A 53,245-nucleotide genomic window follows, 5' to 3' on the forward strand; every position below is an offset into this window, starting at 1 on the left:
ACATTCGACAGTTTCTCGAACTTCCGCAAACGGATCCGGGGCACGGTCGGTCCCTCGGGCACCTCGCGGGAGCGGACCTCGGACGGGACGCCGCATCTGGTGATCGAGATCTGAAATCTTGTTCCCAAGACAAAAAAGCCCCCCGCAGTGTGCGGGGGGCAGTTTCACGAGGGAGGGTCGTGTGTTTCAGGGGCCAGTCACCACTTCACCGGGTCGCGGTCGGCAAAGGCATGGACAAGGAAATCAATGAAGGCGCGCACCTTGGGCTGGGTGAATTTCCCAGGCGGGTAGACGGCATAGATGCCCAGAGTCTCGACCGGCAGGTTGGGCATCACGTCTTCGATCAACCCCTCTGACATGGCTTCCGAGTAGAGGTAGCTAGGCAGGTAGGCGATGCCGAGGCCGGAGATGGCCGCATTCAGAAGCGATTGTCCGTCGTTCACCGACAGCCAGCCGGTCGTGCGAACCTGACGTTTCTCGCCAGAGGGGGCGGTGATCTTCCAGACATTGCCACTCGACTGGTTGGAATAATGCAGCAACTTGTGGGTGTTCAGATCGTCGATCTTTTGCGGCCGCCCGTATTGCTCCAGATAGGCGGGCGAGGCGATCATACGTTTGGTGGTTTCGGTCAGCTTGCGGGCTCTGAGAGAGCTGTCTTCCAGCTCGCCGATCCGTAGCGCCATATCAAAACCTTCCGAGATCAGTTCGACATAGCGGTTGTTCAGCACCATGTTGACGGTGATCTCGGGGAAATCGCGCAGGAATTCGGACAGGACCGGCGACAGGTGATTGACGCCGAAATCGGTGGCAACCGAGATCCGCAGCAGGCCCGAGGGCGCGGATTGCATCGAGGTCACCAGCGCATCGGCTTCGCCTGCGTCATTCAGGACGCGCCGCGCCCGGTCGTAATAGGCCAGCCCGATTTCGGTCGGCGATACCCGCCGGGTTGTGCGGTTCAGAAGACGTGCGCCAAGCCTGGCTTCGAGGCTGGAGACGTGTTTGGAGACAGCGGATTTGGAGATCCCCATCTTGCGCGCCGCATCGGTGAACCCGCCCTGGTCCACAACATTTGCGAAGGCCTCCATTTCGGTCAGTCGATCCATCGTTGCCCGTCCTCGTCCTGTTGTCTGACCTCAGGTTTTGACGGGCAATTCGGGCAAGAACGGGGCGAGCTTGGGATAATTGCGGGGTTTTTACTGCATCGTTTACGCTTGCGAAACGAAATCCTGAGGCGCGGGAGGGGCCGGGGACTGGGCAAAAGGCGATGCTTCGCTCCGCACCGAAGCCTTTGTCGGGCAGGGGGCGGTAAATCCCTGCCATCCAATCACGATCTCAAGAGGAGTTTCCCATGCTGACCTGCGTCATCCGTTATCACATCGATCCCACCCAGCACGATAACTTTGCGCAATACGCTCGCAATTGGGGGCAGGCGATCCCGCGCTGTGGGGCTGACCTTATCGGATATTTCGCGCCGCACGAAGGGTCGTCAACGCTGGCCTACGGGATCTATAACGTGGACAGTCTTGCCGCCTATGAAGACTACCGCACCCGTCTGGCAGAGGATCCTCTGGGGCGGGAGAACTACGCATTTGCCCAGCGGGAGAAATTCCTTGTCCGCGAGGACAGGACGTGGCTCAAACGGGTTTCTGAACCACATGGAGACAGCGCATGATCGCGGTAATTTTCGAAGTCACACCGGCAGCGGGTAAGAAGGAGCCTTATCTGCAGGTTGCAGCCCGGATGCGGGATCTGCTGGAGGATATGGAAGGGTTCATCTCGGTCGAACGGTTTCAGAGCCTGACAAACCCCGAAAAGCTGCTGTCGCTGTCCTTCTGGGAGAATGAAGAGGCGGTGGCGCGCTGGCGCGCACTGTCTGAACATCGGGGCGCACAGAAACAGGGGCGCGACAATCTCTTTGCCGGGTATCGCCTGCGCGTGGCCGGGGTGATCCGGGACTATGGTATGGAAGAGCGCGATCAGGCGCCTGAAGACAGCCTCGAGGTGCACGGCTGAACAGGCCGTAGAATGCGCCTGTAGGACAGGATTTCCGATCCGCTTGAGGCTTGGGACAGGCGAGCCATCATAGCAACGAGAGGCGCGTTTCTCCCGCCTGTCGCGTGGCCTTTTGAAAAAGACCAGCTCCCGTTGGGCGTGGCACCGCGCATCGCGCGGTGCCACGCCCAAGGCCGCCAACGGGGGCGGTGCAATCGGGCTGCCTGCGGGCGCGGGAGAGCGCCGCTGCTGATCGTGGCCTGCCGGACCCGTCAGAGGGTGGCGGCGAGGCGGGTGCCTTGGTTGATCGCCCGTTTGGCATCGAGTTCCGCTGCAACATCGGCGCCACCGATCACATGGGCGGTGATGCCTTTCGCCGCCAGCGCATCGGCCAGTGTGCTTTCCGAAAGCTGACCCGCGCAAAGCACGATGGTGTCGGCCGGGATCACGGTCGGGTTTTCCCGTGCCTCGCCAAAGCTGACGTGCAGGCCCGCATCGTCGATCCGCTCGTAATTCACGCCGCCGACGAATTCGACCTCCTTCATCTTCAGTGCGGCGCGGTGGATCCAGCCGGTTGTCTTGCCGAGCCTTTTGCCATGACGCTCGGCCTTGCGCTGCAGCAAGGTAACATGGCGGGCTGGGGCCTCGGGCTGCGGCCCTTCGGGGGCAAGGCCGGAGCGGTGCTCGGCCGGATCGGTGACGCCCCATTCCTTCATCCACAGCGGCAGATCTGTGGTCGGGCTGGTACCTTCGTGCAGCAGGTATTCGGAGACATCAAAACCAATCCCGCCTGCACCGATCACAGCGACGCGCGCACCCACCGGGGCCTTGTCACGCAGCACATCTATATAGCTCAGCACGTTGTCGCGGTCCTGCCCGGGTATACCCGGATCGCGCGGGATGACGCCGGTTGCGATCACCACCTCGTCAAACTCGGTCAGATCCTCGGCTTGGGCCTCGCGGCCCAGTTCCAGCGTGATGTCCGCATCGGCCACCATGCTGCGGTACCAGTCTACCAGCCCCCAGAATTCTTCCTTACCGGGCACCTGCTTGGCCATGTTGAGCTGGCCGCCGATCTCATTCGCCTTGTCAAACAGCGTTACCTTGTGTCCGCGCTCAGCAGCGGTGAGGGCGGTCGAGAGGCCCGCAGGACCAGCGCCAACGATGGCGATAGTCTTGGGGGTGGCGGCCTTTTCTATCACCAGCTCGGTCTCGTGGCAGGCCTGTGGGTTCACTAGGCAGGACGTGAGCTTGCCGCCAAAAGTATGGTCAAGGCAGGCCTGATTGCAGGCGATGCAGGGCGCGATATGGCTGGCCTGTCCGGCCTCGGCCTTGGACACGAAATGCGCATCCGCAAGCAGTGGGCGGGCCATCGACACCATGTCGGCGCAGCCGGTTTCCAAGACGTCCTCGGCCACCTCGGGCGTGTTGATCCGGTTCGAGGTGACGACGGGGATGGAAACCTTGCCCATCAGTTTCTTGGTGACCCAGGCAAAGGCCGCGCGCGGCACCGATGTGGCGATGGTTGGGATGCGCGCCTCGTGCCAGCCGATGCCAGTGTTGATGATCGTAGCGCCTGCCTGCTCAATCTCCTGCGCCAGCTGCACCACTTCATCATGGGTCGAGCCATCGGGCACCAGATCGATCATCGACAGGCGGTAGATGATGATGAAATCACTGCCGACCGCCGCCCGGGTGCGGCGCACCACCTCGATCGGCAGGCGCATGCGGTTTTCATAAGATCCGCCCCAGCGGTCGGTGCGCTTGTTGGTATGGGTGACCAGGAACTGGTTCAGGAAATACCCTTCGGAGCCCATGATCTCGACCCCGTCATAGCCTGCTTCTTTTGCCAGCCGGGCTGCGTTCACGATGTCGGCGATCTGTTTTTCGATCCCGTCTTCGTCCAGTTCGTTGGGCGGGAAAGGAGAGATGGGAGATTTAATGGCGCTGGGCGCCACGCATTTCGGACCATAGGCATAGCGGCCTGCGTGCAGGATCTGCATGGCGATCTTGCCGCCTGCCGTGTGCACGCGGTCCGTGACGATGCTGTGGTTCTTCACGTCCTCTTCGGTGGTCATCATCGCGGCCCCGGGCAGGACCGAGCCTTCGAGGTTGGGACCGATGCCGCCGGTCACCATCAGGGCGACGCCGCCCCTTGCGCGTTCGGCGTAGAATTCCGCCACCCGGTTCCAGTCGCGGGTCTCCTCAAGGCCCGTATGCATGGACCCCATCAGCACGCGGTTTTTCAGCGTGGTAAAGCCAAGATCCAGCGGCGCCAGAAGGTTTGGGTACGCAGTCATGACACTCTCCCTATCATTTGCCAGGCAGGATCGCGCCACGGCGGGCGTTTGTCACCTGTCAACGCGGCGTCACCCCCTTGCGTGCCCCGGCGGCAGCAGGTCTAATCGCCGGGAACAGACCCAGGGAATGCCTATGACACCGGAAGACATCGCCAAGCTGCCCTATCGCCGCAACGTCGGCGTGATGATGATAAACGCCGACGGGGCGGTCTTTGTCGGACAGCGCGCGGACCGCTACAAGGATGCCTGGCAGATGCCGCAGGGCGGGATCGACGAGGGTGAGGACCCGCGCACCGCGGCCCTGCGGGAGCTGGAGGAAGAAACCGGCGTTCTGCCCTCTCTGGTCGAGATCATCGCCGAATCGGAAGGCTGGCTACCCTATGATCTGCCACATGACGTGGTGCCCAGCTTCTGGGGTGGGCGTTATCGCGGGCAAGAGCAGAAATGGTACCTGATGCGGTTTCTGGGCAGCGACGATCAGGTCAGAATCGACACCGAACATCCGGAATTTTCCGCCTGGTGCTGGCAGCCGGTAGAGCATCTGGTGGAGAAGATCGTCCCCTTCAAGCGCGAGGTCTATGCGCGGGTGGTCGAGGAATTCGAAAGGTACTTATAGAATGGTACGACTTCCCAAGTTGGTTCGCCGGGCGGCGTCGTTGTTTGTATCCTGTGTGGCGCTCGGCGCTGCCACCTCTGCTTCCGCGCTCAGCTGTGTGCCCTGGGGCGTTCCGGACGCCTATCTTGCGGCGGCGAATTCCAACCGCTCCTACGCAATCCTGCAGGGGCGCCTGTCTTTTGATGAACGTCGCCTGCCACGACCGTCTGCCGGAAACCCTAATGCGGCCCCGCCGGTCACCCAGTTTCGCGGAAGTTTCAACGGGGACCTTCTGGGGGCACGGGCTTTCGATCGAGCCGTGCGCGCCGATGTGGTGATCGAGGTGCAATGCATGGGGCCGTGGTGCGGCAAGGCCAAATCCGGTGTCGAGTATCTGATTTTTGCCGAACAGCGGGGCAGGGACCTGATCGTCCGTTTCGATCCCTGCGGCAGCTTTGCCTTTGGCGGCGATGTGCACAGCTTTCGCAAGCAGGTGCTGGACTGCCACCGCGGCAAGGCCTGTGTGCCTCTGGCGCCGCAGTAGCAGACGGGGTCACTCCGCAGGCGCGGGGCGCGGGCGTGCCGGTTTGGTTGCAGCCTGACCCAGCCAGACGCTGAACAGGGCGAAGATGGCGCCGGTCAGCTGGTAGATGCTGAGGGTTTCCTGCATCCAGAGCCAGCCCAGGATGACAGCCGTCAGCGGGCTGAGTACCCCCAGAAGCGATACGGCTGAGGGTTCGATGCGCGACAAGCCCCGGAACCACAGAATATAGGTTAGCGCGCCGCCGATCAGGCTCATATAGGCGAGGCCCAGGATGTTCTCTGCGGTGAAAACCGGCATCTCGGGTACTGCCCAAAGCGTGACGGGCATCAGCAGGATCCCCCCGGCGGTCAGCTGCCAGGCGGTGAAGGTGAGGGGCGGCACCGGCGGCTGCCATTTGCGGGTCAGCACGACACCTGCCGCCATCGACAGGGCGCCAGCAAGGCCTGCGATGACCCCGATCATGTCCAGCTGTGCCGCCGGGGTCAGCACCAGCAGCGCAACCCCCGCGATGCTGAGCGCCGCCGCCACGAGTGAGGCAGGTCTGATCGGCGCGCTCAGAACCATGGCCGACAGAAAGACCACGACCAGCGGCTGTATCGCGCCAAGGGTCGCGGCCACCCCGCCGGGCAGGCGGTAGGCGGACAGGAACAGGAAGCTCCAGAACAGTGAGAAATTCAGAGCGCCAAGCACCATGAGCTTTGGCACCCAGTTGAGCGGCGGCAGCCTGCGCACGAAGAGGAGCAGCAACAGCCCCGCAGGCAGGGCGCGCAGCAAGGCCACCATGAAGGGTGAATGCCCGGGCAAGAGGTTGGTCGTCACGATATAGCTGCTGCCCCAAATGGCAGGGGCCAGCGCGGTCAGAAAGAGGTCGCGGGACAGCATGGGGTCTTCTCCAAAATTATCTCGACATCGAAGTAACAATATTTAATCTTGACGTCAAGATGTCTCTCCGCAAAACAGGAAAGATGGATCATGTGGATTTTGTCACCCAGCAATGGGAACGGGAGCGGCCGGACCTTGATGTGTCCGCCATGGGAATAATCGGCCGGGTGGGACGCCTTTATTTGGCCTATCAGGCAGAGATGCAGAAGACGTTTCAACGTTTTGGTCTCAACGCCGCCAAATTCGACGTGCTGGCGACGCTGCGCCGGGCGGGCGCGCCACATGAATTGTCTCCGGGGGATCTCTTGAAGGCGACGATGGTGGCTTCGGGCACGATGACCAACCGGATTGACCGGCTGGAGGCAGACGGGCTGGTGCGCCGCAAGGTGAACCCGGCGGACAGCCGTAGTTTCCTGATTGCCTTAACCGAAAAGGGCGGCGCGCTGATCGACGAGGCCCTGGAGGCGCATGTGGCCACCCAGTCGGGGCTACTTAAAGGTTTTAAGGCAGAGGAACTGGACCAGTTCAAAGGCTTGCTGTCCAAGGCATTGATCTCGGCCGGAAGCGATTGAGGCCCTGCGCGGGCTAATGCCCTTGCGTCCTACGCCCGACGAAAGGGAGTGCCCCTTGGGGCATATTCGATGGGCGGGAGTTTTCCCGCCCACGGATTTGGCTCTGTGACTTAGAGCAGCCCTTCGGCCTGCAGCACCGCGCGCATGTCCTTTTCGGGACGCGGGCCGATATGGCTGATCACCTCGGCGGCGCAGATGTTGCCGATCTTGGCGCAGGTCTCCAGATCGCGGCCCGTTGCCAGACCGAAGAGGAACCCGGCCGCGAACTGATCGCCAGCACCGGTGGCATCAACGGGCACGACCTTGGTGACCGGAACATCGATGCGGGTCTCGCCCGCAATCACCGAAACCCCGTCGCCGGAGCGGGTGCAGACCACCAACGGACAGATTGCGGCGGTCTTGGCCAGGGCCTCCTCCAGATCTTCGGTTTCAAACAGCGAGCGGATTTCGGCTTCGTTGCCGATCACGAATTCCAGTTCATTCTCGATCAGCGACAGGAAATCGGCGCGGTGGCGTTCGACGCAGAAGGGGTCTGAGATGGCGATGCCGGGCTTGCCGCCGCCTTTGCGGCAATCGCGCGCAGCTTCCATGAAGGCGGTCTTGCCCTTGTCCTTGTCAAAGAGATAGCCCTCAAGGAACATGATCTGGGTCTGACCGGCCACCTCGTTCGGCACATCTGCAGAGCTGAGTTCGGAGGAGATGCCAAGATAGGTGTTCATCGATCGCTCACCGTCCGGGGAGACAAAGATCATCGAGCGCGATGTCGGCAGCTCGCCACCCGGGACCGGCGGGTTGACGAAATCGACGCCATCTTCGTTCATCGCATCGGCGTAGAACCGGCCCAGAGCATCGTCATGCACGCGCCCGATAAAGGCCGCATCGATGCCAAGCGCACCTGCACCGGCAATGGTATTGGCGACCGAGCCACCGGGGGTTTGCACGCGGCCTTCCATCGCACCATAAAGCACTTCGCCGCGATCCCGTTCGATCAGCTGCATGATGCCTTTCTCGATCCCCATGTGATCGAGAAAGCTGTCATCGCATTGGCTGATCACATCGACGACGGCATTGCCGATGCCGACAATCTGGTAGGTCTTCATAGATTCTTGTCCTCATATTGGCACAGGTCGCGGATGATGCAGGTGCCGCACATCGGCTTGCGTGCCTTGCAGTGATAGCGGCCGTGCAGGATCAGCCAGTGATGGGCATGCTGCTGGAAATCGACCGAAATATTGTCCTCGATGGCGCGTTCAACCGCGTCCACATCCTTGCCCGGGCAGATGCCCGAGCGGTTGCCGACCCGAAAGATATGCGTATCCACCGCTTGTGCCGGGTAATGCCACCACATGTTCAGAACTACATTGGCGGTCTTGCGGCCAACACCGGGTAGGGATTGCAATGCGGCGCGGGAATTGGGCACCTCGCCGCCGTAGTCGTCGACCAGAATGCGGGCCATCTTGATGACGTTCTTGGCCTTGTTGCGGTAAAGACCGATCGTCTTGATATGTTCGATCAGCCCCTCTTCGCCGAGGTCGAGCATCTTTTGCGGCGTGTCGGCGATTTTGAACAGCTCGCGCGTTGCCTTGTTGACGCCTGCATCCGTCGCCTGCGCCGACAGGGCGACGGCCACCACCAGCGTATAGGCGTTGACGTGATCCAATTCGCCCTTGGGTTCCGGCTCGGCGGCCTGAAAACGCGAAAAGATTTCGCGCAGTGTATGATAGTCGAGTTGCTTGGCCATGCTGCTCCTTTTGCCGGTCTGCGGCGAAGGGCGCAAATGAAAAAACTCCAATGGTTTCATCGTGCCGCAGGCGCTGTTGTGCTTGCAACAGATCGCTCGGGCCCCCGCAATGCGCAAATTCCGGGTCGCCGGTCGCCGGTGTCCGCTCTACTGTGTTGCTGGACCCTTTGCAGGAGAACAGGGAAAGATGCGCGAAGCGGGTGAACAGAGCTATCACTACGGCGTCATAGGCCGGGCCATCGAGCTGATCGACGCAGGCGGAGAGGATCTTGGCCTTGCGGAGCTGGCCGCCCATATGAACATGAGCCCGGCGCATTTCCAGCGGGTGTTTTCGGCCTGGGTTGGTGTCTCGCCCAAACGCTATCAGCAGTATCTGCGGCTGGGCCACGCCAAGAGCCTGCTGCAAGAGCGGTTTTCAACCCTTGAAACGGCCCACGCGGTGGGGCTGTCCGGATCCGGTCGGCTGCACGATCTGTTTCTGCGCTGGGAGGCGATGAGCCCCGGCGAATACGCCCGCAAGGGCGCGGGGCTGACAATCCGTTGGGGTTGGTTCGACAGTCCATTCGGTTTGGCGCTTGTCATGGGCACCGAGAAGGGGATCTGCGGCCTCGCCTTTGCGGCCGAAACCGGGGCTGAGCCGACCCTGGCCGATATGCGCGCGCGCTGGCCAAATGCCGATTATGTCGAAGACCCGATGATGCTGCGCCCCTTGGCCGAGGCGATCTTTGCCCAAAAAGGCGAGGCTGCGCTGCACATGATGGGCGCGCCGCTGCAGATCAAGGTCTGGGAGGCGCTACTGCGGATCCCGCCGGGCCATGTCACCACATACTCCGAACTCGCCCGTGCCATTGATAACCCACGCGCGGTGCGGGCCGTGGGGACGGCTGTGGGCAAGAACCCTATGAGCTGGCTCATTCCCTGCCACCGGGTCCTGCGCAAGGGCGGCGATATCGGCGGCTATCACTGGGGAGTGCCGGTCAAACGCGCGATGCTGGCTTTTGAGGCCGCGCGCGATGACAGCGCGTCGGAGAAAGAAGCGGACTTTCCAGCTGTGACAGGCGAAGCCGAAGAAACTGGGCGGCAAACCGCCTAGGTTTTGCACTCCGCGCTTGAGCAGCAGCGCCGCAGCGATGATATAATCAAATAAAATCAGCGGTGCGTGAGACCTCGCCGGGCAAGGACGAGCCAAGCCCGGACAGAGGCGCGCGAAACAGGCAAGAAGGTTGGCAAAATGACGATTTTGAAATTCTCGACGGTTGCGGCAGTGACGGTTGCGCTGGGCCTTGGCGCCTGCACCGATCCGGCGCTGCTGAACAGCGATGGTACGCCCAGCAAGGAAAAGCAGGGCCTGATTGCAGGCGGCATTCTGGGTGCGGGTATCGGTGCCCTCTCGAATTCCAGCAACAAGACGGGCGCCGTTCTGGGCGGCGCCGCGGTCGGGGCGATTGCGGGCGGGCTGATCGGCAGCCAACTGGACAAGCAGGAGGCCGAGTTGCGTCAGTCGATTTCCAACGACGGCATCTCGATCATTAACACCGGCGACAGGCTGGTGGTATCGCTGCCCAATGATCTGACCTTTGCCACCGACAGTTCCGCAATCAGCCCGTCGGTTCGTTCTGACCTGTTGAAAGTGGCGGACAGTCTGGTGCGCTATCCCAACAGCACCGTGCAGGTTATCGGCCATACCGACAGTGACGGGGATGCGGCCTATAATCAGGGCCTGTCCGAGCGTCGCGCCAATGCCGTGGCCGATCAGATCCAGGCTGGCGGTGTGCCCTACAACCGGATCCGCACCATCGGGCGCGGCGAAGAGCAGCCCGTGGCCAGCAATCTGACCGAAGCTGGCAAGGCGCAGAACCGGCGGGTGGAAATCGTCGTCATCCCCACCGGCGGCTGAACCTGGCAGGCCGGGTGATCTGCGCCAGGACGCGCGCAGACTGTGCATTTCCGCGCCCCCGGGCGCGGGCTTTGCCAGTTGATGCACAACACTTGCGCGGTCATTCGGGTATGAGGCATCCCGGTCTTTGCTTAAGCTATTGGTAAGTCAGGCCCATGACAGGGCCTTGCGTGTCAATGTGTTAGTCAAGGAATGTTCTGATGTCCGATCCGCTACTTCTCACTCTTTCTGGATCCCTGCGTGGGGCTGCAACCAATCGCATGCTGCTGAAGGAGGCGGTGCGTCTGTTCGGTGCCTGCTCCCACGTGGAGGGCGACCTGAACCTGCCGCTGTACGATGGCGATGACGAAGATCGCGATGGTGTGCCTGCCGGGGTGCAGCTCTTGGCTGATCAGATCGCTGCGGCGGATGCGGTGTTGATCTCGACCCCGGAGTATAACAAAGGCCCCTCTGGGGTTCTGAAGAACGCGCTGGATTGGGTCAGCCGTACCAAGGGCAAGCCCTGGGCGGGTAAACCCGTGGCAGTCATGTCGGCGGCGGGTGGCCGCTCGGGTGGTGAGCGGGCGCAGATGGTGCTGCGCGGTTTCATGGTGCCGTTTCAGCCGCGCCTTGTGTCCGGGCCCGAGGTGCATCTGGCCAATTCGTCGAAGGAGTTCGACGAAAGCGGCCAGCTGACAAGCGAGATCTACCGGGGCACGCTGGAAACGCTGATGCAGAACCTGCGCCGCGAAATCGAGCGCTGATCAAACCGTAAAGGGCTGGGGCGCGCCAGTGTTCCTCCCGGCCTTCGGCGGCTTGTCCTTTCCGAAGACGTGGCTAAGGTCACGGGATGAGCGAATTCAGTCCCACAAATCCCGCCCCCCGTACCGAACCTGGCCCCGATACCAGCTCTGAGATCCGGCAAACCGATGTCATGGACCCGGCCCGCGCCGCAGCCTTTCAGGTGGCGCTGGGGCAGGAAGCGGACATCACCGAGGGCAGCGTTCTGCCGCCGTTCTTTCATCAGCTGTACTTCTGGACCCCGCAGCCGCCCGAGGCACTGGGCCGCGATGGTCATCCGCGGCTCGGCGGCACAGGCGGGCTGATCCCGGATCTGGGCCTGCCGCGGCGCATGTGGGCTGGCGGGCAGCTGCAGTTCGACGCGCCCCTGCGGGCGGGCAGTCCGGCAGAAAAACGCTCGGTTCTGGAAAAGGCCGAACATAAAAACGGGCGCAGCGGGCCGTTGGCATTCGTGACCCTGCGCCATGAGATCTGGCAGGAGGGACAACTGTGCCTCACCGAATGGCAGGATCTTGTCTATCGCGAGGATCCGGACCCACAGGCGCCAAAACCGGTGCCGCCCGAGGCGCGGACGGATGAGCGTGATGCGCGGGAGGCGGCGTTTTCATCGACGCTGCTGTTCCGCTATTCGGCGCTGACCTTCAACGGGCACCGGATCCACTATGATCTCGACTATGCGCGCGATGTCGAAGGCTATGACGGTCTGGTGGTGCATGGTCCGCTTTTGGCGCAACACCTGATGTTGCTGGCCGAGGAGGTGGGGGGTGCCTTGCGCCGCTTTGCCTTTCGCGCTTCCTCGCCATTGATGCATTTTGAAACGGCTACGTTCTGTTGCAACGGCGCGGATCTGTGGGTCAGAGGCCCGGATGGGCGCCAATGCATGAGCGCCACGGCAGAGTTCGCATGAGGGAGAGGCTCCCGCCTGCCGGGCCATATTCTGCGAATAGGGCGCTGCCAGTTGGGCCCGGCGCCGCTGCGCGGCGAAAAAAAACTGCTGAGAAGCTTTTTGAGGGGCAGATCTGCCCTCAAAAGCGCCTGTTCCAGTCTGGGATGTTCCGCTCCGCCTCAAGGGCAAGGCGCGCGATGCGCGCAGGCTGCGCCTCCCTTGACCCGGAGCGAAACTGCTGGGGATGACGGCATCAGAGGTTGTCTTCGACGCGGAAGCCTGCAGGGATGGCATCGATCTGGTCCAGCAGCAGATCGGCCATGATTTCGGCGACCTTGGGGGCCATGCCGAAGCCGATCTTGAAGCCTCCGTTGGCGATGAAATGCCGGCTGCGGCCCGGCCAGGGGCCAAGCATTGGCGCCCGGGATCTTGCGCGCGGGCGCACCCCGGCCCAGCGTTCGATGAGCTCGGCGCCTTGGAGAATGGGAACGGCGGCGCGGGCGCGTGCAAGGATGTCGTCGAGCTGAGCGTCCGTCTCTGTGCCGTTTTCGAACTCCCGCTCGCTGGTGGAGCCGATGGCCACTGTGCCATCCGCATGCGGGATGATGTGCAGGCTGTCGGCGTACAGCTGGGGAACCTCTCCGGCATCATGGCGCAGCAGGGCGGCCTGTCCTTTGACGCCGTTGCCGATGGTTTTCCCCACGGTTTTGCCAAGCGTTTGGTTCAGGTCCAGTAGCCCTGCATGGCCGGTGGCGTGAACAACCTGACCCTGATCGGTGCCGTCTTCGCCTACAGTCACACCCTGTGCCTTCAGCGCGGCGACGAGTGCGGCGCAGGCTCGGCGCGGATGCATGCGGGCGCTGAGCGTGTCGTGAATCACAAGGCCGGTGGCACTGGGTGGGGCCCACCCCCCAAACTCCTCTGCCGCGCAAATGCGCCATTCGGCCTGTTGCCCGGCATCGGTGCGCCAAAGCTGGGCAGCGGTGCTTTCGCGCTGGCGGGCCAAATCCAGCACTCGATCGTCATTGATGGGCTGCAGACGGCCGGTGCGGCCATAGCCGGGGGAGACGCCGCCCGCATGTTCCACATCGCGCCAGAAATCTTGTGCCATCAAAAGACTTTCGAACTGGAATTGTTTCTTGGCATTCCAGTTTTCCGGCACATGCGGGGCGAGGGCACCGACAAGGCCGCCGCTGGAACCGGCGCCGGGGCCGAAGGGGTCGATCACCTGAACCTTTGCGCCGCGCCGGGCGCAGATCCAGGCGATCGAAAGACCAAAAATGCCCGCGCCGCGCACCGTGATATCTGCCATTGCCATTCGCCCGCCCTTTCGCCAGTGTCGCGCCGTTCCGTGACATCACTTAGGGGAAAACAGCATGGCAGACCAGCAGGCCCGGCTCAGTTGGCGTGATGGCACCATTCCGGTGTCCGATCAGTTCGATGACCCCTATTTTTCGATCCACGACGGGCTAGCCGAGACCGGCCATGTGTTTCTGGCCGGAAATGATCTGCCTGCGCGGTTCCGCCCCGGTTTCCATATTGCGGAGCTGGGGTTCGGCACCGGTCTGAACCTGCTCGCCGCCTGGAAGCTGTGGGAGGACAGCGGGCAGGTGGGCGCATTGCAATTCACCAGTTTCGAGGCCTTCCCAATGGTGCCTGCCGATATGGCCCGGGCGCTGGAGGCCTTTCCTGCGGTCGCGCCCTGGGCCGAAAGGTTCTTCGCGGTCTGGACGGGGCAGGGCAGCTGCGATCTGGGCACGCTTTGCTTCGAGATGATCACCGGCGACGCGCGCCTGTCGCTGCCAGAGTGGACGGGGCGTGCTGATGCCTGGTTTCTGGACGGGTTTTCCCCGGCCAAGAACCCGGAACTGTGGGGTGAGGATTTGATGGCCGAGGTGGCCCGGCACACCGCCGCGGGCGGCAGCGCCGCGACCTATACGGCGGCGGGCTTCGTGCGCCGGGGCCTGGAGGCGGCGGGCTTTGCTGTCACACGTATACCTGGCTATGGACGCAAACGACATATGACAAAGGCGGAGCTGGCATGAGCAGCGTAGAAGTCCACGAGGCAGGCAATAACACGCGGCTGGGCGTGATGCTGATGATTGGCGCCACCATCGTGTTTGCGCTTCAGGACGGGATCTCGCGACATCTGGCGGGGGAATACAACGTCTACATGGTGGTGATGATCCGCTATTGGTTCCTGTCTCTGTTTGTCGTCTCCATCGCTTTGCGGCAGCCGGGCGGTCTGAAAAAGGTGGCGCGGACCCGGCAGATCTGGCTACAGATCTTTCGCGGCTTTGTCTGCGCGGCGGAAATCTGCGTCATGGTTCTGGCCTTTACCCTCTTGGGGCTGGTGGAAAGCCACGCGGTCTTTGTTTCTTACCCGCTGATGATCGCGGCTTTGTCCGGGCCGATCCTGGGGGAGAAGGTCGGGATCTGGCGGTGGAGCGCCATTCTGATCGGTTTCCTTGGGGTGTTGATCATTCTGGAGCCGGGCATCGGCGTGTTCCAACCTGCTGCGCTGGTGCCGCTCTTGGCAGCGCTGATGTTCGCTCTTTATGGGCTTCTGACGCGCTATGCCGCGCGCAAGGACAATTCGGCCACCAGTTTCTTTTACGTGGGCGTTGTCGGCGTTGTCTTTATGACGCCGATCGGCCTGTGGAACTGGGAGGCGATGAGCACGCCGGACTGGGGTTGGATGGGGCTATTGTGCCTGACCGGCGCTCTGGGGCACTACCTGCTGATCCGTTGCTATGAGGCGGCAGAGGCAAGCGCGGTTCAGCCCTTTGCCTATCTGCAACTGCCCTGGGCAGCTATGCTGGGGCTTGTGATCTTTTCGGAAACCATCCGGTTCAACGTGGCGCTGGGCGCCGGGATCGTGGTGGCGGCGGGGCTGTTCACCCTATGGCGCGAACGCCGACAGCGTTGATCCGGTCAACTCCCGCGAAAACGGCACCGGCAGCGGCGTCTGCCCCAGCCGTGCGCGATAGACCGGCAGGCTTTCGGTGACGCGCATCACGTAGTTGCGGGTCTCGTTGAAGGGGATGTGCTCGATCCAGTCGATGATGTTCGGGGTGCCGTCGCGGGGGTCGCCATAGCGTTCCATCCAGGCCGCAGGGCGATGCGGGCCTGCGTTATAGCCAGCTGCCATCATCACCACGTTGCCACCGAACTCTTCGGCGAGACGGGCAAGATACTGCGCGCCAAGGGTTGCGTTATAGTCCCATTCAGCGGTCAGGCGGGCAGTCTCGTGCTCGGACAGGATGCCCAGTTCATTAGCGACCAGTTTTGCTGTGGCGGGCATCACTTGCATCAGCCCGCGTGCGCCCGCGTGGCTGATCACGCCGGGGTCGAATTCGCTTTCGCGCCGGGCGATGGCCAGGGTCATCTCGGGCGCCATCGGCAGGTCCTTTTTCGCCACCGGGTGCAGCGGGTAATAGGCGCCTTTCAGCTCGATCCCGGATTGTGCCGCGCGTTTGCCGATCATCACTGCCAGGTGTGGCCGGTCCATTTCCACCGCCATCTGACCCAGCTGAAAGGCCTGCTCGGACGGCAGGCTTTCGGTCAGATGGGTGAGGAACCGTTCGGCCAGCACATCCTCTCCGGCGCGCAGCAGCAGCAGGCCCGCTTCGGTGACCGAGGAATTGAGGTAGGGGGCACTGCGCCAGTCCGGCAGCGCAGGCGGATTGGCAAGATCCGGATCGAAGGGGCGGCCAAGCGCCTCGGCGGCGAGGATCCCATAAAAGGAGGTTTGATAGGCGGCAGCCCGGGAGTAGGCATCATGCGCCTTGTTCACTTCTCCCATCTCGGCATAGGCACGGCCCAACCAGTAGCCGCCGCGCCCGACCGAGATCGGGGTTTCGACCGAGGCGAGGAAGCGTTCGAAGTGCTTTGCGGCCAGACCGGGATCGTTCAGCTTGCGCAGGGCGATATAGCCGGCCAGCCATTCGCAGTCAGAATAGCCATAGCCCGCCTCAGGGGTGGAAAAATGATGCGCGGACAGTTGGTAGGCGCGTTCGTGGTTGCCGTCCCGCATGTCCTGCCGGGCCAGATCGCGGCGGCGGCGCAGCCATTTTTCCGGCGCTCCCAGTTTGTCGGCGCTGGTGCTGCGATCCATCAGCATCTGGATGGCGTCCTCGCGGCGTCCTTTTTTGTCGCGCCAGTCGAACCGGTCGTAGGCCAGACCGGCATCATCCTGCAAATCCGCTGGGATCGCCGCGATCTTGGCATCGACGCCCGGGGTGCGCTGCTGCAGGGCCAGACGGGCCTCGGCCAGCTTGCGCGGACCGTCCGGCACCAGGTCCAGCATGCGTGGCGCACTGACGTGGTGGCGGTCCCACAAGAGCCGGTTCAGCCGCGCCGCATGATGCGGTTTCAGCAGGGCGCTGAAATCGGCGAGATAGGCGTCCTGTAACTCGGACGTCATCGGCATGGTGCGCCAGGCCATGACGATTTCGGCCTCACCATCGCCCCGGCGCCCCGCTGCGATCAGCGCGCGGCCGAGGCTCAGCGCGCCTTCGGCTGTCTGGGGTCGGTTGCCGGAGTAGAATGACAGAATGGTCTTGCGGTCGGCCGTGGCCAGTGCCGCTTCGCTTTTTTCCCGCAGATAGGGCAGGCCGGGCCAGTCGGGGCGACGCGCCAAAAAGGCCATGACATCGCGCGCCGAGCCTTCGCCCGCGCGCAGACGGTGCCATTCGATCACGTCGCGGGCGACGGTGGCTTCGGGGCCTGCCATCTCTCCGGCGGCGTCCCATTGCTGCCCCCGGACCAGCTCCAGAGCGTCAGCAAGCCTGTCTGCCCGGGCAATCTGCGGAGTAAGCAGGGGCAGGAGCAGCAGAATGAAGGCCAGAATGCGTGTCATGTCTTGCATTTTCTCGTGAACCGGGGATAGAGGCTGTGACGATAATCCGTGACGCGCCGGTATCAACTCAAAACCCGGTCAAGTCCACTATTCCGGCGGCGCTTTGCCTGCCGACCATTCGCAACTAAGGGAGCGTGCCCATGTTCAAAGGCTCTATGCCAGCCCTCGTCACCCCGTTTCGCAACGGCGAGCTGGATCTGGATACGCTCAAACACTTGGTAGAATGGCATATCGAGCAGGGCTCGACCGGTATTGTGCCCGTTGGCACCACTGGCGAAAGCCCGACGCTGAGCCATGAAGAGCACGAGACCGTGATCGCCGAGGTGGTCAAGGCGACGGCAGGCCGGGTGCCGGTCATCGCGGGCGCTGGCTCCAACAATACCGTCGAAGCGATTCGTTTTGTCGAGTTTGCGGCGCGTATCGGTGCAGATGCGGCGCTGGTGGTGACGCCCTATTACAATAAGCCGACCCAGCGCGGCATGGTGGCGCATTTTGAGGTCCTGCACGACTGCGCCGATATTCCGATCGTGATCTACAACATTCCGGGCCGCTCGGTCGTCGACATGACACCGGCCACCATGGGGGAACTGGCCAAGCTGCCGCGTATCGTTGGCGTCAAGGACGCCACCGGCGATCTGGCCCGCGTCAGCCAGCAGCGCGGTTCGTGTGGTCCCGACTTCATCCAGCTGTCGGGCGAGGATGCAACCGCGCTTGGCTTCAATGCCCATGGCGGCGTTGGCTGCATCTCGGTCACCGCAAACGTGGCGCCGAAACTCTGCGCTGAGTTCCAGGCCGCGACCCTTGCGGGCGACTACAAGACCGCGCTGGACTATCAGGACCGCCTGATGCCCCTGCACGAGGCGATCTTTATCGAGCCAGGCCTTGTGGGCGCGAAATATGGCCTGTCCAAGCTGGGCCTGTGCAGCGAAGAGGTCCGCTGCCCGCTGACCACGCTGGAGGACAGCACCAAGGCAGCGATCGACGCGGCCATGAAGCACGCGGGCTTGCTGTAAGGCCAACCGGTTTTCCGATTTTAAAAGGCGGCTCCTTTCGGGGCCGCCTTTTTCGTTGTTCAAATCAGATACGTTCAGCGTTTGCCGTAGTAGAGGCCGACGACATGTTCAGCCTCAGCAAAGAACAGCCAGCGCAGGCAGGCAATCCCTGCGATATGCAGCAGCACCGCGACGCCTGCCATCAGGTGTTTCATCATCACGCTGTCAAACGGCATCACCATCAGGGCAATCGGCAGCGCGAACCCCAGGCCAAAGCCGATGACGCGCAGTTTTAGCGCGTGTTTGCGGCCCACTACATAGACGAACTCGCGCAGCAGGTAGTTGCTGCCCGTGTGCGGCGGCTCGAAGGCGCGCACGCTGCCGCGATTCCCCAGCCCCGTGGCAGTGCAAATGTCGGTGCCGGAGTGCGCCAGTGCCTTGTCTGTCTTGGCCCAATAGATCAGCTGGATCGCCCCGGCGAGCGCCAGAAGCCACGGTGCAAGGCTCTCGCGACCGGCCAGTAGAGCGCCACCCGCGACTGCGAAGCTGAGAAAGACCAGTGGCGTCAGCGGGCTGTGCCAGCGCGGGATCGTCTTTAGTTGGGTATAGATCATCGCGGTGGTGAAAACGGTGCCGATGCTGAGCGCAGCGCCCAGAAGGCCGAGGAAGCGCCAGTCAGCGTCAAGGAAGACAGCCCCGGCCGCATAAAGCCCCATGACCAGCAGCGCGGCGACGGCAGTGCAGCCTTCGCGGCTGAGCCAGCTTGTGCGCCACTGGCTGAAGGCCTTCCAGGCGCGTTCGGGATGGCCGAGGTGAAAGGTCGAGGCCAGAAGCCCGCCCAAGGCCAGCGCATAGGCGATGAGATAGAAGACAAAGGCGACCCAGCCGGTGACGGCGGGCATCCCAAGCCCGAGAAAGGCCAGTAGGCCAAAGCCGAGGCCGGACAGGGTGGTGAAGATGATGACGGAAGGGGCCGGATGCATCAGCGATCTCCTCCGGGCAGTTTATCAAGCGCCTTGTCGAGCCAGCCAAGGAAACCGCTGGGTTCCTCCGCGACCGGTGCCAGAAGCGGCGCCAGCACGTCGATCTGATCCTCGATCCGGTCCTTGGGGCGGGGCGGCAGGTATTTGTTCACAGGCTTGGTGCCCATTTCCGGCATCAGGTCCATGCCGCCGCGCGCTGCGACCAGTTGCGAGACTTCGCTATCGGGATCGCCAAGATCGCCGAAATGCCGCGCGCCCGCCGGGCAGGTGCGCACGCAGGACGGAACGCGATCCTCTTCGGGCAGGTTGTCGTTATAGATCCGGTCCACGCAAAGAGTGCATTTCTTCATCACCCCCTCAGCCAGATCCAGCTCACGAGCGCCATAGGGGCAGGACCAGGCGCAGAGGCCGCAGCCGATGCAGTCGCTTTCGTTGACCAGCACGATGCCATCCTCGACCCGTTTGTAGCTGGCGCCGGTGGGGCAGACGGTGACGCAGGGTGCGTCTTCGCAATGCAGGCAGGATTTCGGGAAATGCACCAGCTGGGCAGCGGGGGCGGGCTGGGCGCCTGTGGACTGTGGCTGCACCTCATAGGAATGTACCCGGTTGAGGAAGGTGCCCGAGGGATCGGCGCCATAGGGATCCTGATCCGACAGCGGCGCGCCGTAGTTTTCGGTGTTCCAGCCTTTGCAGGAGATCACGCAGGCATGGCAGCCGACGCAGGTATCAAGGTCGATCACCAGCCCCATCTTGCGATTTGTCTGTGTGGGAAGCTCGGTCATTTGCCTACCTTCCATGTCAGTGTGTCCGGACCGGTGCCCACCGGAGATGCAATCGGATCAAGTGCGGGCTGGCTTTCCGCGATGTCGTCTGGCGGGGCGGCCTTTTCGATCTTCACCTTCAGATCGAACCAGGCAGCCTGTCCGGTGATCGGATCCGAGTTTGCCCAGCGAAGACCATCGCCCTTGGGGGGCAAGAGCTCGTGGATCAGGTGATTGAGCAGGAAGCCCTTGGTGGCCTCGGGCGCGGAGTCGTCCAGCGCCCAGGCGCCCTTGCGCTTGCCAATGGCGTTCCAGGTCCAGACGGTGTTTTCATTGAGCGCAGCCATCTCCATCACCGGCACGGTGATCTCTCCATGCGGAGAGGTGACCCGCGCCCAGTCGCCATCCGACAGGCCGTTCTCACGCATCAGTTTCGTCGGCACGTAAAGGGGATTACGCCCGTGCAACTGCCGCAGCCACGCGTTCTGGCTGCCCCAGGAATGATACATCGCCATGGGCCGCTGGGTGAGGGCGTTGACGGTAAAGCCTTCATTGCCCTGCTGGTCCGATTCATACCAGATCGGCAGCGGATCCATGGTGGCCTTGATCCGCTTGCGCAGATGGTCGGGGGGCTGTCGCTCCCCATATCCTTCGGCGGCGAGTTGGAATTTCCGCATCGGTTCCACATAAAGCTGGAACAGGTAGGGTTCGGGCTTGTCATAAAGGCCCATGCCCACGGCCCAGTCCTGATAGGCGCTGTTCCAGGGTTTGTAGTAGAGCGCCGCATCGGGGATGTGGCTGACATGAAAGCCGCCGTTCTCGATATAGCGGTCGAGTTGTTCAGGGTTCACAGCACCACGCCCGGACTGGGTTCCATCGCCGCGCCAGCCTGCCAGCGGGCCGATGCCGGGCTTGCGTTCGTGGTTGACGATATAGTCGGCGTAATCCTGATACTTGGCGCTGCCGTCCTCATTGGTGAAGCCCGGTAGTTTCATCCGGTTCGCCAGTTGCACCAGCGCGGTCTGGAACCCGCGCACGTCCCGGTCCGGCTCCACCACCGGCCAGCGGATGGCATCGGCGGCGGCATCCGCCTCGCAGATCGGGCGATCCAGCAGCGAGATACAATCGTGCCGCTCCAGATAGGTGGTGTCAGGCAGGATCAGGTCGGCATAGGCCACCATTTCCGATGAATAGGCGTCCGAGTAGATGATGCGCGGAATGACATACTCGCCGTCCTCGTCCGTGTCGGTCAGCATCTCGATCACCCCGCGGGTGTTCATCGAGGAGTTCCACGACATATTCGCCATATACATGAACAGTGTGTCGATCTTGTATGGATCGCCTGCATGGGCGTTGGAGATCACCATATGCATGAGGCCATGGGCGCTCATCGGGTTTTCCCAGGTGAAAGCCTTGTCGATGCGGGCCGGGCTGCCGTCTTTGCAGAGGGCCAAGTCATCGGGGCCGTGCACAAACCCCAAGTGTGGGCCGTCCAGCGCGCAATCGGGTTTGACGCCGCAGTGCGGTTTGGGATGCGCGGTCGCGGGCTTGGGGTAGGGCGGTTTAAAGCGGAAGCCGCCGGGAACCTCGACCGTGCCCAGAAGGATCTGTAGGACGTGCAGCGCGCGGCAGGTCTGGAACCCGTTGGCATGGGCAGACACCCCGCGCATGGAGTGGAAGGACACTGGGCGCCCCACCATCGTCTTGTGAGTCTCGCCACGGAAATCGGTCCACTCCTGATGAAGCTCGAACGCCTCGTCAAAGGCGACGCGGGCGATTTCGGCGGCAATGGCGCGGATGCGACTGGCGGGGATACCGCATTGCTCGGCCACGGTTTCAGGGGCGTAGTCATCAGACAGATACCGTTCTGCCATCAGGTGGAACACCGGCCTGTGGGTGACACCGGCATGGCGATAGGTGGCATGCAGGTCCGGGCGCACGCCTGGCTGGTCAAAGGGCGTCAGCTTGCCGGTATTGCGGTCGATCACCAACTCCTTGCCAGTCTCATCGCGCAGGAACAGGCCCTGTTCAGGTCCGTCGCTGGCGTTTACCAGCACCGGCGCATTGGTGTAGCGGCTGAGGTAATCTAGATCGATCTTACCGGCCTTCAGCAGCACGTGCACCATGGAGAGGATGAACAGCCCGTCGGTGCCCGGCGTGATGCCGACCCAGTCATCCGCCACCGCGTTATAGCCGGTGCGGATCGGGTTGACGCCGATCACCCGCGCGCCGCGCGCCTTGATCCGGCCGATACCCATCTTGATTGGGTTACTGTCATGATCTTCGGCCACGCCGAACAGCATGAACAGCTTGGTATGATCCCAGTCGGGTTGACCGAATTCCCAGAAGGCACCGCCCATGGTGTAGATGCCAGCCGTCGCCATATTGACCGAGCAGAAGCCGCCGTGCGCGGCATAGTTAGGAGTGCCGAAATTCTGCGCCCAGAAACTGGTGAAGCTCTGCGACTGATCGCGGCCGGTGAAAAACGCCAGCTTTTCTGGTGCATTCTTGCGCAGCGGCTCCATCCAGGAGGCCGCCAGATCCAGCGCTTCGTCCCAGGCGATTTCCTCGAACTGTCCTGACCCGCGCGGGCCGACTCGTTTCAGCGGCGCACGCAGCCGCGAGGGCGCGTTGTGCTGCATAATGCCAGCGCTGCCCTTGGCGCAAAGGACACCCTTGTTCACCGGGTGGTCGCGGTTGCCCTCGATATAGGCCACCTGTTTCTTGCCATCGCTGCCGGTCTTCATATGAACGTTGATGCCGCAGCGGCAGGCGCACATGTAGCAGGTGGTCTGGCGGATCTCCTCGGAAACCGGGGGCGAGGTGTCGATCTGAGGCTGGTTGAAACCCATGGGTCATCCCTGTTCGTCGCGTCGGGGCAGGCTAGGTCGGATCAGTCTGCTGCGCGAGAGTTTTCTGTTTTTCCCGGCTCTTCCGGGAATCTGTTCTTTGAAATCGTATTGGTGGGGATCAGCGATCTGCAATCGGCACATAACCGCGCGGTTCCGGCCCGTTGTACAGCGTCAGCGGTCGGATAAGGATATTGCCGCGCTGCTGCTCGACACACTGGATCACCCAGCCGGGCATGCGCCCAATGGCGAAGATCGGCACATAGAGGTCCATCGGGATGCCGTGCAGCTGGTAGATCACACCGGAATAGAAATCGACATTCACGTTAAGGCCGTGGCGCGCATAGGGCGACATCGCCTCGACCACGGCCTGCAGGATTTCGTACCATTCGGGGGCGCCCATCTCCTCGCCCAGCTTGCGGACACCTTCGCGCATGTGGCGGGCGCGGGGGTCTTCCTTGCGGTAGACCCGGTGGCCAAAGCCGGTGACGGCCTCCTTGGCGGCGCGTTTGGCCTTCACGTAGGCGGCGGCCTTGTCCGGGGTGCCGATCTCGTGGACCATTTTCATCACGTCTTCTGCGGCGCCGCCATGGGCCGGACCTGCGAGGGTCGACAGCGCCGTGACGATGGCGCCATGAAGATTAGCCTCGGTACCCACTGTGACGCGGGCAGCAAAGCTGGAGGCGTTGGAGCCGTGTTCGGCGTGCAGAATGAAATCCACATCCGCCAGGCGCGCGGCATCCGCGCTGGGTTTTTCTTCCTTCAGCATCCACAGCCAGTTGGCTGCATGGCCAAGGGTCATGTCGGGCGCCACGGGATCGCGGCCGTTGCGGATTGCTTCATGCGCGGCGATGATCATCGGCACCTGGCTGGTCAGACGCACGCCATTGGCGAGGAAGGCCTCCTCGCCGACCTGCTGGCTGGCAGGCTCTAACGCTGCAAGGGCCGACACACAGGTGCGCAGCACATCCATCGGGTGGCCGTCCTTGCAGGCGCGGATGATTGCGTGGATCTCATCCGGCAGCACCCGCGCCGCTTTCAGATCGGCATCGAAATCCGCCAGTTGCCCTGCGGTTGGCAGCTCGCCGTAGATCAGCAGGTAACAGACCTCTTCAAAGGTGGAATGGGTAGCCAGATCGTGGATGGAATAGCCGCGATAGCTCAGCTCGCCCTTGGCCCCATCAATGTCCGAAACGCCGGAGCGTTCGAAGTAGACGCCTTTCAGGCCGCGGTTGATCTTGACGTTTTCGCTCATTGCTGGCTCCTTCGTGGGGTAAGGGAGAATGATATGACTGTTCTGGAAAATGCATTTGAGGCGGCAAAGGCACGGCGGGCGCGGGTGGTTTTCCCGGAAATGGAAGACGCACGGGTGGCAGAGGCCACGCAGCGTCTGCGCGCCGACGGCCTGTGCGACCCCTTGCCGCTGGCGGAGCCGTCCGAGGCCCATGTGGAGGCCTTGGTTACCGCGCGCGGTCTGAAAGAGGCGATCGCAAAACGCATGGTTTCCAAACCCTTGTACCGCGCTGCCGCGATGGTTGCGCTGGGCGAGGCAGATGCGATGGTCGCAGGCGCGGATGTTCCCACCCGCCGGGTGATCGAGGCCGCCAGCATCGGTATCGGGCTGGCCGACGGGGTGTCCTTGCCCTCGTCGTTCTTCCTGATGGTGTTTCCGGGTGGGCGCGAACTGGTCTTTGCTGACTGCGCGGTAAATGTGGCACCCGATGCGGCGCAACTTGCCGATATCGCACGCGCTTCGGCGGCCTCCGCCAAGGCTCTGCTGGGCACGGCGCGGGTGGCGATGCTGTCCTTTTCCACCGGCACATCGGGTGACGGCGACAGCGTGGCGCGGGTGCGCGAAGCAGCCGAGCTTGCGGGCTTTGCTGGGCCGGTGCAGGCGGATGCGGCGCTGAACGGTGCCATTGCCGCCAAGAAGGGGATCGAGGCTCTGGATGCCAATGTGCTGATCTTTCCCAGCTTGGATGCGGGCAATATCGGGTACAAGCTGTGCCAAGAACTGGCAGGCGCGCAGGCGCTGGGGCCGTTCCTGCAGGGCTTTGCCCACCCGGTCTGCGATCTTAGCCGTGGCGCCAGCGTTGACGACATCGTCGCGGCAACGGTGCTGACCGCCGCGCAGGTCTGAGGGATATGCTGGGCGCAGCTCATGTCGCCTCCGGCATCAGGGTAAGGGCGTCCATGGCGATCTGGCGCTCTTCATCGGCTGGGATCACCCAGATCTTCACCGCTGAAGACTGGCAATGCAGCGCCATCTGGCGGGCCTCATTGGCATCGGGGTCCATGCGCACACCAATCCATTCAAGGCTCCGCAGAACTCGCGCGCGGATGGCGGTGGCGTTCTCTCCGATACCGCCGGTGAATGCGATGGCGTCGAGCCCTTCGAGCGCGGCAATCAGGCTGCCCGCATGACGAAGGGTCCAGTAGCAGAAGTGATCGATGGCAAAGGCGCTGTCGGCGCTGGGGTCTAGCATCAGCTTGCGCATGTCGGATTTGCCACCCGATAGGCCCAGAAGCCCGCTTTCGTGATTGAGGATCGCCTTGGTGCGTTCCAGCCCGTTGTCTTCCACGAGGCGCAGAACTGCGTTGGCATCGATGCCGCCCGACCGGGTACCCATGGTCAGCCCGTCCAGCGGTGAATAGCCCATGGTGGTGGCGATGGATTGCCCGCCCCGGATAGCACAAAGCGAGGCGCCATTGCCCAGATGAAAGGCCAGCAGCCGGGCGGGTAGTTTATCACCAGAGAGGTCCGGCAGGCGCCGCACCAGTGCCGCGTAGGACAGCCCATGGAAGCCATAGCGGCGGATGCCCTCCGTTTCGATCATCCGCGGGATGGCATAGCGTGTCGCCACATCGGGATTGGTGGCGTGAAACGAAGTGTCGAAACTGGCGAACTGCGGCAGGTCCGGGGCGAGTTCCCCCATGGTGTCGATGGCGGCCAGGCTGTGCGGATTATGCAGCGGCGCCAGCGGGGTGCAATCGGCGATCTCGGCGCGGACCTCGGGCGTGATGCGGGTGGGGGCGGTCAGGTTGCGTCCGCCATGCACCACCCGGTGGCCTATCGCCGTCAAGCTGCCTGCCGTGATGCCGCGATCCGCCAGCGCGTTCAGGATGCCCGAAAGCGCGGCCTTATGGTCGATAAAGGGGATTTCGGTCTCGGCGCCGTCCACGATCAGCCGCGAGGCGCCGCCGATCCCGTCGGCAAGACCCTGCACCTGCTCTTCGAACGCGCTGTCGAAGACAGCGAATTTGATGGAAGAGGATCCGGCATTGAGGATCAGAACCCGTGCATCGGCCATCAGAGCACCCGCACGATGTTCAGCACCGAAAGAACGGTCAGCAACAGCACGATACCACGGCGGAAATTCTTCTGGTCGGCGCTGGCAAAGCGCTGGCTGCCGGTCCAGATCCCGGCGCCAAGGATGGGAAAGGCAAGCAGCACCCCGTAAAGCGTGTCGACCCCGGTCAGCCCGTTTGCCGCCATCACCGGCAGGGCCATCATGTCGATACCGGTCAGAAACACGATCATGGTGGCGCGGAATACGGCCGGGGGGATGGGCTGGGCTGTCAGAAACGCGGCAGCGGGCAGGCCGCCGACACCGGCGCTGTTGGCAATTCCGGCCACAAGACCGACGCCGAGGTTGCCTTTGCCCCCGATGGGGCGGCGCAGCTGCCAGCCGCTGAGCAGGACAAGGCTCAGCATCAGCACAAGGCCCGATATGGCAAGCCGGGCGTGATCTTCGCCCAGGCGGGACATGATGGCGATGGCGGGAACCGTGGCAATGGCGGCCCCGCCCAGCAGCAACAGTGCCCGCTGCCAGTCGATATGAGGCCGGATGCCGCGCGCCTGAAAGGCGGTCATCGTGATTTCACAAGCAAAGACCACCGGGATTAGCGGCAGTGGGTTGGTCACCAGCGCTGCCAGAATGATAAAGATCGCCGAGAAGCCAAATCCCGAATAGCCACGGATAAAGGCCGCCACAAACAATGCGGCGGCCAGATAGGCGCCCTTACCTCCATTCAGATCAAATGGCAGATCAAAGGGCAGCATCATTGCGTTCAGCCGACCTGCTGCGGACGCATGTCGTCGGCAGAGATGCCAGCGACCTCGACCGGGTTCTTCATGGCGTCGCGGCGGAACGGTTCACCCAGTTCCTGGTTGATCATCGCCTCGATGAGGGTGGTGATGCCGTTCTTCTGGTCCTCGACCGCCTGTGCCAACGCAGCGGTCAGCTCTTCCATGGTGCGGGCGACGACGCCTTTCAGGCCGCAGGCATTGGCGATCCCGGCATAAGAGACCTGCTGATCCAGCTCGGTGCCGACAAAGTTGTCATCGAACCACAGGGTCGAGTTCCGTTTCTCTGCGCCCCACTGGTAGTTGCGGAATACCACCTGAGTGACAGCGGGCCATTCATCGCGGCCAATCGCGGTCAGTTCGTTCACGGCGATGCCAAAGGCACCGTCGCCGGAGAAGCCGACAACCGGCACGTCCGGGCAGCCGATCTTGGCGCCGACCACGGCAGGCAGACCGTATCCGCAGGGACCGAACAGTCCCGGCGCCAGATATTTGCGGCCCTCGTCAAAGGACGGATATGCGTTGCCGATGGCGCAGTTGTTGCCGATGTCGGAAGAGATGATCGCCTCGCGGGGCAGCGCCGACTGGATCGCGCGCCAGGCCATGCGAGGGCTCATCCAATCCGGTTTGTCGGCGCGGGCGCGTTCATTCCAGGTGGTGCCGGGATCGTCATCCTCGTGATCCATCGAGCTGAGCTGCTGCGCCCAGCGGGACTTGGCTTCGGCGATCCGCGCCTTGCGATCCGCGCGCCCTTCGTCGCCAGCGCTGTCGCTCAACTGGTTTAGGATCGTCGTTGCCACCTTGGCCGCATCGCCAACGATGCCGACCGTGACCGGTTTGGTCAGGCCGATGCGGTCCGGGTTGATGTCGACCTGAATGATCTTGGCTTCGGTGGGCCAATATTCCATCCCATAGCCGGGCAGGGTCGAGAAGGGGTTGAGACGGGTGCCAAGGCAGAGCACCACATCGGCGTCCTTTATCAGTTCCATACCGGCCTTGGAGCCGTTGTAGCCAAGCGGACCTGCGAACAGCGGATGCGATCCGGGGAAGGCGTCATTGTGCTGGTAGCCAACGCAAACGGGGGCATCCAGACGTTCGGCCAGCGCCTTGGAGGCGGCGATGCCACCCTTGGACAGCACCACACCGGCACCGTTCAGGATCACCGGGTTCTTGGCGTTCGACAGCAGCTCAGCCGCCTGCGTTAGTGCGGTTTCGCCCCCGGTGGGGCGTTCGAATTCGACGATGGCGGGCAGAGCAACGTCGATGACCTGGGTCCACATATCGCGCGGGATGTTCAGCTGCGCCGGGGCCGAGGCGCGTTTGGCCTGCATGATCACCCGGTTCAGAACTTCCGCCACGCGGGAGGGATCGCGCACCTCTTCCTGATAGGCGACCATGTCTTCGAACAGTTTCATCTGCTCGACTTCCTGGAAACCGCCCTGACCGATGGTCTTGTTCGCCGCCTGCGGGGTGACCAGCAGCAGCGGAGTGTGGTTCCAGTATGCGGTTTTGACGGCAGTGACAAAGTTGGTGATGCCCGGGCCGTTCTGGGCGATCATCATCGACATCTTGCCGGTGGCGCGGGTGTAGCCATCGGCCATCATGCCGGCGCTGCCTTCATGCGCGCAGTCCCAGAAGGTGATGCCTGCCTTGGGAAACAGGTCCGAAATCGGCATCATCGCCGAGCCGATAATCCCGAAAGCATGCTCAACCCCATGCATTTGCAGGGTTTTGACAAAGGCTTCCTCGGTGGTCATTTTCATGGTGTGTTCTCCTGGTGAGACGCTGACAGGGCCGGACAGGCGCCGGGCGTTATATCCGGTTTAGGCTGTCGGAGGGGGAGGGGTTAGGGCCAGATACCTATCCGGATTAGAGCCAGATATTGCGCGGTCGCAGTGGAAGCATCAAGGCCAGCAGACGCGCACCCCTGCACCTATGTCAGGGTGACTTCAGGATTGCTTCAGCGCATCGGCCAGCAGCGCCAGCCCGGGTTCGATGCGGCTTGCCGGGATCGAGGAATAGCCCAGCCGGTAATAGTTCTGCTTGCGGTGTTGCGGTGCAAAGAAGGGCGCGCCGGGTTCGATAATGACGCTCTTTTCCTTCAGCCGCTCGGCAGCGGCGGCAGTATCGACACCTTCAGGTGACCGCATCCAGAGAGATGAGCCGCCGTAGACGCCGACACCCGAGACCGAAAGTCCGTGTGCGGCTATGGCCTCTTCGATCACAAGGCGGCGGTTGTGCAGCTCCTTGGCGGTGCGGCGGATCTGGGAATCGTAGTGCCCGAGGGAAAGGAAATAGGCAACGGTGCGCTGAATGTGCCCGGGCGGGTGGCGCAGCACGCTGGCGCGCAGGGCGCGGGCCTGACGGATGAAGCTTTCGGAGCCCACCAGATAGCCAAGCCGCAGCCCCGGAAACAGCGATTTGGAAAAGCTGCCGGCATAGACCACGCGCCCGTCGGTATCCAGGGATTTGAGCGCCGGGGAGGGGGCGCCGAGGAAGGACATCTCGAACTCGTAGTCGTCCTCGACAATCACCGCGTCGATCTCGCGGGCGCGCTCCAGCAGTTGCTTGCGCCGTGCCATGGGCATGGTGGCGGTGGTCGGGCTTTGGTGGCTCGGGGTGCAGAAGATCACGTCGGTGTCTTCCGCGATCTGCTCCGGCGGTAGGCCGTAGGCATCCACCGGAATGCAATCCATCTGGCAGCGCACATGGGTGAGCTGATCGCGCAGGGTGTAATAGGTCGGATCCTCGATCGCCGCCTTGCGCCCCCGGTTCAGCAAAAGCTGGATCACCAGCCACAGGGCATTCTGCGCCCCGAGGGTGATCAGGATCTGCTCGGGGCGGGCGGTGACACCACGGCGTGGCAGGGTGTGGCGGGCGATATATTCGATCAGCAGGGGATCATCCTGATCGAAATAGTCGTTGGTCAGCGCGGCAAAGTCTTTCTGCCCCAGCGCCCGCAGCGCGCAAAGCCGCCAGTTGGCATGATCAAACAGCGAGGCATCGGCCTGACCATAGATGAAAGGATAGCGGTAGTTGCGCCAGTCGCGCGGTTTGCGGGGCGTATCGCCACCGGTAAAGGTGCGGGCAATGGCCTGCGACCAGTCTACCGCGTCATCAGAGCGTTGCGGCGGCGTGTAACTGGGCGGCACCGGCGCGTTTTCCGAGACGTAATACCCAGACCGCCCGCGCGACGTCAGATAGTCATTGGCCAGAAGTTCCGTATAGGCCAGCGTCACGGTGATGCGGCTGATGCCAAGGTGGCTGGCCAGTTTGCGCGAGGATGGCAGCTTCTCTCCGACCCGGAAACGGCCCGACAGAACGCCTTCGGCGATCATCTCCTGGATCTGCGCCTGAAGCGTGCCCTGCGCATCCGGGTTGAGAAAGAATGTGTCGACGGAAATTGCCATTCCGGGACAGTAGGCTGGCCTTAGGGGGAGCGCAATCTGGACTTACCGTCCCGGATGATTTTTTGAGCTTGATTTTGAATGTAGAATCGAAATAACTAGTTTTATGGTTTTATTGGAGCATGTCATGCAGTGGGAAGAAGCAGCAGGTGGTTTTGCGGCCATGGGGTCAGAGGCGCGTCTGAAGGTCCTGCGCTGTCTGGTCCGGGCAGGGCGCGATGGATTGCGGGTTCAGGACATTCAGACCCGCACGGGCATCGCGCCCTCGACGCTGGCGCATCATTTGAAATTTCTTTCGGGCGCCGGTGTCGTGGTGCAGGAGAAGGTGGGACGCGCGACGATTAGCCGGGCCGATTTCGACCGGCTGCGGGCGCTGGCGGACTTCATTCTCTGTGAATGCTGCTCGGATCAAATGCAGGAGGCTGCAAACGATGGCTGATCTCACTCAAAATCTCGGGGCCTCGCAGGCGCTGCTGCGCTGGCTCAAAACGCCCTGGGCCGTGATCGTGGCGCTGCTGGTTTCTGTTGCGGTGCTGGATATGGGAAATTTCCAGACCATTGTGATCTTTGCGCTGAATGCGCTGGCCCATACCGGTCGTTACATCCTGTTTGCTGTGCTGCTACTGGCGTATCTGAAGGCAACCGGCGCCGAAGCTCTGGTGGCGCGGGCCTTTGAGGGGCGCGAGGTGCGGATGATCTTTCTTGCGGCGGTGTTTGGCGGACTGGCGCCCTTCTGTTCCTGCGAGGTCATTCCCTTTATCGCCGGGCTGCTGGCTTTGGGCGCGCCGTTGTCGGCTGTCATGGCCTTCTGGCTGTCCTCGCCGCTGATCGATCCACCGACGTTGCTGATCACTGCTGGGGCGCTGGGCTGGCCCTTTGCCATCGGCAAGGCGGTTGCTGCCGTGGCGCTGGGGTTGTTCGGGGGCTTCGCGATCAAGGCGCTGATGGGCCATGGTGTCTTTGCAAACCCGCTGAAGCAGGTGCAGAAAACCAGCTGTTGCGGCTGCGGTGCGCCAAAGGCCGATGCAAAGCCGGTCTGGGCCTTCTGGTCCGAACCTGAGCGTCGGCAACGGTTCCGCAGCGAATTTGTCGCCAACGGTCTGTTCCTGCTGAAGTGGCTGGCGCTGGCCTATGTGCTGGAGGCGCTGCTGGTGTCCTATGTCCCGGCGGATGTCATTGCGGGTCTGGTCGGCGGTGAAGGCGTGGTGCCGATTGCCGTGGCCGCGCTGGTGGGTATGCCGGCCTACCTAAACTCCTACGTGGCGCCGCCGCTGCTGGCGGGACTGATAGAGCAGGGGATGAGCGCTGGGGCGGCGATGGCCTTTATGATTGCCGGTGCGGTGAGTTCGATCCCGGCCATGGCTGCGGTCTGGTCGCTGGTGAAGCCGCAGGTCTTTGCCGCCTATCTGGGGCTGGGGGTCAGCGGTGCAATCCTGTCCGGCATTCTGTTTCAGATGCTGTGAGGGGGCGCGGGAGGGGCGCTCCCGCCCGGATCGCGGCAATCGAAGATTGCCCCTCTCCCGTTGGGCCAGGCGCCGCGCTGACGCGCGGCGCTTTTTCGTGCTGAGATGGCCCTTACGGGGCAGGTCTGCCCCGTAAGGGCCGTTTCCGAGTGTCTTAAGATTTGCGCGTCAAGGACAAGCCGCCTGACGGCGGGGCCTTGCGGCCTCCTTGACCCGCGGGGGGATCACCTTTGGGTCATGAATTCCAGGTTTGCGCGGACCGCGGGCCAATCGGCGGCGGTTATGGAGTAGACTGCGGTATCACGCAGGCTGCCGTCAGGCATGATCATATGCGCCCGCAGGGTACCGTCCAGCTGCGCGCCGAGTTGTTCGATGGCGGCGCGGCTTTGCCGGTTCAGGCGGTGAGTGCGGAATTCCACCGCGATGGCATCGCGGTCTTCGAATGCGTGGCGCAGCATCATGAGCTTGCAGGCGGTGTTGATCCCGGTGCGCTGTACCGATTTGCGGTACCAGGTGGAGCCAATTTCGACGCGACGGTTGCCGTGATCGATGTTCATATAGGTTGTCATGCCCACGGCGCGGCCCTGTGGGTCGAGGATGGCGAAGGGCACCATGGATCCAGCCTCCTGAAGCGCGAGGCGGCGGTCGATCTCTGCCGGGACCCGGTCCGGTGTGGGGACCGTAGTGTACCAGAGCCGGTGCAGGGCGCCATCGTCCGCAGCCTCTGCCAGATCCGGGGCGTGATCCTGTGTGAGCGGTGCCAGTGTCACCTTGTCCGAGGTCAGGGTGGATGCTGTCATCCAGAGAGGGCCGGGCATGGCGGGCTTCCTTGTGCTGTGTCGCCCTGCCAGAAAAGAGGAAAGGCGGCCCGGTGCAAAAGGGCCGCCTTTCAAAAATCTAAGTAGCCCAATTGGCCTGATCAGCCAAAGACCTTGGTCAGGGCCACGTCCACCGCATCGGTGATGGCGTCGATGTCCTCGGCCGTTGCGATCAGCGCCGGGCTGAAGCAGAGGGTGTTGTTCTTGCCGGGGATCGAACGGTTGGTGACGCCGATGATAACGCCCTGGGCGCCGACCTCGGCCACGACGGCTTGCGCCTGTTTCTCGTCCACCGGTTCCTTGCTCTCGCGGTCGGTGACCAGTTCGGCGCCGAGGAACAGACCCTTACCGCGCACATCGCCGATCACCGGGTGCTTTTCCTGCAGCCCCTTGAGGTTGTTCATCATCCGCTCGCCCATGGCGGTGCAGTTGTCGAGCAGGCCCTCGTCTTCGATGATCTGCATGTTGGCCAGCGCGGCAGCGGGACCAGCGGTGCAGCCGCCGAAGGTGGAGATGTCACGGAAATAGTTCATCGGATCGTCCGCGTCGTCCTTGAACATCTCGAAGATTTCTTCGGTGGTGACCATGCAGGCAATCGCAGCATAGCCCGAGGCGACGCCTTTGGCCATGGTGACGAAATCGGGCTGGATGCCGTAGTGCTGGTAGCCGAACCAGGTGCCGGTACGACCGATCCCGCAAACCACCTCGTCGATGTGCAGCAGGATGTCGTATTTCTTGCAGATCTCCTGCACCCGCGGCCAATAGCCTTCGGGGGCCTCGATCACGCCGCCGCCGGCAGTCACCGGTTCCAAGCAGAGGGCGCCAACGGTGTCGGGGCCTTCGCGCAGGATAACCTCTTCGATCAGGTTGGCGGCCGCGATGCCGAATTCCTCGCCCGACAGATGCTCAAGACCCAGCTCGTGCTTGCGGTATTCCATGCAGTGGGGCACGCGCACGAAACCGGGGGCAAAGGGGCCGTATTGGGCGTTGCGCTCATCCTGGCCGCCCGCCGACATCGCCGCCAGGGTGGAGCCGTGGTAATCGCGGTCGCGGTAGAGAATCTTGTGCTTCTTACCGCCGTATTTCTTGTGCGCGATCTGGCGCACCATCTTGAAGGCTTTCTCGTTCGCCTCGGAGCCGGAGTTGTTGTAGTAGACGCGGCTCATGCCGGGCATCTTCTCGATCAGCTTTTCGGCAAAGAGCGAGCCGGGAATAGAACCTGCGGACTGCGCGAAATAGCAGAGCTTCATCAACTGGTCATAGACCGCTTTGCAGATTTCCTCACGGCCATAGCCGACGTTCACCGTCCAGACCCCACCGGAGACCGCGTCCAGCCATTCCTTGCCGTTCTGGTCCCAGATCCGCATGCCTTTGCCTTCGACGATGATCCGGGGATCGCTGGTCTCAAAAGGTTTGTGCTGGATCAGGTGGTGCCAGACATGCGCCTTGTCGGCGTCAATCACCCGGCTGAGGTCGTTTTCGTTGAACGTGCCGTCCATGACATGTCCTTCCCTAAATAGTGGTGTTCTGGTCCGGCGCGCATAAGGGCAAGCCGGACTTTCCTGAGTTTGACGAAACGCCAAATCTGCCGCTTGCACTAGGTCCAGATGGTGATGAGCTTTGTGGCCAGTGCAGCGGGTTTTCTGCGCCGCCCGCATCAGGCCCCTGTTTTCAAGGGCAGAACTTACGTTCTTTGCCTTGGGTGCGGCGCTATGCTCCAGCGGTTTTCCGCATGTGGCCCGCCAGGTTGCCCGAAAACCGGGCGTGGCCGTGTTCCGGGGCGGGTGATCCAGGGATAAACGCGGGTTTTCCAGTATATCGCGATCCGGTGCAGATCAAAAGAACGTGTGTTCTTTCGTGTGCTAATTGAGAGCGTGCATTTTTCCCATCATGGTCGGGCGCAGCATTGGCCAGCGGAGAATGGGCGTGGCGGAGTTCACAGTGATGGTTGCCCCGAGTGGGGCACGGCGTGGCAAGCGGGATCATTTGAACCTGCCGGTGACACCTGAGGAAATCGCGCAGACGGCCGCGGACTGTTATGTGGCCGGAGCAGGGGCGCTGCACCTGCATGTGCGGGATGAGGAGGGCCGACATTCGCTGGACGTCGGGCGCTATCGCACGGCGATGGAAGCGGTGCAGGAGGCGGCGCCCGGCATGAAGGTGCAGATCACCACCGAAAGCGCGGGTCTCTTCTCTCCCAAGGACCAGTTACATTGCCTGATGCAGCTGCGCCCGGCGGCGGCCTCGGTCTCGGTCCGGGAAATGGCGCGGGATCTGGCAGTAGCCGCGCGGGCCTATGCATTTAGTGCTGAGGTCGGAACGCGGGTTCAGCACATCCTGTATGGGTCGTCCTGTATCGCGCAGCTGAAGGAATGGTACGGCGATGGCACGGTGCCGCCCTCGATGCGCGATGCGATCTTTGTCCTCGGAAGCTACGCACCGCCGGTGCTGGGGCAGCCGGAGGATATGGCCGGGTTTCTGTCGGCGGCAGCGGATCTGAGACTCAACTGGACCGCCTGCGCCTTTGGCCGCAACGAACGGGCCTGCCTGCTGGCGGCGATTGCTGCCGGAGGGGATGCGCGAATCGGATTTGAGAATAATATTGAAACGCCGGAGGGCGAGATGCTGCAGGACAATGCAGCCTCGGTAGCGGCGCTGGTCAGGGCCGCACAGGATGCCGGTCACAGCCTCAAGGAGGGCTGAAAATGTCTCATGTATTTCCCCGTCATACCAAGGCGAACCTGCCCACTGCCGTGGGGGGCGATGGCTGTTATCTGATTGATTCGACAGGAAAGCGGTATTTCGACGGATCGGGCGGCGCGGCGGTGTCCTGCCTTGGCCATTCCGATGCGGCAGTCATCGCAGCGGTGCAGCAGCAGGTGGGACAGCTGGCCTTTGCCCATACCGGGTTCATGACCTCGGAACCGGCCGAGGCGCTCGCCGATCTGCTGATAGCCAATGCGCCGGGCGATCTTGACCGGGTCTATTTTGTCTCTGGCGGATCCGAGGCGACCGAGGCGGCGATCAAGCTGGCACGACAGTATTTCCTAGAAAAGGGGGAGCCGGAGCGGCGGCACCTGATTGCCCGGCGGCAAAGCTATCACGGCAATACGCTGGGGGCGCTGGCGGCGGGGGGCAATGCCTGGCGGCGGCAGCAATTCGATCCGCTGCTGATCGGCGTGTCGCATATCGCGCCTTGTTATGAATACGTGGACCGGGCCGAGGGCGAGAGCAGTTTTGACTATGGCCAGCGCGCCGCGGATGAACTGGAGGCGGAGATCCTGCGTCTTGGCCCCGAAACCGTGATGGCATTCATGGCCGAGCCGGTAGTGGGTGCCACATCCGGGGCGGTACCTGCGGTCGAAGGCTATTTCAAACGCATCCGCGAGATCTGCGACAAATATGGCGTGCTTCTGATCCTGGATGAGGTCATGTGCGGCATGGGGCGCACCGGTCATCTGTTTGCCTGTGACGCCGACGGTGTCGCGCCCGACATCCTGTGTATCGCAAAGGGGTTGGGCGCCGGTTATCAGCCGATCGGGGCAATGCTGTGCTCCCGCCAGATCTACGAGTCCATCGAAGGCGGCAGCGGCTTTTTCCAACACGGGCATACCTATATCGGCCATCCGGTGGCCACAGCGGCCGGGCTGGCGGTGGTGAGCCAGATGCTGGAGCGGGATCTGGTGGCCCGCTGCGCGGCGATGGGCGATCGCCTGCAATCTGCCCTGCAGGAGCGGTTCGGCCAGCATCCCAATGTCGGCGACATTCGCGGGCGTGGTCTGTTCCGGGGCATCGAGCTGGTCCGTGACCGCGACAGCAAGACGCCCTTTGACCCGTCACTTGGGCTGGCGGGGAAGATCAAGAAGGCCGCTTTTGAAGCCGGGCTGATCTGCTATCCGATGTCGGGCACCCGCGATGGCCGCAACGGCGATCACATCCTTCTGGCGCCGCCCTTTATCATTTCGGGGGATCAGATCACCGAGGTGGTCGACAAGCTGGACGTGGCGATAACACAGTCCCTGCCTCAAGGCTGACAGGGGTCATTGTCTTGAAACGGACGATGGCCTTAGACTTGTCTCGTGCCCATTAACGAGCAGGGGAGGGCCATCGTCATGATCATCGCCATCGTCAGAATTCCGCTGGAAGGACCGAAACGGGATGCGGATCTGGTTGCCCGCCAATCCGTTGAAGCGACAAAGATTTTCCACGACGTCAAGGGTTTGAGGCGTAAGTATTTCCTCAACAGCGACGCAGGTGGTGGCGGAATTTACGAGTTCGATACCCGTGCGGATGCCGAAGCCTGGTTCAATGAAGGATGGGCGGACTGGATGGAGGGGCGCTTTGGTGTGCGCCCGACGCTGGAGATCTACGACAATCCTGTCGTGCTCGACAATGAGCAGGATGAGGTGCGGGTGAACGGTGACCGGATTGAACCGCCTTGGATTGACGCAGGCTGAGCATCCCTGATTTGCCCATAGGTCGAAAGCGGGAGGCTCGCAAAATACATGCCTAGAAGGCTGAACAGTTTACGATGTCTGGGGGTGAATGGTGGAGCCTAGGGGAGTCGAACCCCTGACCTCTTGCATGCCATGCAAGCGCTCTCCCAACTGAGCTAAGGCCCCATTCACATCCGGCTTGGCTGTTACCTCATCCGGTGTGAGTGGTCGTTTAAGGGACGATGGAGCAGGCTGCAAGTGCAAAATGCACCATCATTCAGAGTTTTTTTGTGGCCCATCCGGGCCCGGGTGAAACGGGGCCGAAACCGCCCCGGTCAATCCGCCATTTGGCGGCATCCGGGCCCATACGCGGGCCTTGGATCAGGACTCGTCGTCCTCGGATGCGACGTCGGCAATCTCGTCGAGCGAGACGTTGTCGTCATCGTCATCATCGTCCAGAACGTCATCGCCCAGATCCAGATCGACGTCTTCGTCATCTTCCAGAACTGCGTCGTCCCCGTCCATGTTCTCTTTGGCCTTCATCGACGCAGCGTCTTCCGAGTCGGCTTCGATCATGCGGCTCTTGCCGGTGTCGAGGGCAACGACCTCGCCCGTGTAGGGGCTGACGATCGGGTCCTTGTTCAGGTCATAAAAGCGTTTTCCGGTGGTTGGGCAAACGCGCTTTACACCCCATTCTTCCTTGGGCATGTGGATCCCCTTGATTTACTGGTGAGTCGTATCGACGATTCAGGTGCCTTGCCATATGGGGATGGTACTGTCAAAGCCTTTGCCTGCAAGGGAGAGCCGATGAGCGCCCATCATCTGCCGGGGGACCCTCCGGTGCCACTGCTTCTGCGTCGCTCCGCGCGTGCGCGTCGGATCAGCCTGCGGATTTCCGCGCTGGACGGTCGGGTCACGCTGACATTGCCCAAGTCTCTGCCTGAACGCGCGGCCCTGGAATTTGCCGCCGAGAAGGAAGATTGGATCCGCGGGCATTTGGCGCGTCATCCCGGACAGGTCGCGGTGACATTTGGAACGGTGCTGCCGGTGGCTGGGCGCGACTTGCGGGTCGTGCGCGGGCAGGCGCGGGGCGTGCGGGTCGCCGGGGATGAGATCGCGGTCTCTGGTGACCGGCCGGCCCGGTCGCTGGAACGCTACCTTCGGGAATTGGCCCGGGATCGGCTGGCCGCGGCGTCGGATGCCTATTCGGCGCAGCTGGGCCGTCCGTTTCACAAGCTGGTTCTGCGCGACACGCGCTCGCGCTGGGGGTCCTGTTCCTCGGCCGGGGCGCTGATGTTTTCTTGGCGTCTGATCCTCGCCCCGCCAGAGGTCCTGCGTTATGTGGCTGCGCATGAGGTGGCGCATTTGCAGGAAATGAACCACTCGGCAGATTTCTGGGCCGTGGTTCAGGACCTTTTCGGCGATCATGAGGCGCCGCGCAGATGGTTGAGGGAGAATGGCAGCCAGTTGCACCGCTACCGGTTCACGGACTGACCAAGGTGGTGCCATCAAGGATGTGCGCGCGTGGCGCATTGACCTTGGTTTCATTTGTGATCACAACAGGCCATGACCTTGTCTACCCGCTCCACATCCGACGGGCTGTCGTCAGCCCATGATCGCGTCTACCGGGCGCTGCGCACGCGTATCATGCACGGAGAGATCGCGCCGGGCGAGGCGCTGACCCTGCGCGGGATTGGACGTGAGTTCGATGTTTCCATGACCCCGGCCCGGGAATCGGTGCGCCGCCTGGTGGCCGAGGGGGCCTTGTTCCTGTCCTCCTCGGGGCGGGTGTCGACACCCGAGCTGAGCAACGAACGGATCGAGGAGCTTGCAGCGCTGCGGTCGCTGCTGGAGGTGGAATTGTCGAGCCGGGCGCTGCCGCGGGCCCACATGGCGCTGATCGACAGGCTGCAGGCGATCAATGTCACCGTGGCCGAAATGGTGTCGAAACGCGATGCGGTGGGATACATCCGCGCCAATCTGGAATTTCACCGCACGCTGTACCTGCGGGCGCAGGCGCCTGCGATGCTGGCGATGGCGGAAACGGTTTGGTTGCAACTGGGGCCGACCATGCGGGCGCTTTATGGCCGTCTTCGCCGGACCGAACCGCCGCATAATCACAAGCTGATCATCGCGGCATTGAAGGCGGGGGATGAGCCGGGATTGCGGCTGGCGGTGCGGTCGGATGTGACGCAGGGTCTGCGCCTGCTGGCGGGCTAGGGCGCCGGAAAACCAATCCAGGTGTGATTGTGAATGGTGGGGAGGGGCGCTCCCGCCCGGCCTTGGTGTTTCTGCGAAACCCTGCGGCCCGTTGGGCCGGGCGCCGCTGTTGCGGCGCCGCGGTCAGGTCACATCAGGCCGCGAGGCCCTTGGAGCCGATATCGAGGAATTTCTGGCGGCGGTCCTTGATCAGGGCAGCGCCGTCCTTGTCCTTCAGCTCATCCAGCATCGCTGAGATTGCTGCGCCGACCGAGGCAATGGTGCCGGAGGCATCCCGATGGGCACCGCCCAGCGGTTCGGCGATGATCCGGTCGATGACGGCCAGTTCCAGAAGGTTCTGCGCGGTCAGGCGCAGCGCCTCGGCGGCTTCGCGCATCTTCTCGGCATCCTTCCACAGGATTGAGGCGCAGCCTTCGGGGCTGATCACCGAATAAACCGCATGTTCCAGCATGGCGACCCGGTTGGCGGTGGCAAAGGCGACGGCGCCGCCGGATCCACCTTCACCGATGATGACCGACACTACCGGTACGCCGATCTGCAGGCTCATTTCGGTGGAGCGGGCGATGGCTTCGGACTGGCCGCGTTCCTCGGCGCCTTTGCCGGGGTAGGCGCCGGTGGTGTCCACCAGCGTAATGACCGGCAGGCCGAAGCGCCCGGCCATCTCCATCAGGCGCACGGCCTTGCGGTAGCCTTCGGGGCGGGCCATGCCAAAGTTATGCGCGATGCGGGTCTTGGTATCGGCGCCCTTTTCGTGGCCGATCACCATCACCGGCTGATCGTTGAAACGAGCAAGACCGCCCATGACCGCCAGATCATCGGCAAAGTTCCGGTCGCCGGCCAGCGGCGTGTATTCGGTGAAAAGCGCATCGATATAGTCGCGGCAATGCGGACGCTCGGGATGGCGCGCGACCTGACATTTGCGCCAGGGCGTCAGGTCCTTGTAGAGATCCTTCAGCAGCTGTTCGGCCTTGGCATCCAGCGCGGCGGCCTCATCGGCCACGTCCATCTCTTCGTTGGTGCGGGCCAGGGCGCGCAGTTCTTCTGCTTTGCCTTCGATCTCGGCCAGCGGTTTTTCAAATTCCAGATACTGGGTCATGTCGCCTCACTGAGCGCCTTACGGTGCGCGGTTTGTGCGATATATGGCCTTGTCGGGCGCCGGATGCAACTCGCCACACGCATCTGTCTTGTCCCCGGTGGCTCGCGGCGGCGCAGGCCGGTGGCGTTACGCGGGCCAGATCACCGGGTAAAGCGATGCGACCAGCAGCGCCGCCATAGCCCAGTTGAACAGCATCAGGCGGCGTGGATTGGTCAGCACCCGCGCCATTTGCTGCCCCAGCAGGGTCCAGGAGCTGACCGAGGGCAGGTTGACCGCCCCAAACAGCGCCGCCACCAGAAGGATCGCCCAAAGGGTCTGATCCGGGGCATAAACGCTGATCGCGGTCAGGGCCATCGCCCAGGCCTTTGGGTTGACCCATTGAAAGGCGGCGGCCTGCAGGAAGGTCATCGGGTTGCCCTTGCCTTCGCCGGTTTCTGCAGGTCCTGCGTTGGCGATCTTCCAAGCCAGATACAGAAGATAGGCCACAGAGGCGACCTTCAGCACGGTATAGCTGACTGGGAAGGCTTCGAAGATCCCAACCAGACCGGCGCCGACCAGAACGACCATGAAGACGAACCCCAACGCCACCCCCAGCATATGCGGGATGGTGCGGCGAAAGCCGAAATTTGCGCCTGAGGCCATCAGCATCAGGTTGTTCGGTCCCGGCGTGATCGACGAGACAAAGGCGAAGAGCGCAAGCGCGAGGAGAAGATCGTATGTCATGGCGAGAATTTGGCGCGTCAATGCCCGAATGAAATTGCGTTTTTGTGCGTCAGCTGCGAAAAATTGCAACCAATGGCTAAAAATGATCGCATAAATCAGCAGATATTGCAGGAACTGTCCCGCGACGGGCGGATCAGCAACCTGGAGCTGGCTGAGCGTGTGGGCCTGTCGCCCTCGGCTTGTTTGCGCCGGGTGCAGGATCTGGAGCGCGCCGGAGTCATCACCGGCTACAAGGCCGTGCTGAACCGCGAGGCGATGGGGGTGGGCTTTGTCACCTATATCGGTGTCGGCCTGGGCGAACACACGAAGGAGGCGCAAGAGGCGTTTGAGCGCGCCATGCAGGCCGCGCCCGAAGTGGTGGAATGCCACAATATCACCGGCACCATCGAATATCTGCTGCGGGTCGAATGCGCGGATCTGCCCAGCTACAAACGGTTTCACACCGATATTCTGGGCACCTCGCCCTATGTCACGGGGATCACAACCTATGTGGTCATGGGGTCGCCCAAGGATATGCGCGCCTAACCCTGTCCCAGAAGGGCGGTCATGGCGGTCTCGGGCGAGGTCAGCACCGGTACATCGCTGTCGATCAGCGCGGCTGCGCCAGCCATTGAGGCTTGCGCGAGAACCACGCAAGCGGTGCCAGGCGTAAGTGTGAGGCTTGTACTCACCCAGGTGGCGACTTGTTTGTGAAACTCTTCGGTGTCGCCGTTGGTGAAATGGTGCCAAAGGCCGGTCAGAGGCAGGGTGCGGATGTCGGGCGCGCGGCCCTGTTTCGCAAAGGCGCGTTCCAGCAGGGCGGTGGAGGGAAGGCGGGTGCTGTCCAGACAATAGACCAGCATCACCGGGCCACCGGTGCCCGCGGCCTGTTGCATCATCGGCCAGTCAATTCGCGTGGCGCCTGCTTCTTCAGCCACTGCGCCGATGGTGGTGCAGGTGCACAAGGCAGGTCCCTTCGCCGCGTGGATCGCTTCGGCAATTTCCTGGCGGAGGTCGTCATCGACGCCGGTCTGGGCCCGTTCAAGCCAGTCGGTGCGCACCACATGCGTCAGGTTCGCCTCGGGTGCCAGGGCATCGAATGTCGCCACATGCACATCTGCGGTGTGGAAGAGTGTCAGATCTGTCATGTCGGCCCCGCGTTTCTGTCAATTTGTCGCCGAATAGGGCGCCAAAGGCAACGGGGCCGCCTCAGAGATTGATCTCGGGCTATTGTTTCTTCGCCATGGCCACGACCTGCGCGAACTGCTCCGGGGTCAGAACCGTGCGCCAGTGGTCCGCGCAGTTGGAGCGCATGGTCACCAGCTTGACCTCATACTCCCCGACCTTGGCTGCAAGGCTGGCGCGCTCCTCTGCCGGGGCACCGTCCAGAATGGCGGTGCGCAGGGCGGCGCGGGCTGCGATTGCCTCGGCTTCCAGAGCCTTGCGTTTGGGCGGGCTGGTCGCCAGCCAGTTCTGCAGATCAGCGCGTTGCTCTGCCGTCAGGCCAAGCGCGGAGGCATTCTGTTTGATCAGCGGCGTCAGGCGCACGATGGGCGCCGAGAGCTCGCTCCGGTTCTTGCCCTGCTGGGCGGGGAGGGCGGTCGCAGTTGCCAGAAGAAGAGCTGCGGAAAGAAGGGCTTTTTTCATGTCGTCACCAGTGGTTGCCGATTCTGTCGGTTTCGTTATGCGGCAACATTCCAGCACTGGAGGGTTCTTGAGTTGATATGTATCAAAAAAATTGAATGTGTTTGGCGAATGCGGAATAAAAATGGGGCGCCCGGATTCCGGACGCCCCATGGTCAGCTGCGTTCAAAGGTCAGCCTTTTGCGATCAGCTCTGACTGTGCGACGATCACTTCGGCCTGTTTAATCGAAGCGATGTCGACCAGGCGTCCCTTGTATACTGTGGCGCCTTCGCCGTTGGCCTTGGCCTGTTCCATGGCGGCCAGGATCTCTCGCGCTTCGGCGACGGCTTCTTCCGAGGGGGTGAAGACCTCGTTTGCCAGGGCGATCTGTTTCGGATGGATGGCCCATTTGCCGACCATGCCCAGCGTGGCCGAGCGTTTGGCCTGTGCGATATAGCCGTCGTCATCCGAGAAATCACCGAAGGGACCATCGACCGGAAGAACGCCATGGGTGCGGCAAGCGGCGACGATGGCGGTCTGGGCCCAGTGCCACGGATCGGAATAGTGCCGCGTGTCGCCATGCAGCATGTAGTAGTTTTCCTGAGTGCCACCGATGCCGGTGGTCTGCATGCCCATGGAGGCGGCGAAGTCGGCGGCGCCAAGGCTCATCGCCTGCAGGCGCGGAGAGGAGGCGGCGATCTCTTCCACATGTGCGATGCCCGCAGCGGATTCGATGATCACCTCAAAGGAAATCGGTTTGGTACGGCCCTTGGCGTTCTCGATGGCGGTGACCAGCGCATCGACGGCATAGACATCGGCGGCGCAGCCGACCTTGGGGATCATGATCTGGTCCAGACGGTCGCCGGCCTGTTCCAGCAGATCGACCACGTCGCGGTACCAATAGGGCGTGTCCAGACCGTTGATGCGGACCGACATGTATTTGTTGCCCCAGTCCACGGTGTTCAGCGCCTCGATGACATTGGCGCGGGCAATGTCCTTGTCGGTGGGAGCAACGGAATCTTCCAGATCCAGATTGATCACATCCGCAGCCGAGGCGGCCATCTTGGCAAAGAGTTTGGTGTTGGAGCCGGGGCCGAACAACTGGCAGCGGTTGGGACGGGCCGGGGCGGCGGGCTGGATGCGGAAGCTCATGAGGGCGCTCCTTGCTGGGAAAGGAAATTACGATTTGACTGGTCATTGTGGTATGAAATTGCGCAACCCCATGCAAGAGGGACTTTGCAGGCGCAGCATCAACTATGCTGCAATCGCAATGAATTCCCGTGTTGCCGCATAATAGTGAGCGAGTAATGCGCCATTGTCGGAATTTTCTTCGATGAAAATGTATTTTTGTAGAAGAAACTTCGATCATGTCTTTCCTGCAAATGCAAAAATGGGACCGCTTCGCAAGGCGGCTCGATTATCGTTCGTGGTGAATCACGTTTAACGGAGGCCCCGAGATGATCGAGACACCCTATCTGCTGTTCCTGGGCGATGCGCCCGATATGCTTGCGGCAAAGGTTGCCATCGGCATCCGCGACTGGCGCCCGGACCACGCGGTCGGGCAGATCTCTCTGCCGGGCTGCGGCGCCGATCTGGGACTGACCGAAATGTCGCTCGAAGAGGCCAAGGCCGCCGGTGCAAAGACGCTGGTGATTGGTGTCGCCAACCGCGGCGGGATCATCTCCCCCGCCTGGAAGGAAGTGCTGATCAAGGCGCTTGAAATGGGTTATGACATCGCGTCCGGCCTGCACAACCTGCTGCGCGACGAAGGCGATCTGGTCGCTGCTGCCCAAACTCACGGCGGCACACTGCATGACGTGCGTGTGCCTTCGGTCGGCTACCCGATTGCAAATGGCGTGAAGCGCAAAGGCAAGCGCTGTCTTGCCGTTGGCACCGACTGCTCGGTGGGCAAGATGTACACTGCGTTGGCGATGGACGCCGAGATGCAAAAACGCGGTATGAAATCCACCTTCCGCGCCACCGGCCAGACCGGCATTCTGATCACTGGCCACGGTGTGCCGCTGGACGCTGTGATTGCCGACTTCATGGCGGGTTCCATCGAATATCTGACCCCGGACAATGATGAAGACCACTGGGACATGATCGAAGGGCAGGGTTCCTTGTTCCACATTTCCTATTCCGGTGTGACCATGGCGCTGGTGCATGGCGGTCAGCCCGATGCGCTGATCCTGTGCCACGAACCGACCCGTGAACATATGCGCGGTCTGCCGGGCTATTCCCTGCCCAGCCTCGAAGAGCTGCGCGACACCGCGCTGCCGCTGGCGCGCAAGGGCAACCCGGATTGTCAGGTTGTCGGTATCTCGGTGAACACTCAGCACCTGAACGAGGAAGAGGCGGTTGCCTACCTTGAGGAAGTGGAAAAGCGCATGGGGCTCCCCGCGGTGGATCCTTACCGCCATGGCGCCGACCGCTTGGTAGACGCGCTCGCCGCAATCTGATTGTTATAAGGGGGCGTCTGGCAGCAGGCGCCCTTTTTTTGTGAATTCAGGCGTCTGTGGAGTGCGGCCCTATCCATTCCCAGAAGCCGAACAAAGACCCCGAAAGGATCGAACATGAAAGTCACCGTGACGCCGGATGTATTCAAACTGGCGCGGGCCTTTACCATCTCCCGCGGCTCGCGGACCGAGGCGAAGGTGCTGACCGTCAGGATCGAAAAGGACGGGGCTGTGGGGTGGGGCGAATGTGTGCCTTATGCCCGCTATGATGAAACGCTGGACAGCGTGACCGCCGAAATTACCGGCCTGCCCGACAGCTTTACCCGCGAAGAGCTGCAGGACCTGCTGCCTGCCGGTGCGGCTCGCAACGCGGTGGATTGCGCGCTTTGGGATCTTGAGGCGAAACTGGCGGGCAAACGGGTCTGGGAACTGGCCGGTCTGCCGAAACCCGGCCCCGAAATTACCGCCTATACCCTGTCGCTCGACACACCCGAGGTGATGCAGGAGCAGGCCGCCGAGAATGCTCATCGCCCGCTTTTGAAGATCAAGCTGGGCACCGCCGATGACATGCCGCGACTGGAAGCCGTGCGCGCCGGGGCACCGGACTCGGATATCATTATCGACGCCAACGAAGGCTGGAGCGCCGAGGTCTATGCCGAGCTTGCGCCGCATTTGGTGCGTCTGGGCGTGTCGCTGGTCGAACAACCCTTGCCCGCCGGTGAAGACGACGCGCTCATTGGCATGGAGCGTCCGGTACCGGTGTGCGCGGATGAAAGCTGCCATGACCGCGCCAGCCTGCCGAAACTCAAAGGCAAATACGATGTGGTCAACATCAAGCTGGACAAGACCGGCGGCTTGACCGAGGCGCTGAAACTGCGCGAAGCGGCGCTGGCCGAAGGTTACCGCGTGATGGTTGGCTGCATGATGGGCTCGTCACTTGCGATGGCGCCTGCGGTGCTGCTGGCGCAGGGGGCGATGGTGACGGACCTTGACGGGCCGCTGCTTCTGTCCGAAGACCGCGAAACGACAATGGAATACGATGCTGCCGGTGTGCATCCGCCCAAGGCAGAACTCTGGGGCTGAGGAGATGACAATGACCCGTACTGTTTATGTGAATGGCGAATACCTGCCGGAAGACGAAGCGAAGGTCTCGATCTTCGATCGCGGCTTCCTGATGGCTGATGCGGTATACGAGGTGACCTCGGTTCTGGGCGGCAAGCTGATTGATTTCGAAGGCCACGCGGTGCGCCTGAAACGCTCGCTGGATGAGCTGGACATGCAGGAACCCTGCACCAAGGACGAACTGCTGGAGATCCACCGCAAGCTGGTGGAACTGAACGGCATCGACGAAGGTCTGGTTTATCTTCAGGTCACCCGCGGGTCCGATGGCGACCGCGATTTCGTCTTCCCCGATCCCGAGACCACCAAACCGTCGATTGTTCTGTTCACCCAGAACAAGCCGGGGCTGGCCGATAGCCCCGCCGCCAAGAAGGGTGCCAAGATCATCTCGATCGAGGACATCCGCTGGGGCCGCCGCGACATCAAGACGGTGCAGCTGCTGTACCCGTCGATGGGCAAGATGATGGCCAAGAAGGCCGGAGCCGATGACGCCTGGATGGTCGAAGACGGCTACGTGACCGAGGGCACTTCGAACAACGCCTATTTCGTCAAGGATGGCGTGATCGTCACCCGCCCGCTGTCCAATGACATCCTGCACGGCATCACCCGCAAGGCCGTGTTGCGCATGGCAGAAGAAGCGCAGCTGAAGATCGAAGAGCGTCTCTTTACCATCGATGAAGCGAAAGAGGCGGATGAGGCCTTTACCACCTCGGCCAGCGCATTCGTGATGCCGGTCGTGGAGATTGACGGCACCGCGCTGGGTGACGGCACACCCGGCCCCATCGCCAAACGCCTGCGCGAGATCTATCTGGATGAATCGGTGAAGGCCGCGATCTGATCGCTGCGCGTATCCGTATCAACAATTAAGGCCGCTCCTGACGGGGCGGCCTTTTGTTGTTTCAGTGGCAGTGCACTCTGCCTGTGCTGGTCTGCATATGGCAGCATTTGCCCGGTGGAGAGCTTTTGCGGCAGCCTCCACCATGCTGGACCAAAGTATCGGCCTGCAGGCCCGCATGCGAGAATGAGGCCCCAAAACTGATGGTCGGTATAGCAGTGGCGAGCGCAATATGTGCGGCCAGAGACAAGGCTTTCATTGAATAAGTCTTCCTTCGATTGCATCAACGTAAACGTATCACAACTTTATCGTGATATTATTGCCAAAATACAATCATAAGCTGCCTTTGTCCGAGCGGTCTTGAGGCTGCCCGCAACAGAGGCGTTACCCAAAGCGGAAGCTAGAGGCCGTGACGCCGCCAAAGATGTCCTTCTGGTGGTAGACCTGAGTTGCCGGTTCTTTCTCGGCCGCGCCAAGGGCTGTGAAGAGCGGCACAAGGTGATCCTCCTGCGCGTGGCAGGCGCGGGCATAGGGGGCCTGTTCCCAGTTGAGCAGTGCCTCGGTCCGCGCGGCGGCTGGCAGTTGCAGCGCCGCATTCAGCCATGTGTCGAACTCTTCCGAGGGCACCTTGGCCCGGGGGCCGAATTCCCGCAGATTGTGGTAGCTGAGACCGGAGCCAACGATCAGCACGTCCTCGTCACGCAGGGGGGCAAGCGCGCGGCCAAGGGCGAAATGCTCTTCTGGACTGTAACCATGGCGCATGGAGACCTGAAATAGCGGAACATCGGCCTCCGGGTACATCAGGGCCATGGGCACGAAGGTGCCATGGTCGTATCCCTGTTCCGCGTCCATCGAGACCGGCAATCCCGCCGCTGCGATCAGATCCGCAGTGTGCTGGGCCAGCTCTGGCGCGCCGGGCGCCGGGTATTGGATTTCGTAGGTCTCTGGCGGGAAGTTGTAATAGTCATAGACCATCGGCGGTTTTGCAGCACTCATCACTGCAAATGTGTCCTTTTCCCAGTGGCCGGAAATCATCAGAACCGCCGAGGGACGGCGCCCGATTTCCTGCGGCATACGGGCAAGCGCATCTGCCAGCGGTGCCAGCGCCTCCCGCATGTTCGGGATCCAGGGCCACGGTCCGCCGCCGTGGGAAATGAAATAGCTTGGCATCCTTGAACGCATCCGAACCTCCATCACACATACTGTTGGTTCAGATGTTAAGGGATCCGGGCCGCCGGGGTTATACCCAGTGGCGAACACCCCCTGTGCGCCGATGGCGACAGGGGGGGCAATCCGCCAGGGATCAGGCCTTGTCTGTGACGTTTTCCTTGAAGGCGACTTCGAACTCGGCCTGTTTTTCCGGGCTGGCCTCGGTCTGGTACTTGGACTTCCACTCATCCATGGTCATGCCATAGTAGATTTCGCGGGCTTCATTCTTGTCCATTTCGATGCCGCGTTCGTTTGCTGCTTCCTGATACCAGCGGCTGAGGCAGTTGCGGCAGAACCCGGCCATGTTCATCAGGTCGATGTTCTGCACATCGGTGCGGTCTTCCATCAGATGCTTTTGCAGGCGGCGGAATGCGGCGGCCTGAAGTTCGATCTCGGTTTGCTGGTCCATGGGGATCCTCCCGGTTGTCTTGCGTTCCGTAATATGTGGGTGCCACTGTCCAGAGGCAAGCGCTGCTACAGGCCCGAGTTCGCAAGGGCCCGGGGCAGGAGCTTGGCGAGTCGTTCGGCCCACTGCCGCTGTCCTACCGCATCAGCGATCAGATCGTTGCGCAGTTCGATCAGCGTGTTAGGGCGACCATGGGCTGTGCCGTGGGTGTCGATGGCATCGCCGGGCAGGTAGCCGGTGTAGGGCTCGTTGATCCCGACACAAAGGTCAGGCTCGGCCTGCAATGTGTCGATCAGCACCGGGGAAAACCGCTCTCCCTCGGGGAAGAGCACGCCGATTTGCCAGGGACGCGGCGGACGTCCGCGCAATTGTCGGGTGAAGGAATGCATCGAGACGATGACCGTGTCCGGGCGCGCGGCAAGGCGGCTCACTTCTGCGTGATAGGGGCGGTAGCAGGCCTCAAGCCGCGCCGCGCGCTCTGCCGCATCGGCGTGACGGTTGGCGGGAATGATGGTCCCGTCATAAAGCTTCATCAGCAGAGTTGGATCATCTTCGCCCCGGTTGGGGTCGATCACCAGACGGGAGAAATTGGAGGCCACAACCGGCGCGTCCAGCAGCTCACCCAGATGGCGGGCGACGGCATAGGCCCCCACATCATAAGCGATATGACGCTCCATATCCTCATGCGGCAGGCCAAGGTCACCGCCGTTGACGAAGGGAGGTACGCGGTTGGTGGCATGGTCGCAGGTGATCAGCCAGCGGGCAGGGCGGTCGGCCCCGTGAACAAAGAAGGGAGTATATGTCATGCGCCTGTCATCGATTGTTGACGATACCTTTAGGGGAGTTGCGGCAAAATGGAAATTGCGCGATAAGCACCGCAAGATATGTTTGCGGTAACACCGCCTATTGCTGAGCTGACACCAGAAGGACCCACCCCATGAAACGTTCCCGCAGTGTGAAGATTGTTGCCACCCTGGGACCGGCGTCCGAAACCTATGAAACGATTCGCGCCCTGCACGAGGCCGGCGCCGACGTGTTCCGCCTGAATATGTCGCACGGGACCCATGCAGAGATCACCCAAAAGCACGAGATCATCCGCAAGGTGGAAAAGGATCTGGACAGCTCGATCGGTATTCTGGCCGACCTTCAGGGTCCCAAGTTGCGCGTGGGCGTCTTTGCGAATGGTTCCGAGGAACTGGAAGAGGGCGCGTCTTTCCGGCTGGATCTGGATCCCACCGATGGTGATGCCACGCGGGTCTGCCTGCCGCATCCCGAGATTTTTCAGGCGCTGGAGCCCGGCGCGCATCTGCTGGTGAATGATGGCAAGATCCGCCTCCGGGTGGAGCGCTGCGGCGCCGATTTTGCCGATTGCAGCGTCGTGACCGGCGGCACCATCTCCAACCGCAAGGGCGTGAACGTGCCCGATGTGGTGCTGCCCCTGGCGGCTCTGTCGGACAAGGACCGTGATGATCTGGAGTTTGCCTGCACCCTGGGTGTGGACTGGATCGCACTGTCCTTCGTGCAGAGGGCCAAGGATGTGTTTGAGGCCAAAGGCCTGGTCGATGGCCGCGCTGCGGTGCTGTCCAAGATCGAGAAGCCTTCGGCTGTGGAGCAGTTCGAGGAAATCCTCGATGCCTCGGACGGGATCATGGTGGCGCGCGGCGATCTGGGCGTCGAACTGCCGGTGTCTGCCGTGCCGCCGATCCAGAAACGGCTGGTGCGCAAATGCCGCGCGGCGGCCAAACCGGTGATCGTCGCCACCCAGATGCTGGAAAGCATGATCGAAAGCCCGATGCCCACGCGCGCCGAGGTCTCGGACGTGGCGACCGCGATCTATGAGGGCACCGATGCCATCATGCTGAGCGCTGAATCCGCTGCCGGGCAATATCCGGTCGAAGCGGTGCGAACCATGGACAACGTCGCCGCCGAGGTGGAGACCGACCCCACCTATGCGCAGATCATCGCCTCTTCGCGCTCCTCCAAGGGCAACACGATTGCGGATGCCATCGTTGCTGCCGCCCGCGAAATTGCCGAGAAGACGGATATCAAGGCGATCTGCTGCTTCACCCAGAGCGGCACAACTGCGCTGCTGACCGCGCGGGAACGTCCCGGTGTTCCGATCATCGCGTTGACCCCGCTGGAAGGCACCGCCCGGCGTCTGGCGCTCAGCTGGGGCTGCCACTGCGTGGTGACCAGCGGACAGGACCGGTTCAAGGGGGCGGTGGTTAACGCCGCCCGCGCCGCCCGCGCCGGCGGGTTCGCCTCCGAGACGGATCAGATCGTCGTGACCGCAGGCGTGCCGTTCAACGTGCCCGGCACCACCAACATCCTGCGCGTTGCCCCCTGTGATGAACGTTTGATTTACAGCACCGACCCGGAATAAGCTTTCCTCCAGCCCGGCGTCGGGCTGCGGTTGGAGGGATGTTGCATGAACAGTGACCTGTTTCTGGTGCTTGGCCTTCTGCTTGCATGGCTGGCGATACCGTCCATGTTGTCGGCCTATAGCGACAAGCGGCGGCCACAGGTCTCTGTCTTCCTGCTGCTGGGCAGTGCGGGCCTGATCGCCTATGCAGTTCTGACACAGCCGGGCGGTTATCGTCTGCGCGATGTGCCAGATGCGTTTTTCAACGTGATTGGCCAGGTTTTTTAGAAGAAACCGCTTGCCCTTGTGGTCCCGTTTTCGTACATGGCGGCCCTGTTCACGTGGCCGGCCAGAGTGGCATGCCGAGTCGCGTATCTACCGAACTCGCATTGAAGGAGACGGAAATGCCCAAAATGAAGACGAAATCGAGCGCCAAAAAGCGCTTCAAGGTGACCGCCACCGGTAAGGTGTTGGCAGGTCAGGCCGGTAAGCGCCACGGCATGATCAAACGTCATAAGAAATTCATCCGTGATGCCCGCGGCACCACGACCCTGTCCGCCCCCGACGCCAAGATCGTCAAGGGCTTCATGCCCTACGACCGCTAAGAGGAGATTTGACACATGTCCCGCGTTAAAGGTGGTACCACAACTCACGCCCGTCACAAGAAGGTCATCAAGGCAGCCAAAGGTTACTATGGCCGCCGCAAGAATACCTTCAAGGTCGCCCGTCAGGCCGTCGACAAGGCAAACCAGTACGCAACCCGTGACCGTAAGGCGCGCAAGCGTAACTTCCGCGCCCTGTGGATCCAGCGTATCAACGCTGCCGTCCGCAGCCACGACGAATCGCTGACATACTCGCGCTTCATCAACGGCCTGAACCTGGCCGGTATCGAAGTTGACCGTAAGGTCTTGGCCGATCTGGCCGTGCACGAGCCCGAAGCCTTCGGTGCGATCGTCAAGCAGGCACAGTCCGCACTGGCAGCCTGAAGCGTTCCACGCTGAGATTTAAGAAAGCCGCCCCTCAGGGGCGGCTTTTTTGCGCTTTGGCCAGGGAAACGGATCCCTAAGCTGGGGAAGGCTGGTCCGTCGGGCCTTGCTTTCAGCGGCTGCTGTGGTAGCACGAGCCAAGCAAAATTCAGGGGACCGTCATGGACGATCTTAAGGCAAAATATCTGGGGCAGATCGCCGATGCCCACGACGAGGACGCGCTGGAGGCGATCCGCCTCGCCGCCGTCGGGAAAAAGGGCGAGGTGGCCCTGAAGATGCGGGAATTGGGCAAGATGACGCCCGAGGAGCGCCAGACCGTGGGTCCGGCGCTGAACGCACTCAAGGATGAAATCAACTCTGCCCTGGCCGCCAAGAAGGCCGCGCTGGCCGATGCGGCGCTGGACGAGCGTCTGCGCACGGAATGGCTGGACGTCACGCTGCCCACGCGCCCGCAGCGCCGCGGCAGCCTGCACCCGATCAGCCAGGCCAGCGAAGAGCTGACTGCGATCTTTGCCGAACTTGGCTTCTCGGTTGCCGAAGGCTCGCGTGTTGAAACCGACTGGTACAACTTCGATGCGCTGAACATTCCGGGCCACCACCCCGCCCGCGCCGAGATGGATACTTTCTACATGCACCGGGCCGAAGGCGACGACCGCCCGCCGCATGTGCTGCGCACCCACACCTCGCCGGTACAGATCCAGTCGATGGAGAAGATGGGCGCCCCGCTGCGCGTCATCTGCCCGGGCGGTGTTTACCGCGCCGACTACGATCAGACCCACACCCCGATGTTCCACCAAGTCGAAGGCCTGGCGCTGGACAAAGACATCTCGATGGCGAACCTCAAGTGGGTGCTGGAGGAATTCGTCAAATCCTTCTTCGAGGTGGACGATGTGGAGCTGCGCTTCCGCGCCTCCCACTTCCCCTTCACCGAGCCTTCGGCCGAGGTGGATATCCGCTGCTCCTGGGACAACGGTCAGCTGAAGATCGGCGAGGGCGACGACTGGATGGAGATCCTTGGTTCCGGCATGGTCCACCCCAAGGTGATCGCCGCCGGTGGCATTGACCCCGAGGTCTACCAGGGCTTTGCCTTTGGCATCGGTATCGACCGTCTGGCGATGCTGAAATACGGCATCCCCGATTTGCGTGCCTTCTTTGACAGCGATCTGCGCTGGCTGCGCCATTATGGCTTCAGCTGCCTGGACGTTCCAACACTGCATGGCGGGTTGAGCCGATAACGCTTGAACCGCAGGGCCCTAGCCCTGCGACGCGCCCGACCCGCCCCATGGGCGGGCGCGTTCCGCACCCACCCCGGGCCGGGCGCGCTGCCAGAAATGGAGTGCCGGGCCGCCAGTCAACCGATTTGCCAAAAGGGCGCTGAGATATG

57 protein-coding genes and 1 tRNA gene (2 of these 58 running past the window's edge) are annotated in these 53,245 nt (G+C 62.3%); 31 read left to right on the top strand and 27 right to left on the bottom strand.

The window, feature by feature from the left end:
* Positions 1 to 114, top strand: the end of a protein-coding gene (locus AC5SSZ_RS00675; RefSeq protein WP_274834931.1) for a glyoxalase superfamily protein. 315 nt of this gene lie to the left of the window's left edge; the window shows 114 of its 429 coding nt (coding positions 316-429); its start codon lies beyond the left edge, outside the window; the stop codon is at positions 112 to 114.
* A gap of 83 nt (positions 115 to 197) precedes the next feature.
* On the opposite strand, the gene AC5SSZ_RS00680 is transcribed toward AC5SSZ_RS00675, so the two are convergent.
* On the bottom strand, positions 198 to 1,103 hold the full coding sequence (locus AC5SSZ_RS00680; protein WP_065271369.1) for a LysR family transcriptional regulator: 906 nt from the start codon (positions 1,101 to 1,103) through the stop codon (positions 198 to 200).
* Positions 1,104 to 1,348: 245 nt separating this feature from the next.
* Here AC5SSZ_RS00680 and AC5SSZ_RS00685 point away from each other — a divergent pair, with 245 nt between their 5' ends.
* Positions 1,349 to 1,672: an NIPSNAP family protein gene (locus AC5SSZ_RS00685; protein WP_495436173.1), complete on the top strand. Its 324-nt coding sequence runs from the start codon at positions 1,349 to 1,351 to the stop codon at positions 1,670 to 1,672.
* Positions 1,669 to 2,013, top strand: coding sequence for an antibiotic biosynthesis monooxygenase family protein (locus AC5SSZ_RS00690; RefSeq protein ID WP_495436175.1), 345 nt, complete (start codon positions 1,669 to 1,671; stop codon positions 2,011 to 2,013). The genes AC5SSZ_RS00685 and AC5SSZ_RS00690 overlap by 4 nt, the downstream gene beginning before the upstream one ends.
* A 251-nt stretch (positions 2,014 to 2,264) precedes the next feature.
* Here AC5SSZ_RS00690 and AC5SSZ_RS00695 read toward each other — a convergent pair whose 3' ends face one another.
* Entirely contained in the window at positions 2,265 to 4,292 is a 2,028-nt protein-coding gene (locus AC5SSZ_RS00695; protein ID WP_495436177.1) for an FAD-dependent oxidoreductase, read from the bottom strand.
* A 133-nt stretch (positions 4,293 to 4,425) separates the two neighbouring features.
* Between AC5SSZ_RS00695 and AC5SSZ_RS00700 the strand changes: the two genes are divergently transcribed.
* On the top strand, positions 4,426 to 4,908 hold the full coding sequence (locus AC5SSZ_RS00700) for an RNA pyrophosphohydrolase (protein WP_495436179.1): 483 nt from the start codon (positions 4,426 to 4,428) through the stop codon (positions 4,906 to 4,908).
* 1 nt (position 4,909) lies between these two features.
* Positions 4,910 to 5,431 (top strand): hypothetical protein, encoded by a 522-nt coding sequence (locus AC5SSZ_RS00705; protein ID WP_495436181.1) that lies wholly within the window; start codon positions 4,910 to 4,912, stop codon positions 5,429 to 5,431.
* Positions 5,432 to 5,440: 9 nt separating this feature from the next.
* Here the strand turns inward: AC5SSZ_RS00705 and AC5SSZ_RS00710 are convergent, their stop codons facing one another.
* Positions 5,441 to 6,313: an EamA family transporter gene (locus AC5SSZ_RS00710; RefSeq protein ID WP_495436183.1), complete on the bottom strand. Its 873-nt coding sequence runs from the start codon at positions 6,311 to 6,313 to the stop codon at positions 5,441 to 5,443.
* 83 nt (positions 6,314 to 6,396) lie between these two features.
* Between AC5SSZ_RS00710 and AC5SSZ_RS00715 the strand changes: the two genes are divergently transcribed.
* On the top strand, positions 6,397 to 6,885 hold the full coding sequence (locus AC5SSZ_RS00715; RefSeq protein ID WP_495436185.1) for a MarR family winged helix-turn-helix transcriptional regulator: 489 nt from the start codon (positions 6,397 to 6,399) through the stop codon (positions 6,883 to 6,885).
* Positions 6,886 to 6,995: 110 nt separating this feature from the next.
* Here the strand turns inward: AC5SSZ_RS00715 and AC5SSZ_RS00720 are convergent, their stop codons facing one another.
* Both AC5SSZ_RS00720 and nth read right to left on the bottom strand, forming a co-directional pair.
* Positions 6,996 to 7,985, bottom strand: a complete 990-nt coding sequence (locus AC5SSZ_RS00720; RefSeq protein WP_065271362.1) for an adenosine kinase — start codon at positions 7,983 to 7,985, stop codon at positions 6,996 to 6,998.
* Complete coding sequence (gene nth, locus AC5SSZ_RS00725; protein WP_495436188.1) at positions 7,982 to 8,626, bottom strand: endonuclease III; 645 nt, start codon at positions 8,624 to 8,626, stop codon at positions 7,982 to 7,984. Before nth ends, AC5SSZ_RS00720 begins: the two co-directional genes overlap by 4 nt.
* A gap of 187 nt (positions 8,627 to 8,813) precedes the next feature.
* Between nth and AC5SSZ_RS00730 the strand changes: the two genes are divergently transcribed.
* The 4 genes from AC5SSZ_RS00730 (at position 8,814) to AC5SSZ_RS00745 (ending at position 12,210) form a co-directional block, all read left to right on the top strand.
* Complete coding sequence (locus tag AC5SSZ_RS00730) at positions 8,814 to 9,719, top strand: methylated-DNA--[protein]-cysteine S-methyltransferase (RefSeq protein ID WP_495436190.1); 906 nt, start codon at positions 8,814 to 8,816, stop codon at positions 9,717 to 9,719.
* A 138-nt stretch (positions 9,720 to 9,857) separates the two neighbouring features.
* Positions 9,858 to 10,523 (top strand): YiaD family glycine zipper/OmpA-like lipoprotein, encoded by a 666-nt coding sequence (locus AC5SSZ_RS00735; protein ID WP_495436193.1) that lies wholly within the window; start codon positions 9,858 to 9,860, stop codon positions 10,521 to 10,523.
* A 200-nt stretch (positions 10,524 to 10,723) separates the two neighbouring features.
* Positions 10,724 to 11,266: an NADPH-dependent FMN reductase gene (locus tag AC5SSZ_RS00740; RefSeq protein ID WP_368947892.1), complete on the top strand. Its 543-nt coding sequence runs from the start codon at positions 10,724 to 10,726 to the stop codon at positions 11,264 to 11,266.
* A gap of 86 nt (positions 11,267 to 11,352) precedes the next feature.
* The gene (locus tag AC5SSZ_RS00745) at positions 11,353 to 12,210 is read left to right on the top strand and encodes an HTD2 family dehydratase (RefSeq protein ID WP_495436196.1); all 858 of its coding nucleotides are present in this window, start codon (positions 11,353 to 11,355) and stop codon (positions 12,208 to 12,210) included.
* A 232-nt stretch (positions 12,211 to 12,442) separates the two neighbouring features.
* On the opposite strand, the gene AC5SSZ_RS00750 is transcribed toward AC5SSZ_RS00745, so the two are convergent.
* Entirely contained in the window at positions 12,443 to 13,507 is a 1,065-nt protein-coding gene (locus AC5SSZ_RS00750; protein ID WP_495436198.1) for an NAD(P)/FAD-dependent oxidoreductase, read from the bottom strand.
* Positions 13,508 to 13,565: 58 nt separating this feature from the next.
* On the opposite strand from AC5SSZ_RS00750, the gene mnmC2 reads away from it, so the two are divergent.
* Both mnmC2 and AC5SSZ_RS00760 read left to right on the top strand, forming a co-directional pair.
* A complete protein-coding gene (gene mnmC2 / locus AC5SSZ_RS00755; protein ID WP_495436201.1) occupies positions 13,566 to 14,234 on the top strand; it encodes a tRNA (5-methylaminomethyl-2-thiouridine)(34)-methyltransferase MnmC2 in 669 nt (222 codons plus the stop codon).
* On the top strand, positions 14,231 to 15,118 hold the full coding sequence (locus AC5SSZ_RS00760; RefSeq protein ID WP_495436203.1) for a DMT family transporter: 888 nt from the start codon (positions 14,231 to 14,233) through the stop codon (positions 15,116 to 15,118). Before mnmC2 ends, AC5SSZ_RS00760 begins: the two co-directional genes overlap by 4 nt.
* Here AC5SSZ_RS00760 and AC5SSZ_RS00765 read toward each other — a convergent pair.
* Positions 15,092 to 17,050 (bottom strand): lytic transglycosylase domain-containing protein, encoded by a 1,959-nt coding sequence (locus AC5SSZ_RS00765; protein ID WP_495436205.1) that lies wholly within the window; start codon positions 17,048 to 17,050, stop codon positions 15,092 to 15,094. The two genes, AC5SSZ_RS00760 and AC5SSZ_RS00765, sit on opposite strands and share 27 nt — an antisense overlap.
* 140 nt (positions 17,051 to 17,190) lie before the next feature.
* On the opposite strand from AC5SSZ_RS00765, the gene dapA reads away from it, so the two are divergent.
* Complete coding sequence (gene dapA / locus AC5SSZ_RS00770; protein WP_495436207.1) at positions 17,191 to 18,063, top strand: 4-hydroxy-tetrahydrodipicolinate synthase; 873 nt, start codon at positions 17,191 to 17,193, stop codon at positions 18,061 to 18,063.
* Between the two features lie 74 nt (positions 18,064 to 18,137).
* Here dapA and AC5SSZ_RS00775 read toward each other — a convergent pair whose 3' ends face one another.
* From AC5SSZ_RS00775 to AC5SSZ_RS00790, 4 genes are all read right to left on the bottom strand, one after another.
* Positions 18,138 to 19,025, bottom strand: a complete 888-nt coding sequence (locus tag AC5SSZ_RS00775) for a dimethyl sulfoxide reductase anchor subunit family protein (RefSeq protein ID WP_495436209.1) — start codon at positions 19,023 to 19,025, stop codon at positions 18,138 to 18,140.
* Complete coding sequence (locus AC5SSZ_RS00780) at positions 19,025 to 19,807, bottom strand: 4Fe-4S dicluster domain-containing protein (RefSeq protein ID WP_274840169.1); 783 nt, start codon at positions 19,805 to 19,807, stop codon at positions 19,025 to 19,027. Before AC5SSZ_RS00780 ends, AC5SSZ_RS00775 begins: the two co-directional genes overlap by 1 nt.
* Entirely contained in the window at positions 19,804 to 22,638 is a 2,835-nt protein-coding gene (locus tag AC5SSZ_RS00785; protein ID WP_495436212.1) for a molybdopterin oxidoreductase family protein, read from the bottom strand. Before AC5SSZ_RS00785 ends, AC5SSZ_RS00780 begins: the two co-directional genes overlap by 4 nt.
* A gap of 118 nt (positions 22,639 to 22,756) precedes the next feature.
* Positions 22,757 to 23,890: a citrate/2-methylcitrate synthase gene (locus tag AC5SSZ_RS00790; protein ID WP_495436214.1), complete on the bottom strand. Its 1,134-nt coding sequence runs from the start codon at positions 23,888 to 23,890 to the stop codon at positions 22,757 to 22,759.
* Between the two features lie 33 nt (positions 23,891 to 23,923).
* On the opposite strand from AC5SSZ_RS00790, the gene AC5SSZ_RS00795 reads away from it, so the two are divergent.
* Positions 23,924 to 24,775: a phosphate acyltransferase gene (locus AC5SSZ_RS00795; protein ID WP_274866803.1), complete on the top strand. Its 852-nt coding sequence runs from the start codon at positions 23,924 to 23,926 to the stop codon at positions 24,773 to 24,775.
* Between the two features lie 19 nt (positions 24,776 to 24,794).
* Here the strand turns inward: AC5SSZ_RS00795 and AC5SSZ_RS00800 are convergent, their stop codons facing one another.
* From AC5SSZ_RS00800 to pdxR, 4 genes are all read right to left on the bottom strand, one after another.
* A complete protein-coding gene (locus AC5SSZ_RS00800; protein ID WP_495436217.1) occupies positions 24,795 to 25,946 on the bottom strand; it encodes an acetate/propionate family kinase in 1,152 nt (383 codons plus the stop codon).
* Entirely contained in the window at positions 25,946 to 26,701 is a 756-nt protein-coding gene (locus AC5SSZ_RS00805; RefSeq protein ID WP_495436219.1) for a TSUP family transporter, read from the bottom strand. Before AC5SSZ_RS00805 ends, AC5SSZ_RS00800 begins: the two co-directional genes overlap by 1 nt.
* A gap of 5 nt (positions 26,702 to 26,706) precedes the next feature.
* Positions 26,707 to 28,485: a sulfoacetaldehyde acetyltransferase gene (gene xsc, locus AC5SSZ_RS00810; RefSeq protein ID WP_495436223.1), complete on the bottom strand. Its 1,779-nt coding sequence runs from the start codon at positions 28,483 to 28,485 to the stop codon at positions 26,707 to 26,709.
* A gap of 186 nt (positions 28,486 to 28,671) precedes the next feature.
* On the bottom strand, positions 28,672 to 30,132 hold the full coding sequence (gene pdxR / locus AC5SSZ_RS00815; protein ID WP_495436225.1) for a MocR-like pyridoxine biosynthesis transcription factor PdxR: 1,461 nt from the start codon (positions 30,130 to 30,132) through the stop codon (positions 28,672 to 28,674).
* 124 nt (positions 30,133 to 30,256) lie between these two features.
* On the opposite strand from pdxR, the gene AC5SSZ_RS00820 reads away from it, so the two are divergent.
* Positions 30,257 to 30,568 (top strand): ArsR/SmtB family transcription factor, encoded by a 312-nt coding sequence (locus tag AC5SSZ_RS00820; RefSeq protein WP_274832649.1) that lies wholly within the window; start codon positions 30,257 to 30,259, stop codon positions 30,566 to 30,568.
* Complete coding sequence (locus AC5SSZ_RS00825) at positions 30,561 to 31,592, top strand: permease (RefSeq protein ID WP_495436227.1); 1,032 nt, start codon at positions 30,561 to 30,563, stop codon at positions 31,590 to 31,592. Before AC5SSZ_RS00820 ends, AC5SSZ_RS00825 begins: the two co-directional genes overlap by 8 nt.
* Positions 31,593 to 31,816: 224 nt before the next feature.
* On the opposite strand, the gene AC5SSZ_RS00830 is transcribed toward AC5SSZ_RS00825, so the two are convergent.
* Both AC5SSZ_RS00830 and AC5SSZ_RS00835 read right to left on the bottom strand, forming a co-directional pair.
* The gene (locus AC5SSZ_RS00830) at positions 31,817 to 32,410 is read right to left on the bottom strand and encodes a GNAT family N-acetyltransferase (protein WP_495436229.1); all 594 of its coding nucleotides are present in this window, start codon (positions 32,408 to 32,410) and stop codon (positions 31,817 to 31,819) included.
* A gap of 101 nt (positions 32,411 to 32,511) precedes the next feature.
* Complete coding sequence (locus AC5SSZ_RS00835; protein ID WP_495436231.1) at positions 32,512 to 33,909, bottom strand: aminotransferase family protein; 1,398 nt, start codon at positions 33,907 to 33,909, stop codon at positions 32,512 to 32,514.
* Between the two features lie 427 nt (positions 33,910 to 34,336).
* On the opposite strand from AC5SSZ_RS00835, the gene AC5SSZ_RS00840 reads away from it, so the two are divergent.
* The 3 genes from AC5SSZ_RS00840 to AC5SSZ_RS00850 all read left to right on the top strand — a co-directional run bounded on the left by AC5SSZ_RS00840 (position 34,337) and on the right by AC5SSZ_RS00850 (position 36,867).
* Entirely contained in the window at positions 34,337 to 35,113 is a 777-nt protein-coding gene (locus AC5SSZ_RS00840; RefSeq protein ID WP_495436234.1) for a beta-keto acid cleavage family enzyme, read from the top strand.
* A gap of 2 nt (positions 35,114 to 35,115) precedes the next feature.
* A complete protein-coding gene (locus tag AC5SSZ_RS00845) occupies positions 35,116 to 36,444 on the top strand; it encodes an aspartate aminotransferase family protein (protein ID WP_495436237.1) in 1,329 nt (442 codons plus the stop codon).
* A 78-nt stretch (positions 36,445 to 36,522) separates the two neighbouring features.
* The gene (locus AC5SSZ_RS00850) at positions 36,523 to 36,867 is read left to right on the top strand and encodes a hypothetical protein (RefSeq protein WP_133245363.1); all 345 of its coding nucleotides are present in this window, start codon (positions 36,523 to 36,525) and stop codon (positions 36,865 to 36,867) included.
* Positions 36,868 to 36,956: 89 nt separating this feature from the next.
* Here AC5SSZ_RS00850 and AC5SSZ_RS00855 read toward each other — a convergent pair.
* Both AC5SSZ_RS00855 and AC5SSZ_RS00860 read right to left on the bottom strand, forming a co-directional pair.
* Positions 36,957 to 37,032 (bottom strand) — tRNA-Ala (locus tag AC5SSZ_RS00855).
* 195 nt (positions 37,033 to 37,227) lie between these two features.
* Positions 37,228 to 37,554 (bottom strand): TIGR02300 family protein, encoded by a 327-nt coding sequence (locus tag AC5SSZ_RS00860; RefSeq protein WP_065271339.1) that lies wholly within the window; start codon positions 37,552 to 37,554, stop codon positions 37,228 to 37,230.
* A gap of 99 nt (positions 37,555 to 37,653) precedes the next feature.
* Between AC5SSZ_RS00860 and AC5SSZ_RS00865 the strand changes: the two genes are divergently transcribed.
* Entirely contained in the window at positions 37,654 to 38,340 is a 687-nt protein-coding gene (locus AC5SSZ_RS00865) for a M48 family metallopeptidase (RefSeq protein ID WP_495436240.1), read from the top strand.
* 72 nt (positions 38,341 to 38,412) lie between these two features.
* Positions 38,413 to 39,066 carry a GntR family transcriptional regulator gene (locus AC5SSZ_RS00870; RefSeq protein ID WP_274829754.1) on the top strand — a complete coding sequence of 218 codons (654 nt, stop codon included), beginning with the start codon at positions 38,413 to 38,415 and terminating at the stop codon, positions 39,064 to 39,066.
* 133 nt (positions 39,067 to 39,199) lie between these two features.
* Here AC5SSZ_RS00870 and AC5SSZ_RS00875 read toward each other — a convergent pair whose 3' ends face one another.
* Positions 39,200 to 40,162, bottom strand: a complete 963-nt coding sequence (locus tag AC5SSZ_RS00875; RefSeq protein WP_274829753.1) for an acetyl-CoA carboxylase carboxyltransferase subunit alpha — start codon at positions 40,160 to 40,162, stop codon at positions 39,200 to 39,202.
* Positions 40,163 to 40,288: 126 nt separating this feature from the next.
* Complete coding sequence (locus tag AC5SSZ_RS00880; protein ID WP_065271335.1) at positions 40,289 to 40,885, bottom strand: LysE family translocator; 597 nt, start codon at positions 40,883 to 40,885, stop codon at positions 40,289 to 40,291.
* A gap of 72 nt (positions 40,886 to 40,957) precedes the next feature.
* Between AC5SSZ_RS00880 and AC5SSZ_RS00885 the strand changes: the two genes are divergently transcribed.
* Positions 40,958 to 41,410 (top strand): Lrp/AsnC family transcriptional regulator, encoded by a 453-nt coding sequence (locus tag AC5SSZ_RS00885; RefSeq protein ID WP_065271334.1) that lies wholly within the window; start codon positions 40,958 to 40,960, stop codon positions 41,408 to 41,410.
* Here the strand turns inward: AC5SSZ_RS00885 and AC5SSZ_RS00890 are convergent.
* The 3 genes from AC5SSZ_RS00890 to AC5SSZ_RS00900 form a co-directional block, all read right to left on the bottom strand.
* Positions 41,407 to 42,012 (bottom strand): hypothetical protein, encoded by a 606-nt coding sequence (locus tag AC5SSZ_RS00890; RefSeq protein ID WP_495436244.1) that lies wholly within the window; start codon positions 42,010 to 42,012, stop codon positions 41,407 to 41,409. The genes AC5SSZ_RS00885 and AC5SSZ_RS00890 overlap by 4 nt on opposite strands.
* Before the next feature lie 79 nt (positions 42,013 to 42,091).
* Positions 42,092 to 42,511 (bottom strand): Spy/CpxP family protein refolding chaperone, encoded by a 420-nt coding sequence (locus AC5SSZ_RS00895; protein WP_495436246.1) that lies wholly within the window; start codon positions 42,509 to 42,511, stop codon positions 42,092 to 42,094.
* 169 nt (positions 42,512 to 42,680) lie between these two features.
* The gene (locus tag AC5SSZ_RS00900) at positions 42,681 to 43,640 is read right to left on the bottom strand and encodes an L-malyl-CoA/beta-methylmalyl-CoA lyase (RefSeq protein WP_065271331.1); all 960 of its coding nucleotides are present in this window, start codon (positions 43,638 to 43,640) and stop codon (positions 42,681 to 42,683) included.
* A gap of 305 nt (positions 43,641 to 43,945) precedes the next feature.
* Here AC5SSZ_RS00900 and dgcN point away from each other — a divergent pair, with 305 nt between their 5' ends.
* The 3 genes from dgcN to AC5SSZ_RS00915 all read left to right on the top strand — a co-directional run bounded on the left by dgcN (position 43,946) and on the right by AC5SSZ_RS00915 (position 46,901).
* Positions 43,946 to 44,947, top strand: coding sequence for an N-acetyltransferase DgcN (gene dgcN, locus AC5SSZ_RS00905; protein WP_274839897.1), 1,002 nt, complete (start codon positions 43,946 to 43,948; stop codon positions 44,945 to 44,947).
* Between the two features lie 114 nt (positions 44,948 to 45,061).
* Positions 45,062 to 46,027 carry an N-acetyl-D-Glu racemase DgcA gene (dgcA, locus tag AC5SSZ_RS00910; RefSeq protein ID WP_065271329.1) on the top strand — a complete coding sequence of 322 codons (966 nt, stop codon included), beginning with the start codon at positions 45,062 to 45,064 and terminating at the stop codon, positions 46,025 to 46,027.
* A gap of 10 nt (positions 46,028 to 46,037) precedes the next feature.
* Positions 46,038 to 46,901, top strand: a complete 864-nt coding sequence (locus AC5SSZ_RS00915; RefSeq protein ID WP_065271328.1) for a D-amino-acid transaminase — start codon at positions 46,038 to 46,040, stop codon at positions 46,899 to 46,901.
* A 381-nt stretch (positions 46,902 to 47,282) separates the two neighbouring features.
* Here the strand turns inward: AC5SSZ_RS00915 and AC5SSZ_RS00920 are convergent, their stop codons facing one another.
* The 3 genes from AC5SSZ_RS00920 to AC5SSZ_RS00930 all read right to left on the bottom strand — a co-directional run bounded on the left by AC5SSZ_RS00920 (position 47,283) and on the right by AC5SSZ_RS00930 (position 49,319).
* Positions 47,283 to 48,080 (bottom strand): DODA-type extradiol aromatic ring-opening family dioxygenase, encoded by a 798-nt coding sequence (locus AC5SSZ_RS00920; protein ID WP_274837290.1) that lies wholly within the window; start codon positions 48,078 to 48,080, stop codon positions 47,283 to 47,285.
* Positions 48,081 to 48,201: 121 nt separating this feature from the next.
* On the bottom strand, positions 48,202 to 48,516 hold the full coding sequence (locus AC5SSZ_RS00925; protein ID WP_065271326.1) for a DUF1244 domain-containing protein: 315 nt from the start codon (positions 48,514 to 48,516) through the stop codon (positions 48,202 to 48,204).
* 65 nt (positions 48,517 to 48,581) lie between these two features.
* The gene (locus AC5SSZ_RS00930; protein ID WP_495436253.1) at positions 48,582 to 49,319 is read right to left on the bottom strand and encodes an N-formylglutamate amidohydrolase; all 738 of its coding nucleotides are present in this window, start codon (positions 49,317 to 49,319) and stop codon (positions 48,582 to 48,584) included.
* A 131-nt stretch (positions 49,320 to 49,450) separates the two neighbouring features.
* Here AC5SSZ_RS00930 and pyk point away from each other — a divergent pair, with 131 nt between their 5' ends.
* The 6 genes from pyk to pheT form a co-directional block, all read left to right on the top strand.
* Positions 49,451 to 50,896 (top strand): pyruvate kinase, encoded by a 1,446-nt coding sequence (gene pyk / locus AC5SSZ_RS00935; RefSeq protein WP_065271324.1) that lies wholly within the window; start codon positions 49,451 to 49,453, stop codon positions 50,894 to 50,896.
* Positions 50,897 to 50,941: 45 nt separating this feature from the next.
* Positions 50,942 to 51,163, top strand: a complete 222-nt coding sequence (locus tag AC5SSZ_RS00940; protein ID WP_274834893.1) for a hypothetical protein — start codon at positions 50,942 to 50,944, stop codon at positions 51,161 to 51,163.
* 116 nt (positions 51,164 to 51,279) lie between these two features.
* A complete protein-coding gene (gene rpmI / locus AC5SSZ_RS00945; protein ID WP_008560811.1) occupies positions 51,280 to 51,480 on the top strand; it encodes a 50S ribosomal protein L35 in 201 nt (66 codons plus the stop codon).
* A 15-nt stretch (positions 51,481 to 51,495) separates the two neighbouring features.
* Positions 51,496 to 51,861 carry a 50S ribosomal protein L20 gene (rplT, locus tag AC5SSZ_RS00950; RefSeq protein WP_065271322.1) on the top strand — a complete coding sequence of 122 codons (366 nt, stop codon included), beginning with the start codon at positions 51,496 to 51,498 and terminating at the stop codon, positions 51,859 to 51,861.
* 161 nt (positions 51,862 to 52,022) lie between these two features.
* Positions 52,023 to 53,096: a phenylalanine--tRNA ligase subunit alpha gene (pheS, locus tag AC5SSZ_RS00955; RefSeq protein ID WP_065271321.1), complete on the top strand. Its 1,074-nt coding sequence runs from the start codon at positions 52,023 to 52,025 to the stop codon at positions 53,094 to 53,096.
* A gap of 146 nt (positions 53,097 to 53,242) precedes the next feature.
* On the top strand, positions 53,243 to 53,245 hold the 5' end (the start) of the coding sequence (gene pheT, locus AC5SSZ_RS00960; RefSeq protein ID WP_495436259.1) for a phenylalanine--tRNA ligase subunit beta. 2,394 nt of this gene lie beyond the right edge of the window; the window shows 3 of its 2,397 coding nt (coding positions 1-3); it begins with the start codon at positions 53,243 to 53,245; its stop codon lies beyond the right edge, outside the window.

The sequence above is a fragment of the Phaeobacter sp. CC-HEC084 genome, assembly GCF_059429255.1.

What these genes read in the sequence shown, in the direction of transcription:
- nth (WP_495436188.1), bottom strand. Translation starts at nt 8,626, where the DNA reads ATGGCCAAGCAACTCGACTATCATACACTGCGCGAAATCTTTTCGCGT.
- AC5SSZ_RS00730 (WP_495436190.1), top strand. Translation starts at nt 8,814, where the DNA reads ATGCGCGAAGCGGGTGAACAGAGCTATCACTACGGCGTCATAGGCCGG.
- AC5SSZ_RS00860 (WP_065271339.1), bottom strand. Translation starts at nt 37,554, where the DNA reads ATGCCCAAGGAAGAATGGGGTGTAAAGCGCGTTTGCCCAACCACCGGA.
- pyk (WP_065271324.1), top strand. Translation starts at nt 49,451, where the DNA reads ATGAAACGTTCCCGCAGTGTGAAGATTGTTGCCACCCTGGGACCGGCG.
- AC5SSZ_RS00845 (WP_495436237.1), top strand. Translation starts at nt 35,116, where the DNA reads ATGTCTCATGTATTTCCCCGTCATACCAAGGCGAACCTGCCCACTGCC.
- AC5SSZ_RS00785 (WP_495436212.1), bottom strand. Translation starts at nt 22,638, where the DNA reads ATGGGTTTCAACCAGCCTCAGATCGACACCTCGCCCCCGGTTTCCGAG.
- AC5SSZ_RS00705 (WP_495436181.1), top strand. Translation starts at nt 4,910, where the DNA reads ATGGTACGACTTCCCAAGTTGGTTCGCCGGGCGGCGTCGTTGTTTGTA.
- AC5SSZ_RS00900 (WP_065271331.1), bottom strand. Translation starts at nt 43,640, where the DNA reads ATGAGCTTCCGCATCCAGCCCGCCGCCCCGGCCCGTCCCAACCGCTGC.
- AC5SSZ_RS00680 (WP_065271369.1), bottom strand. Translation starts at nt 1,103, where the DNA reads ATGGATCGACTGACCGAAATGGAGGCCTTCGCAAATGTTGTGGACCAG.
- AC5SSZ_RS00795 (WP_274866803.1), top strand. Translation starts at nt 23,924, where the DNA reads ATGACTGTTCTGGAAAATGCATTTGAGGCGGCAAAGGCACGGCGGGCG.
- AC5SSZ_RS00695 (WP_495436177.1), bottom strand. Translation starts at nt 4,292, where the DNA reads ATGACTGCGTACCCAAACCTTCTGGCGCCGCTGGATCTTGGCTTTACC.
- AC5SSZ_RS00875 (WP_274829753.1), bottom strand. Translation starts at nt 40,162, where the DNA reads ATGACCCAGTATCTGGAATTTGAAAAACCGCTGGCCGAGATCGAAGGC.
- AC5SSZ_RS00820 (WP_274832649.1), top strand. Translation starts at nt 30,257, where the DNA reads ATGCAGTGGGAAGAAGCAGCAGGTGGTTTTGCGGCCATGGGGTCAGAG.
- AC5SSZ_RS00920 (WP_274837290.1), bottom strand. Translation starts at nt 48,080, where the DNA reads ATGCGTTCAAGGATGCCAAGCTATTTCATTTCCCACGGCGGCGGACCG.
- dapA (WP_495436207.1), top strand. Translation starts at nt 17,191, where the DNA reads ATGTTCAAAGGCTCTATGCCAGCCCTCGTCACCCCGTTTCGCAACGGC.
- AC5SSZ_RS00835 (WP_495436231.1), bottom strand. Translation starts at nt 33,909, where the DNA reads ATGGACGGCACGTTCAACGAAAACGACCTCAGCCGGGTGATTGACGCC.
- mnmC2 (WP_495436201.1), top strand. Translation starts at nt 13,566, where the DNA reads ATGGCAGACCAGCAGGCCCGGCTCAGTTGGCGTGATGGCACCATTCCG.
- AC5SSZ_RS00775 (WP_495436209.1), bottom strand. Translation starts at nt 19,025, where the DNA reads ATGCATCCGGCCCCTTCCGTCATCATCTTCACCACCCTGTCCGGCCTC.
- dgcA (WP_065271329.1), top strand. Translation starts at nt 45,062, where the DNA reads ATGAAAGTCACCGTGACGCCGGATGTATTCAAACTGGCGCGGGCCTTT.
- AC5SSZ_RS00780 (WP_274840169.1), bottom strand. Translation starts at nt 19,807, where the DNA reads ATGACCGAGCTTCCCACACAGACAAATCGCAAGATGGGGCTGGTGATC.
- AC5SSZ_RS00720 (WP_065271362.1), bottom strand. Translation starts at nt 7,985, where the DNA reads ATGAAGACCTACCAGATTGTCGGCATCGGCAATGCCGTCGTCGATGTG.
- xsc (WP_495436223.1), bottom strand. Translation starts at nt 28,485, where the DNA reads ATGAAAATGACCACCGAGGAAGCCTTTGTCAAAACCCTGCAAATGCAT.
- AC5SSZ_RS00925 (WP_065271326.1), bottom strand. Translation starts at nt 48,516, where the DNA reads ATGGACCAGCAAACCGAGATCGAACTTCAGGCCGCCGCATTCCGCCGC.
- AC5SSZ_RS00850 (WP_133245363.1), top strand. Translation starts at nt 36,523, where the DNA reads ATGATCATCGCCATCGTCAGAATTCCGCTGGAAGGACCGAAACGGGAT.
- AC5SSZ_RS00830 (WP_495436229.1), bottom strand. Translation starts at nt 32,410, where the DNA reads ATGCCCGGCCCTCTCTGGATGACAGCATCCACCCTGACCTCGGACAAG.
- AC5SSZ_RS00745 (WP_495436196.1), top strand. Translation starts at nt 11,353, where the DNA reads ATGAGCGAATTCAGTCCCACAAATCCCGCCCCCCGTACCGAACCTGGC.
- AC5SSZ_RS00915 (WP_065271328.1), top strand. Translation starts at nt 46,038, where the DNA reads ATGACCCGTACTGTTTATGTGAATGGCGAATACCTGCCGGAAGACGAA.
- AC5SSZ_RS00740 (WP_368947892.1), top strand. Translation starts at nt 10,724, where the DNA reads ATGTCCGATCCGCTACTTCTCACTCTTTCTGGATCCCTGCGTGGGGCT.
- AC5SSZ_RS00750 (WP_495436198.1), bottom strand. Translation starts at nt 13,507, where the DNA reads ATGGCAATGGCAGATATCACGGTGCGCGGCGCGGGCATTTTTGGTCTT.
- pheS (WP_065271321.1), top strand. Translation starts at nt 52,023, where the DNA reads ATGGACGATCTTAAGGCAAAATATCTGGGGCAGATCGCCGATGCCCAC.
- AC5SSZ_RS00885 (WP_065271334.1), top strand. Translation starts at nt 40,958, where the DNA reads ATGGCTAAAAATGATCGCATAAATCAGCAGATATTGCAGGAACTGTCC.
- AC5SSZ_RS00715 (WP_495436185.1), top strand. Translation starts at nt 6,397, where the DNA reads ATGGATCATGTGGATTTTGTCACCCAGCAATGGGAACGGGAGCGGCCG.
- rpmI (WP_008560811.1), top strand. Translation starts at nt 51,280, where the DNA reads ATGCCCAAAATGAAGACGAAATCGAGCGCCAAAAAGCGCTTCAAGGTG.
- AC5SSZ_RS00790 (WP_495436214.1), bottom strand. Translation starts at nt 23,890, where the DNA reads ATGAGCGAAAACGTCAAGATCAACCGCGGCCTGAAAGGCGTCTACTTC.
- AC5SSZ_RS00735 (WP_495436193.1), top strand. Translation starts at nt 9,858, where the DNA reads ATGACGATTTTGAAATTCTCGACGGTTGCGGCAGTGACGGTTGCGCTG.
- pdxR (WP_495436225.1), bottom strand. Translation starts at nt 30,132, where the DNA reads ATGGCAATTTCCGTCGACACATTCTTTCTCAACCCGGATGCGCAGGGC.
- AC5SSZ_RS00865 (WP_495436240.1), top strand. Translation starts at nt 37,654, where the DNA reads ATGAGCGCCCATCATCTGCCGGGGGACCCTCCGGTGCCACTGCTTCTG.
- AC5SSZ_RS00870 (WP_274829754.1), top strand. Translation starts at nt 38,413, where the DNA reads ATGACCTTGTCTACCCGCTCCACATCCGACGGGCTGTCGTCAGCCCAT.
- AC5SSZ_RS00690 (WP_495436175.1), top strand. Translation starts at nt 1,669, where the DNA reads ATGATCGCGGTAATTTTCGAAGTCACACCGGCAGCGGGTAAGAAGGAG.
- AC5SSZ_RS00805 (WP_495436219.1), bottom strand. Translation starts at nt 26,701, where the DNA reads ATGATGCTGCCCTTTGATCTGCCATTTGATCTGAATGGAGGTAAGGGC.
- AC5SSZ_RS00710 (WP_495436183.1), bottom strand. Translation starts at nt 6,313, where the DNA reads ATGCTGTCCCGCGACCTCTTTCTGACCGCGCTGGCCCCTGCCATTTGG.
- AC5SSZ_RS00800 (WP_495436217.1), bottom strand. Translation starts at nt 25,946, where the DNA reads ATGGCCGATGCACGGGTTCTGATCCTCAATGCCGGATCCTCTTCCATC.
- AC5SSZ_RS00685 (WP_495436173.1), top strand. Translation starts at nt 1,349, where the DNA reads ATGCTGACCTGCGTCATCCGTTATCACATCGATCCCACCCAGCACGAT.
- dgcN (WP_274839897.1), top strand. Translation starts at nt 43,946, where the DNA reads ATGATCGAGACACCCTATCTGCTGTTCCTGGGCGATGCGCCCGATATG.
- AC5SSZ_RS00825 (WP_495436227.1), top strand. Translation starts at nt 30,561, where the DNA reads ATGGCTGATCTCACTCAAAATCTCGGGGCCTCGCAGGCGCTGCTGCGC.
- AC5SSZ_RS00760 (WP_495436203.1), top strand. Translation starts at nt 14,231, where the DNA reads ATGAGCAGCGTAGAAGTCCACGAGGCAGGCAATAACACGCGGCTGGGC.
- AC5SSZ_RS00880 (WP_065271335.1), bottom strand. Translation starts at nt 40,885, where the DNA reads ATGACATACGATCTTCTCCTCGCGCTTGCGCTCTTCGCCTTTGTCTCG.
- AC5SSZ_RS00890 (WP_495436244.1), bottom strand. Translation starts at nt 42,012, where the DNA reads ATGACAGATCTGACACTCTTCCACACCGCAGATGTGCATGTGGCGACA.
- AC5SSZ_RS00895 (WP_495436246.1), bottom strand. Translation starts at nt 42,511, where the DNA reads ATGAAAAAAGCCCTTCTTTCCGCAGCTCTTCTTCTGGCAACTGCGACC.
- rplT (WP_065271322.1), top strand. Translation starts at nt 51,496, where the DNA reads ATGTCCCGCGTTAAAGGTGGTACCACAACTCACGCCCGTCACAAGAAG.
- AC5SSZ_RS00765 (WP_495436205.1), bottom strand. Translation starts at nt 17,050, where the DNA reads ATGACACGCATTCTGGCCTTCATTCTGCTGCTCCTGCCCCTGCTTACT.
- AC5SSZ_RS00930 (WP_495436253.1), bottom strand. Translation starts at nt 49,319, where the DNA reads ATGACATATACTCCCTTCTTTGTTCACGGGGCCGACCGCCCTGCCCGC.
- AC5SSZ_RS00940 (WP_274834893.1), top strand. Translation starts at nt 50,942, where the DNA reads ATGAACAGTGACCTGTTTCTGGTGCTTGGCCTTCTGCTTGCATGGCTG.
- AC5SSZ_RS00700 (WP_495436179.1), top strand. Translation starts at nt 4,426, where the DNA reads ATGACACCGGAAGACATCGCCAAGCTGCCCTATCGCCGCAACGTCGGC.